At 52.6% G+C, this 57671-nt stretch carries 43 protein-coding genes and 2 pseudogenes; 6 read left to right on the forward strand and 39 right to left on the reverse strand.

All coding sequences use genetic code 11. The features are described 5' to 3' along the window. Window positions 1–229: 229 nt before the first annotated feature. On the forward strand, window positions 230–1267 hold the full coding sequence (locus tag U2W12_RS06525; RefSeq protein ID WP_326499862.1) for a hypothetical protein: 1038 nt from the start codon (window positions 230–232) through the stop codon (window positions 1265–1267). A gap of 82 nt (window positions 1268–1349) precedes the next feature. Here U2W12_RS06525 and bstC read toward each other — a convergent pair whose 3' ends face one another. From bstC to U2W12_RS06620, 19 genes are all read right to left on the reverse strand, one after another. After that, window positions 1350–2159: a sterol transporter outer membrane protein BstC gene (bstC, locus tag U2W12_RS06530; protein ID WP_326499863.1), complete on the reverse strand. Its 810-nt coding sequence runs from the start codon at window positions 2157–2159 to the stop codon at window positions 1350–1352. A 4-nt stretch (window positions 2160–2163) separates the two neighbouring features. Further along, complete coding sequence (gene bstB / locus U2W12_RS06535) at window positions 2164–3000, reverse strand: sterol transporter periplasmic substrate-binding protein BstB (RefSeq protein ID WP_326499864.1); 837 nt, start codon at window positions 2998–3000, stop codon at window positions 2164–2166. Further along, the gene (gene bstA, locus U2W12_RS06540; protein WP_326499865.1) at window positions 2979–5711 is read right to left on the reverse strand and encodes a sterol transporter cytoplasmic membrane protein BstA; all 2733 of its coding nucleotides are present in this window, start codon (window positions 5709–5711) and stop codon (window positions 2979–2981) included. The genes bstB and bstA overlap by 22 nt, the downstream gene beginning before the upstream one ends. 19 nt (window positions 5712–5730) lie before the next feature. After that, the gene (locus U2W12_RS06545) at window positions 5731–6837 is read right to left on the reverse strand and encodes a Rieske 2Fe-2S domain-containing protein (RefSeq protein WP_326499866.1); all 1107 of its coding nucleotides are present in this window, start codon (window positions 6835–6837) and stop codon (window positions 5731–5733) included. Between the two features lie 41 nt (window positions 6838–6878). Beyond that, the gene (locus U2W12_RS06550; protein WP_326499867.1) at window positions 6879–7895 is read right to left on the reverse strand and encodes an NAD-dependent epimerase/dehydratase family protein; all 1017 of its coding nucleotides are present in this window, start codon (window positions 7893–7895) and stop codon (window positions 6879–6881) included. Between the two features lie 553 nt (window positions 7896–8448). Next, window positions 8449–9471 (reverse strand): hypothetical protein, encoded by a 1023-nt coding sequence (locus U2W12_RS06555; RefSeq protein WP_326499868.1) that lies wholly within the window; start codon window positions 9469–9471, stop codon window positions 8449–8451. A 9-nt stretch (window positions 9472–9480) separates the two neighbouring features. Next, a complete protein-coding gene (locus tag U2W12_RS06560; RefSeq protein ID WP_326499869.1) occupies window positions 9481–9867 on the reverse strand; it encodes an STAS/SEC14 domain-containing protein in 387 nt (128 codons plus the stop codon). A gap of 134 nt (window positions 9868–10001) precedes the next feature. Then, complete coding sequence (locus tag U2W12_RS06565) at window positions 10002–10799, reverse strand: DUF3313 family protein (protein ID WP_326499870.1); 798 nt, start codon at window positions 10797–10799, stop codon at window positions 10002–10004. A 57-nt stretch (window positions 10800–10856) separates the two neighbouring features. Further along, entirely contained in the window at window positions 10857–11582 is a 726-nt protein-coding gene (locus tag U2W12_RS06570) for a DUF3313 domain-containing protein (RefSeq protein WP_326499871.1), read from the reverse strand. 173 nt (window positions 11583–11755) lie between these two features. Next, complete coding sequence (locus tag U2W12_RS06575) at window positions 11756–12136, reverse strand: response regulator (RefSeq protein WP_326499872.1); 381 nt, start codon at window positions 12134–12136, stop codon at window positions 11756–11758. Window positions 12137–12183: 47 nt separating this feature from the next. Then, on the reverse strand, window positions 12184–13149 hold the full coding sequence (locus U2W12_RS06580; protein WP_326499873.1) for an META domain-containing protein: 966 nt from the start codon (window positions 13147–13149) through the stop codon (window positions 12184–12186). A gap of 14 nt (window positions 13150–13163) precedes the next feature. Further along, on the reverse strand, window positions 13164–15632 hold the full coding sequence (locus U2W12_RS06585; protein WP_326499874.1) for a tetratricopeptide repeat protein: 2469 nt from the start codon (window positions 15630–15632) through the stop codon (window positions 13164–13166). Window positions 15633–15748: 116 nt separating this feature from the next. Continuing rightward, window positions 15749–17152, reverse strand: coding sequence for a hypothetical protein (locus tag U2W12_RS06590; RefSeq protein WP_326499875.1), 1404 nt, complete (start codon window positions 17150–17152; stop codon window positions 15749–15751). Window positions 17153–17267: 115 nt separating this feature from the next. Next, complete coding sequence (locus tag U2W12_RS06595) at window positions 17268–18842, reverse strand: mechanosensitive ion channel family protein (RefSeq protein WP_326499876.1); 1575 nt, start codon at window positions 18840–18842, stop codon at window positions 17268–17270. 164 nt (window positions 18843–19006) lie between these two features. Beyond that, on the reverse strand, window positions 19007–19333 hold the full coding sequence (locus tag U2W12_RS06600) for a hypothetical protein (RefSeq protein WP_326499877.1): 327 nt from the start codon (window positions 19331–19333) through the stop codon (window positions 19007–19009). After that, a complete protein-coding gene (locus U2W12_RS06605) occupies window positions 19327–19593 on the reverse strand; it encodes a sulfatase-like hydrolase/transferase (protein WP_326499878.1) in 267 nt (88 codons plus the stop codon). The genes U2W12_RS06600 and U2W12_RS06605 overlap by 7 nt, the downstream gene beginning before the upstream one ends. Window positions 19594–19863: 270 nt before the next feature. After that, window positions 19864–21567 carry a mechanosensitive ion channel family protein gene (locus U2W12_RS06610; RefSeq protein WP_326499879.1) on the reverse strand — a complete coding sequence of 568 codons (1704 nt, stop codon included), beginning with the start codon at window positions 21565–21567 and terminating at the stop codon, window positions 19864–19866. Between the two features lie 126 nt (window positions 21568–21693). After that, window positions 21694–22779 carry a hypothetical protein gene (locus tag U2W12_RS06615; RefSeq protein WP_326499880.1) on the reverse strand — a complete coding sequence of 362 codons (1086 nt, stop codon included), beginning with the start codon at window positions 22777–22779 and terminating at the stop codon, window positions 21694–21696. A 224-nt stretch (window positions 22780–23003) separates the two neighbouring features. Further along, window positions 23004–23537, reverse strand: a complete 534-nt coding sequence (locus tag U2W12_RS06620) for a hypothetical protein (protein ID WP_326499881.1) — start codon at window positions 23535–23537, stop codon at window positions 23004–23006. A 742-nt stretch (window positions 23538–24279) separates the two neighbouring features. Here U2W12_RS06620 and U2W12_RS06625 point away from each other — a divergent pair. Further along, complete coding sequence (locus tag U2W12_RS06625; protein ID WP_326499882.1) at window positions 24280–24777, forward strand: hypothetical protein; 498 nt, start codon at window positions 24280–24282, stop codon at window positions 24775–24777. Window positions 24778–24851: 74 nt separating this feature from the next. On the opposite strand, the gene U2W12_RS06630 is transcribed toward U2W12_RS06625, so the two are convergent. The 6 genes from U2W12_RS06630 to U2W12_RS06655 form a co-directional block, all read right to left on the reverse strand. Continuing rightward, window positions 24852–25712: a DUF2092 domain-containing protein gene (locus U2W12_RS06630; protein WP_326499883.1), complete on the reverse strand. Its 861-nt coding sequence runs from the start codon at window positions 25710–25712 to the stop codon at window positions 24852–24854. A gap of 384 nt (window positions 25713–26096) precedes the next feature. Then, window positions 26097–27056 carry a transporter gene (locus U2W12_RS06635; RefSeq protein ID WP_326499904.1) on the reverse strand — a complete coding sequence of 320 codons (960 nt, stop codon included), beginning with the start codon at window positions 27054–27056 and terminating at the stop codon, window positions 26097–26099. Between the two features lie 18 nt (window positions 27057–27074). Continuing rightward, entirely contained in the window at window positions 27075–27479 is a 405-nt protein-coding gene (locus tag U2W12_RS06640; RefSeq protein ID WP_326499884.1) for a hypothetical protein, read from the reverse strand. Between the two features lie 51 nt (window positions 27480–27530). Beyond that, the gene (locus tag U2W12_RS06645; RefSeq protein ID WP_326499885.1) at window positions 27531–28274 is read right to left on the reverse strand and encodes a DUF4410 domain-containing protein; all 744 of its coding nucleotides are present in this window, start codon (window positions 28272–28274) and stop codon (window positions 27531–27533) included. Window positions 28275–29440: 1166 nt separating this feature from the next. Further along, window positions 29441–30109 (reverse strand): hypothetical protein, encoded by a 669-nt coding sequence (locus U2W12_RS06650; RefSeq protein ID WP_326499886.1) that lies wholly within the window; start codon window positions 30107–30109, stop codon window positions 29441–29443. Between the two features lie 69 nt (window positions 30110–30178). Then, window positions 30179–30940, reverse strand: coding sequence for a hypothetical protein (locus U2W12_RS06655; protein WP_326499887.1), 762 nt, complete (start codon window positions 30938–30940; stop codon window positions 30179–30181). Window positions 30941–31366: 426 nt separating this feature from the next. Between U2W12_RS06655 and U2W12_RS06660 the strand changes: the two genes are divergently transcribed. Then, entirely contained in the window at window positions 31367–31558 is a 192-nt protein-coding gene (locus tag U2W12_RS06660; RefSeq protein ID WP_326499888.1) for a hypothetical protein, read from the forward strand. A gap of 149 nt (window positions 31559–31707) precedes the next feature. Then, on the forward strand, window positions 31708–32826 hold the full coding sequence (locus tag U2W12_RS06665) for an AI-2E family transporter (protein WP_326499889.1): 1119 nt from the start codon (window positions 31708–31710) through the stop codon (window positions 32824–32826). Window positions 32827–33220: 394 nt separating this feature from the next. Here the strand turns inward: U2W12_RS06665 and U2W12_RS06670 are convergent. The 3 genes and pseudogenes from U2W12_RS06670 to U2W12_RS06680 all read right to left on the reverse strand — a co-directional run. Next, window positions 33221–33390, reverse strand: a pseudogene (locus U2W12_RS06670) (transposase); the annotation flags it as partial. Between the two features lie 272 nt (window positions 33391–33662). Beyond that, on the reverse strand, window positions 33663–35147 hold the full coding sequence (locus tag U2W12_RS06675) for an alpha-amylase family glycosyl hydrolase (RefSeq protein WP_326499890.1): 1485 nt from the start codon (window positions 35145–35147) through the stop codon (window positions 33663–33665). 77 nt (window positions 35148–35224) lie between these two features. Further along, a complete protein-coding gene (locus U2W12_RS06680; protein ID WP_326499891.1) occupies window positions 35225–37966 on the reverse strand; it encodes a glucosidase in 2742 nt (913 codons plus the stop codon). Between the two features lie 531 nt (window positions 37967–38497). On the opposite strand from U2W12_RS06680, the gene U2W12_RS06685 reads away from it, so the two are divergent. Further along, window positions 38498–39016 (forward strand): ion channel, encoded by a 519-nt coding sequence (locus tag U2W12_RS06685; RefSeq protein ID WP_326499892.1) that lies wholly within the window; start codon window positions 38498–38500, stop codon window positions 39014–39016. 102 nt (window positions 39017–39118) lie between these two features. Here the strand turns inward: U2W12_RS06685 and U2W12_RS06690 are convergent, their stop codons facing one another. From U2W12_RS06690 to U2W12_RS06725, 8 genes and pseudogenes are all read right to left on the reverse strand, one after another. Continuing rightward, a complete protein-coding gene (locus U2W12_RS06690) occupies window positions 39119–39616 on the reverse strand; it encodes a hypothetical protein (protein WP_326499893.1) in 498 nt (165 codons plus the stop codon). Between the two features lie 47 nt (window positions 39617–39663). After that, a complete protein-coding gene (locus U2W12_RS06695; RefSeq protein ID WP_326499894.1) occupies window positions 39664–41331 on the reverse strand; it encodes a glutamine synthetase III in 1668 nt (555 codons plus the stop codon). Window positions 41332–41815: 484 nt separating this feature from the next. Further along, on the reverse strand, window positions 41816–41983 hold the full coding sequence (locus U2W12_RS06700; RefSeq protein WP_326499895.1) for a hypothetical protein: 168 nt from the start codon (window positions 41981–41983) through the stop codon (window positions 41816–41818). A 111-nt stretch (window positions 41984–42094) separates the two neighbouring features. After that, complete coding sequence (locus U2W12_RS06705) at window positions 42095–43327, reverse strand: acetate kinase (protein WP_326499896.1); 1233 nt, start codon at window positions 43325–43327, stop codon at window positions 42095–42097. 7 nt (window positions 43328–43334) lie between these two features. Continuing rightward, complete coding sequence (locus U2W12_RS06710) at window positions 43335–45218, reverse strand: alpha-amylase family glycosyl hydrolase (protein ID WP_326499897.1); 1884 nt, start codon at window positions 45216–45218, stop codon at window positions 43335–43337. 222 nt (window positions 45219–45440) lie between these two features. After that, window positions 45441–46079, reverse strand: coding sequence for a histidine phosphatase family protein (locus U2W12_RS06715; protein WP_326499898.1), 639 nt, complete (start codon window positions 46077–46079; stop codon window positions 45441–45443). Window positions 46080–46157: 78 nt separating this feature from the next. Beyond that, window positions 46158–47561 (reverse strand): glucose-6-phosphate isomerase, encoded by a 1404-nt coding sequence (locus U2W12_RS06720; protein WP_326499899.1) that lies wholly within the window; start codon window positions 47559–47561, stop codon window positions 46158–46160. 297 nt (window positions 47562–47858) lie between these two features. Further along, a pseudogene (locus U2W12_RS06725) lies at window positions 47859–50309 on the reverse strand (glycogen/starch/alpha-glucan phosphorylase). Window positions 50310–50916: 607 nt separating this feature from the next. Here U2W12_RS06725 and U2W12_RS06730 point away from each other — a divergent pair. Further along, window positions 50917–52194 carry a glycoside hydrolase family 30 beta sandwich domain-containing protein gene (locus U2W12_RS06730; RefSeq protein ID WP_326499900.1) on the forward strand — a complete coding sequence of 426 codons (1278 nt, stop codon included), beginning with the start codon at window positions 50917–50919 and terminating at the stop codon, window positions 52192–52194. Window positions 52195–52209: 15 nt separating this feature from the next. Here U2W12_RS06730 and U2W12_RS06735 read toward each other — a convergent pair whose 3' ends face one another. The 3 genes from U2W12_RS06735 to U2W12_RS06745 form a co-directional block, all read right to left on the reverse strand. After that, window positions 52210–55392, reverse strand: a complete 3183-nt coding sequence (locus tag U2W12_RS06735) for a hypothetical protein (RefSeq protein ID WP_326499901.1) — start codon at window positions 55390–55392, stop codon at window positions 52210–52212. 141 nt (window positions 55393–55533) lie between these two features. Further along, the gene (locus tag U2W12_RS06740; protein WP_326499902.1) at window positions 55534–56892 is read right to left on the reverse strand and encodes a glycoside hydrolase family 30 protein; all 1359 of its coding nucleotides are present in this window, start codon (window positions 56890–56892) and stop codon (window positions 55534–55536) included. A 271-nt stretch (window positions 56893–57163) separates the two neighbouring features. After that, window positions 57164–57595 carry a hypothetical protein gene (locus U2W12_RS06745; RefSeq protein ID WP_326499903.1) on the reverse strand — a complete coding sequence of 144 codons (432 nt, stop codon included), beginning with the start codon at window positions 57593–57595 and terminating at the stop codon, window positions 57164–57166. Between the last annotated feature and the right edge of the window lie 76 nt (window positions 57596–57671).

The raw sequence follows: 57671 nt of genomic DNA on the forward strand, positions 1-57671 counted from the left end.
CAAACATGCGTCATCGTTTTCTGATAGTTCTAATCGGGCAACCCTTGCCAACTCTGTTTCCTGCTGGTTCTAAAAAGCTTTTAGTTTAACGCCAATCAACTTTCTGCGAGACACTTATCCAAAAAATTGAGAATGTCCGGAGATGCCCTTTATATCGAATGAGCTTTCAGCATCCGCGCCCCCCGAGTATACTGTCCGCCTGCAATTGCTTGACGCCGGGAGGTGTCCGATGCAACGAAAACCGAATCATGCCGCCGCCCTGGCGAGGCTCGTGGGCATCGGTTTCATACTGCTTGGAACTCCCGCTTTTGCTGACCCGCCGGCGGTCGAGGAGATATTGGCGGTGCTGGGGATGGATGAGAAGCAGATTGCCGAACTCGCGCAAGGCCAACCCGTCGTTTACGACTTAAGCGAAGGCACAGCCGACGAGCTTGCGGCGGGCATCGCCTGGCTGCTGCCTGTCCCTTTGGCCAAGGCGGCCGAGCAGTTGCGTCGCCAAAATCCTGACCCGCTGGACGTTGATATCACGGCGTACGGATTGCTGGGTGAACCCGCCGGCTCGGCTTCCTTGGCGGCTGTCATCCTGTCCCCGGAAGAAGCCGAGGCCCTATTGGATGCCGAACCGGGCGACGCATTCAACCTGTCCTCCGCTGAGATGGACAGTTTCAAAACTCTCAAAAAAACACTCCTGCGGATGCCCCATCAAGCGATCCGAGACGCGGTCTTGTCACATTACAGGGAGATGCTGTTTCAGCGCTTTGAAGCCTATCGGCGCGGGGGAACGAACGGAATAGCGCCTTATGCGCGGGAGGAAAACGAAAATTCCAAACCTTCTTTGCAACTGCGCCAGGCCGCAAACGCAAACGCCATCCTGGCGCGTTATTTGCCCGACTTGTACAAGGCATGGCTGAATTACCCAAAACCTTTGCCGCCCGAAGCGGACGAGGCCTTCCCCTGGATCGAAAAAAAAGTGGAAAGCCGTCCGGCGGTCATCCTCAGGCACCGCATCAGTATGGATTGGAACGGCGGAGTCTTAATTTTGACCCGTGAGTTCTATGCGCCGCATTCCTACAATTCCAGCCAGTGGATAACCGGCTGCCTCCTTTACCGCGACGGCACGGTCATCTTTCAACAAGTGCGCAGTTATACCGATAAAGTGTCGGGAATCGCCAGCGATGTCAAGCATATCATCGGCCGGAAGTTGCTGGCAGACAAAATGCTAAAGTCATTTAACCGCCTTTGCGGTATATTGGGCCAATGCCATTGATTCACGGGAATGGCGGACTCAAGCACTAGACCGCCCGTGGTTTGATGGTATTTGCATATCTGAAGGCCGCCGCCAGGACTGGCTAGCGCGGCGAACCGGCTTCTCCAAGCTCCTGTCGAAACAAATCGAATTCCTTTGTCCAGGGCTCTTTGTTGTAGCCCCAATTGCCTTCGGCCAACAGCTTCTCTCCCAGCGCGAATTCCGCTTTTACCTGGGCAAGGACAGCCTCGTCGCTCTCAGCCCAAAGCGCCTGGGCATAAAACAGGTGGTTGAGCGGATGCCCGGGATGCTCCTTCACCGCCTTTTCCAGCAATTCCAGCGCCTTGTCGAGATCGCCTATGCCATTGGGCCAAGCCGGTGCTTTGAGATAAAGCGCTCCCAAAATACGCATCGGCCCGCCGTCGTCGAAATCCGGACTCAAAGCTAGAGCCTGTTTCATCTCGCTTTCCAGCCGGCCAAGGTTCTCCATGGCCAGGGTGATGTGTTCGCGCACCGCCAGGCCAAGGTTGGCCGCCAGATAGTAGTGCACTGGCCCATCCTCGTCGCCCTCATGCATCAGGGCGACTTCGGCAAGGTACACGCCTTCGGCGGCGAGCTTTTCGCGTTTTTCGGGGTTGGTTTCGCGCTCGGCCAGATGCAGGCAAAGGCGGCTGCCTAGCGAGGTCCGAAGCAGCGCGATATCCTGGCTGTAGCGCAGAACAGTCAGCGCACATTCCAGGGTATGGGTGTTGCTCAATGGGCCCAGCTGGCTTTGTTTGGCAAAGAGTTCATTCGAAGTCTGCTTGGGGCAGTCGGAGAGCCGGTCGAATCGAACTTGGTCGCTCTGGAGCCCGGCACATCCCGCCAGAAATGCCAGCATCGAAACGGCAGCAAAAAGTCGTGCGTGACGCAAAATCTTAACTCCCCTTATCCCACAGCTTGACCATGGGCTCGAACACGGTCGGGTCCACGGCGGCGAAGGCTTCGACTCCGAACAGTTCGCACAGTTTTTTGCCTTCGGTATCGGCACACATCCCCTCCAGCGCCTTGCTGAAGCGAGCGCGTTCTTCAGCGGTCGTAGTAGCGCTGTTGGCCACGACCCCCATCAGCGGGATTTCCTCGGACGTGAAGACCGCTGCAAGGGGCGTTTGCAAATGCAGCGAGCCGAGTCCGCCGAATTGCTGCTCGTTCAAAATAACGGCATCGAGTTCCCCTTTATCCAATGCGCGCAACGCGCGGATGGCCTGATTGGACTTTTTCAGGGCAAAGAAACTGGCCGGGTCGTATTTCCCGGCAAAAACGATCTTGCCGATGTAGGACTGTTCTTCCAATACCGTGCCGCCGAGGGATTTGCCTTTCAGCTCGTCCAGGCTCTTGTATTTGTCCTTCTGCACCATCACCCGGTAGCGCTCGTGGGTCAGGCCTTTAATCATGGGTTGGACTATCGGCACCAGGTTGTGTTGGCTGCGCAGTTCCAGATAGAGCCCCAAAGAGGTGATCGCGAACTTGGGACGCTTTTCGGCCATTCGTTGCCTGCATTCGTCCGCTTTGGCGGTAAACAGGCTGATGAAGCTATTCTCTTGCCACTGGCCGACGCGTTCCAACACCCGCAGCATCGAACTCATCGCTTCGTTGGCATCCTTGGCATTCACGAGGCCGCCGGGATAGCACACCACGATCATTTCGGGATTGGGCGCGGCGTTTGCGACGAAGGAGACCAGCAGGCCGGCGATTATAAGACAGGTTTTTCGCATGATGATTTTCTCTTGGAATCCAGTAATTGTCCGATGGCAGGCGCCACGACGAGAGTTGCGGTCAGGCAACACAACAGTCCGATCGTGATGCTGACGCCCAGGGAAGACACGCCCCGGTAGCTGGCCAGGGTAATCGCGCCCAGGCCGGCCAATTCGGTGCCCGCGGCCAACCCGATCACCTTGCCGGCGGCCAGACTGACTTGCAATGGCGTGTGCCCCTTCAATTCGCCCCAGCGATAACTGAACCACACGCCATAATCCACCGCCAACGCGATTACCAGAGGCAACGCGACGATGTTCGCGTAATTATAGCGAATGCCGCACAGGGCCATCAGCCCGAGCATCCAGCCGCCGCCGATCAGCAGAGGCAGCGCCGCCAGCAGAAAGCCGCGCAAGCTGCGCGTCGCAACCATAACCCAGAGCAGGCACAACACCAAAGCCAATTGCGTGCCGCGGCTGAAACCTTCCACCACCGATTTGGCAAACGCTTGGTGCGTGGTCGGGAAGCCGGTCGCTTCCGGCGAGACGCCGTACACGTCTTTTATCAGAGCGTCGAGGTTGCCGGGATCGTACACCGATTTGGCCGGAAAGGCGTAAACCGCGATGGAACCGTCGGCGGAAAAAAATCGGTCGCGCAAGGCCGGCGGCAACTGCGCCGGTGTGAGAGCCTCGGCCTGCCGCCAGCCGTCGATGATTTTGAGCCCGGCATCCGCTGAGGCCAACAAGGCCCGCAGGAAACTCTCGCTGCGCATCCGTCCCTGTTCGCCGTCTGCGGCAAGTTTCGCCGAGATCGCCAAAAGCTGCGCGCGCACATCCTCCAAACTCTCGACCAGTTTGTTATGCCCTGCCGAGAAGGCCTGCTCCTCGGCTTCATCGATGATGCCGGCGCTATTTTCGAGCACCTCCCGCAATAGCTCGAATGATTTCGCGGACAAGCCGGCCTGGTCGAGTTCGGCGATCTGCTTGGCATAATCGGCCCGGGCGAACGCCTCGCCGATACTCACGGCTTTGTGAAGGCGCTCGCCTCTGTCCTCTGGAAACAGGTTGGCCAACGATTGCGCCTGGGCAACGGTCTTGAGCTTGCCCGCCTCGCGGGTGATTCGCCGGGCCTCGGCCATGTCCTTAGCCGTAAAAATAATCACCTCGGACTGGAAGTCGCTCTCCTCCACCATGCGGCGTTGATAATAGGCCGCCTGGGAATCTTTAGGCAACATGGCCAGCACGTCGTAATCGAACGGAATGCCGAGTCCCTTCATGCCGCCAAAGACGGAGCCGCCTATCGCCAGAATCACCAGAGCCACTGCGGCAGGCTTGGGGAACCTGCCGCCGTATCTCCCAGGTCCTGCCGGATTTGTCTGCGTGATTGGCAAGTTAATCTCTCTCAATTTGGGCGGCAGCAAGGCATAGAGCGCGGGCTGGACCATCCAGGTGCTGATCAGGATCATCAGTACGCCTTTGGCCGCCACCAGGCCCAGTTCGGCGAAGCCGGGGAAGTCGACCGTGGCCAGGGCGCCGAAGATCAGCAGCGAGGCGCCGCCCGCCGTCAGCACCGCGATAAAGGATGAGCCGATGCCGGCCCCGATGGCTTCCACCAAAGGCTTGCCGGCCCGTCGCTCCTCGGCGATGCGCGAGGAGGTGAAGATGCCGTAGTCCGCACCCAGGCCGAACAGGATCGCGATGAAGGCGGCGGTGATGATGGTCAGATGGCCGACGGTGACCAGGGCCAGGCCCAAACTCCACAGCACCCCGAGCCCCATCGGGATGAAAATCAGCACGGCCCAGCGTACGCTGCGGACCACCACCAAGATCAAGGCGGCGATCAATCCGGCGGAAGTAAATATCACCAGGGTGATATCCTTGCGGATATTGACGAATTCCTCATACTCGATGGCGGGCAACCCGGTCAGGCCCACTGTAGGCGGGTTATGGCCGGCAGCTTTGACTTGCCCACCCAAAGCCTCCGACACCTGCTTGACCTTGCCGACAAAGGGACCAAGGTTCTCGAAATCCTCTGAAGGTTTTTTCGGATGGACGAACAAAAACAGCATCTTGCCGTCGCGCGAGGCAAAATAGCCATCGGCCGTGCCCCCTGCCCCGTTTTTGGCCAGCAGCCGGTTCCAGTCCAAGCTGGCTGGCGCGGTTTCAGCGGACAGCCAGCGCTGCCACTCTTCCAAGAAAAACTCCGCCAGCTTTAGGCTGGCTTCGGCGGTTTCGAGGTTGGTGTCGGTCCCTCCCAGCGGCGGATGGTCTTTACTCCAACTCAACGCTTTGCTCAGGCTTTGCTCCATCCCGCCACCCAGGACCGACTGCTTTGCGATCCCGGCCAGCTTGTCCAGAGCCTCGGTTGGCATCAGTAGGTAGGCGTGGTCCAGAAAAAACGCGGTATCGAGACGGGATGTCGCCTGGCCGATCTCGGGCTCCGCTCTTAACTTTACCGCCAGATCATCGGCAAAGGATTCCAGTTCGTTACGGGGCGCCCCCTCCAATACGACCATCAGATCGGAGGCGGAACCGAAATTTTTCAGGAAAGCGTTGAAGCGCTTCGCCACGTCCGTGTTCTGCGGCAGCAGCGCCTGCCGCGAGGTGTAGACCGGGAGTTGCATCGTCGCCCATAGGGCCAAAACTGACAGCGACAGGGCTAATCCCAAGATCTTCCAAGGGTTTCGGGCAAAACATTCGGCGAGCTTGGCGGCGCGATGGGTGATATTCATTAATCAAAAATGTTGTTAATCAATCCGCTAAAGCAGCCTGCGCCGCCTCCTTTCTGGCCAGATACGCCTCCCACTTGCGCGCGCTAAGACGCTGGAACATCGGCACCACGGGATTCAGTTCGATGGGCGGCGCATTCCAGTAGGTTTCGTAGCTTAACATCTCGGCTTCCAGGGCGACACCGTCCTGATCGAGTATCGGCCTGAACACCAGAGGCTTGGCGATATTCAGCACCAACTGGGTCAGCCATTTCGGAGTTTTAATCGAAAGCAGCGGAATCGTCAGCGCATCGAAATAAAACAGGAAAAACACCCGGGTGGTGCGCTCGTCGATCGGAAGCATAAACGACCAGTTCTTGATGCTGTCGCCGGTGTTGGTCCATTGGTAGGGATACTCGTAGCACAATTCGATCGAGCGGGTATTGACCCGGTTGCGGTCAACGAAAAGCCCGGAAATCCGGCCGCCAGCCATATAGGTATCATAGGTCAGGTAAACCCGATCGTCATCAGCCTCGTGATGCGTCAGTTTGGCGTCGATGAAAGGCTTGTATTTACGGTGCAGGAAGGCATGGGAGAAATCGCAGATATTCTCCATCACCATCGAATGATGCGTCTGCCAGGTGTAATCCACGGCAAAGCTGGCCCAAGGGTTATCCCCGATGAGTTCGGGTATTTCGGGTATCTTGTGCCCGTCGGCCAGTTCCGGGTTGCCTGGGAAAAGCCAGATCAGGCCGTAGCGGACTTGCACGGGATAAGTCCGCAGCTGTTTCTTGATCAGCGGCTTGCCGAAGCTGTCGTGGGAGTAGTCCTCCAGCCAGCCTTCCCTATTGTAGGCCCAGCCATGATAGGCGCAGCGCAAACTGCACTTGTTCACCGCGCCCTGGCTGAGCTTGAGCTGGCGGTGCGCGCAGCGGTTCTGCATGGCTGCGAGTTCGCCGTCTTCGCCTCGATAAAGGGCAATGGGGGTGTTCCAGAAAATGACCTCCTTCACCTGGCCTTTTTTTACGGCACCGTCGTATTCCACCACATACCAGCGATCAGGGTCCATGCCGGCGGCACGCGCCTTTTGCCGGGAAGTCTTGGCTTCCGCAAAGGCGGGGGGCGGAGTTATTGTCTGTGTGTTGTTCATCTTCGGAACTCCGATTCGCTAAGCAGGGATGTGTTTGTACTTTACTTGCCGGGGACGATTAAGCCCCTGCGCACGAAATCTTCGTAAGCTTCCCGCACCGCTTGGGACAATGGGGTGGGCTGATAGCCCAATTCTTGTTTAGCCTTGTCATGGCCCGCCTGCCGGCGCATCTGCAGCAAGCGCACCGCCGCCGGCGTGAAGCGCCGGGGCAGATTGGGAAATATCCGATACCAGGTCTTGTCGGTCACTTCGGCCAGAGCGGCCATCAGCAACGGCGGCATACGCAGCCGAGGCAATGGGCGGCCGGTGACTTCCCGAAACAGCGCCATCAGATCATCCACGCTGGCGTAAGCGGTGCTAATAATATATTTCTGCCCTGAGCGTCCATGCCGCATCGCTAAAACATGCCCTTCGGCAATATCGCGGCCGGATACGAATTCGAAGCCTCCAGGAATGTAGGCGCGCAGATTGCCGTGAGCAAAATCAATCAGTACGCGACCCATCCGAGATGGCGCATAGTCGTGGGGGCCGATAATCGCGCAGGAAGTCGCGACCACCACGTTCAGGCCGTCGGTGTGGGCTTTGAGACATTCATGCTCGGTCAGATGCTTGGTAAAGCCATAGGGCAGATGGCGATCGAAAGGATAGAACGGCATGTCCTCGTGGCTGGAACGATCGGACTCGTAGCCGGTGGCGCTCAACGACCCCGACACCACCACCTTGTCGACGCTATGGTGTTTGGCAGCCTGAAGAACATGGATTGTGCCGAGGACGTTGGTATCGAATAATTCGCGCTTATGCGCCGCGTTGCCATCGATAGTCGAAACCAAAGCGGCGCAATGGTAAACGCGGGCACAACCGCGCACAGCCGCTGAAACCGCATCAGGGTTGCGAAGGTCGGCAACCACGCGCTTCACGTCCAGGCCAACGAGCGCCCCATTGTCGCGTTCGGAATGCATCATCACCCGCACTTGCTCGCCATCGGCGAGCAACCGGCGAACCAAGTTAGCACCAAGGTGTCCACTCGCCCCTGTAACCAGCGTAATACCTGTACTCATAGCCTTAATCCGAGGTAGTGACAACCACAATGGCTCCCAAAATGCAGGTTGAAGAATTCGGATTTCATCACTTTGGCTTTAAGCAGATCTTTGGCAATACGTCATAGGCATTTTTGCAATGAGGCTTTCTGCCCATAACAATTTGGATCATATTCTTCGAAAATCCACGTTAATATTTCTCAATTCTTTGCCAAGCGGCGAGGATTATCGGAACATGAGAAAGTGCGCTCAACAACGCAACGATTCGTTTCCCAAATGCCTTAAATTTTTTAGAGAAATAATAAAGCACGGATCGACAACGAAGTGCAGACTTAGTCATCATGCTGCATCTTGCTAGATTTCGGCAATAAAATACCGCACGAGGCGTTTATTGTTAGGGTTTTCCGGGAACGATGAGGAGATCACTCATCACTTCTAAAACCTGTTATCAGCCATGTTCTCAAAACGGCTAACTTTTGTAAAGAATTGCCATAATCTTGTGACATCCAGGCCCTTTGTGTTTTCGTTTATGCCGAACTCCTAAAAATGAGGAAATGAGCATTGACTTATCCGTTTATTTAAAGACCTTACGCAAATTCGTTAGTTGTTTAATAATTTCACCTTTCATTTGTTCGCGTCCGATCGAGTGCTTCAGGCTGCTGCCCATACCCGCGACTTGGTCGGTAAAACTTCGATTTGCGTAGAAAAGCAGCGAGCCGTTGCGATAAGGCAGGCAGGCAACGCTCAGTTGCGTGGAGTTATAGGAATGTCCGACATAAAACTGCCGGACAATAATCACCTCGCCCACCTCACCTGCGCTCAAAATAATACGATGCCCCAGGATTGCAGTGGGTCGCCCTTCCACCTTGCGATTAAGCCAGAAAAATCGCTCCTCGGCGCCAGTAGGCAAAGCGGCGGGATAATTGAGCCAGGCCTTATTGAGTTCCGGAAAGTAACGCGCCAGGACTTTGTTGGCTTGCGTGGCGTCCCGCAGTTCTCCGCCTGGATTCGCTTCCGTGCCATTGCCACGATCATAGGTTGCGATTCCCTTCAGACCGTTTTTGCGATAGCTCTGCCAACGTTCGAATAAAACCTTCCGGTAGACTTGCGAAGCCGCATCAGGCGACGAGGAACCGGCATTGCGAAGGCTCTGGAATTCTTCAGTTGAAAGATTAAATTGACTTCCTGGCTTTGACTGCAAAAAATCCTTTGCTTCATCACTCCCCGCCTTGATAACGAAACCTTTGAAGGCGTCCTCCGTTGCCTGAGCAGGAATAGAACCTTGCGCAATCACATCGGTATCGATGGCCGCCATGCCTTTCTTATTGATAAACTGAATAATCTTGGCTGGCGAGGCCGGCAAATAGATCACAACGCCCGCCGCCAATTCTTTTTCGTCGCCCTCCGCAACATCAAAGGAAACGACTTTTCCCTGATCCAGACTCGCAAATTCCTTCTGCTGGATACCGAGTAATTGCATTAATTCTTGCGCATCGGGAAGGTTTGCGGCATGGACCTGAATAACGCCGGCCAACCCCAGAATAAGGACTAGCCGGCGGCACAAACTCTTTATTGCTGTTTTATTTTGATTTGACATCATGGGTACCTAATCAATGAAGATGGATTGGGAAATGTCTTCGCATAACCAGGCTTTCGCCTCGGCAAGTTGAACTTTTGGAAAGAATTCGATGGCCGTTTTGCGCATTTGTTTACCCATGAACATGAAGACTTCGTCTTTCCATTTCTCGTCACCGACAAATGCAACCTTTGAAATTCGTTTTCCGTCCTCCGTTACAAAAAAAGAATCCACCCATCCGGGTTCCCTGCTCCAGCCTTGAAAATCCTCCAGTTCAATTAAAACCCGAAACTGACCGAACCATTCCAGGCTCAACTCACCCATGGATTGAAGCTTCTGAAATTCACTGACAGTCAGTTTGTCGCTGACTTTGATCCAGTTCTCACTATCAAGTGTTTTGATCAGCCGAATCGTCATATTTGGTTTTCCTTTATTTGGTAATGATTTTGCTACTGCCGGAGGCGTCCTTGCCGATAGTCTCTATTATATTTTCAGTAACGTTAAGTATTATGATCGATAGCTCATATCGTAACCGGCCTGAACAATACCGGCTAGAAAGGTCTCAACGTAAACGGAATCGGATCGGTAACCATCTCGCCGGCTTTCCTGTTGGCGATTTGCACGAACTGCTTTGCCCACTGATCCATAATGCCCTTCGCAGGACCGTACCAGGTCAGTCGGGTCAGATCGAGAGGACCGGCATCCGCCATGTCGCGATCGGCGAAGGTGGCGACCAACTCGCCGGTTTGCAGGTCGCGCAGGCGGCCTTCGAACGCGACTCTGCGCTGATTGATGATACCGGCGGCAGTACCCGTACCCGGAGGCCCCGCCCAACTGAGCGCATGCAGTACCGGTTGCGAGGGGTCGATCTCGATCAGCGCGAGTTCCAGGCGCAACGCGGGTTGCCGATGTTGCTCGGGAAGCTCAATGATACGGAAGCGTCGGTTGGGGTCCTCATTGAAATCCTTAACCACCTGGTCGTGAAAATACAGCGCCAGTTCTTCGATATCCTTTTGTACATTGCCGATCAAGTTGGCCGTACTCAAGCTATGAAGCCAATCCATTTGCTGCATATAGTAGGTATTGACAGGCGCGACGACCAATTCCTTGTAGTCGAGTGGGTCGAAACCGGATTTGATCCAGACCTTCTGAAAGGGCAAATCGGCTCGCTTAGTTTGCTGTTGAGGGTTTTCGATGAAACCGGCGTCGGGCGCCGGGGTGACAGCCAGCGCTTTCATTTCATTAGTACCCGACTGGACGGAGGCGCAACCCGAGAAGAGTAAACCGATAAGGCAAATCGGCACACAAAACATGGCCGCTATTTTCAGCCTTTTAATTAACGTTTTCAATTTTTTCTCCGATTTTCTACACCGTTAAGCGGCGCACTTTCCGATTAAAAACGCTCGTTACGGCGTTGCTTGGCCCGAAGTCCAGGAAGATAAACGTTCCGCAGTTTTTTCGCACCACTTATCTATAACATTTTCGGCATCGCCCCATTGCCACTGGAAGCCCGTGGTAAAGCTTCCACCACCGATACGCTTATCGGCAACAGCCGCCAGTAAATCCCCCGATACCGAATCGGTAATTTTCGCTTCCACTTGGGCCCCGCCGACAAACGGAAAGGTCCCCGTAGCCAGATATTTAAGATTGGATAACATGTGGGCTTGAGGAATGATCATCGAAATACTGCGCAGCACCGGCGTAGCCGTTTCGGCATCGGTCATCGCGACCGTTAGCTTCAAGACGCCGGGTCCCGCAGAATCGACAATTTCTAATTTCTTCCCGACCTGTTCTTTGAGCTGTTGGGAAAAATAATTCACCAGCACTTGCTGGTCGGTAGCGGAAACCGCCGTAGAGTCTCCCCCCCAGAAAGTGACCGGTTCAATCTTTACCTTGCTGTAGTTAGTCCACTGCGCTGATGGGTTGATATAGCGCAGACCCGCCTGATCTTTTCCTCCCGGGGTGAGTTTTCCGCAGACATCGCCAAGCAGGCCACAACTCATCGATGCTTGCTCAATAGGCGCCTTTTGCGTCGTCGTACACGCACTTAACAGCAAAACTCCCAAAGCCATCGCAGGAATGGGTGCCCAGGATTTCGCGTTACGCTTTGCATTAGTGTGATGGTTTATCATCGTTTTTTTCTCCTTTAAAGAGTTATATCAGTTGTTGAATCGTTTAACCTATTCTTTGCACATCATTTTCACATTCACCATTTCGCCATCTCATTGCCGCAATCCGGAGTTGAAGGATTAAGCAAATTACACGTTCGATATTCATATCCGCCATAACTTTATCGTGCGCGGGTTTACGCGCTATGGTTGATAGCGCGCTCGATTGCATCAAGCAATACCTGACCATCAACCGGCTTACGCAAAAAAGCAGCAATCCCTTTATTCATCGCGCGTTCGCATGCTTCCTCGCTATCATCGCCAGTAATGATAATGACCGGCAGCTTCCAGCCCAACAGCGCCAGTCGGTCCAAAACCGAAAAACCGTTCATCGGCATCATGTTCAGATCGAGCACAAGACAATCCGGACGGTTGTTTTGGATAAACCGCAGGAAATCGGCGCCGGTAAGGAATGCTTTCGCAGTCAGTCCGGCGGAACGCAGCAACCGCTCAAGACCTTTGCAAATGGACTCTTCATCATCGACAATGGCAATAACCGTCTTATCACTGATCATCATGGCGTCACTTTAGCGGGTTCAGTTTATTTGCGCTATTGGACTTTAGCCTAATATCGGGGGTTATTTGAAGCAGTTCCTCCATTCTCGAAAACCAGACTCTCCCCATCCATCACCAGGTTCAATACAAGTTGATTATCGTGTACAACAAAGCTGACCGCTTCGGTCAGATCCTTCAAATATTCCGCATATCGGGATCCCGGTTCACATTCAGCCAACGTCGCAGCTCCCGGCCCTATCTTGATGCGCCTACCGTCAAGGGTATATCTACCTTGCATACGGTTACAATCGGCTTTGGCCCGATAGGAACCGTTCGGAAGCAAAATCAGTGTGTATTTGTTGGGATCGCCAATCACGAAATGGCGCGACTCCGATGTACCCTTAAAATGTTTCCATTTCCAGACGATGCCGGTAATCATTGAGTTCAAAGAGATCGATGCATCCAAATCGCCGATCTTATCCGCACTTTGCGCCAACTTGCCGTCACGCAGGCTATAGGCTTGTTTGATCCGCTGACTCGGGCAACAGGCCGGATCGCTGGGGCCTGCCTGGACCTTTTCCAAGCGGACTTCACCGTCGCCAATCGACAATGCACTGATCTGGACGCGGTCGCCCAGTAAAATACCATCCTGCTGTCGGGACGCATTGCCGGTATTCCGCATCGCCATCAGATACCTAAATGTACCCGACCCTCCGCTCTGCCATGCCAAAATGACCGCCGCATCGCTGAGCCCGTCATGGTCCAGATCGCCGAAGGCGATCTTCTCCAGAGCGACCTTATCCCTCTGCGCGATGCCTTCTCCGTATTGACGGTTAAATTCGCCCTTGTCGAGCGAAAACGCGCCCAAACGATCGATTCGGTAACATGCATTGGCAAGGCCATTCTCCGTCAACGCCCGCTGGGCAGCGTTCTGACCTGGCATATCGGCTACCTTTCCTCCGGATGTACCGCTACATGCCGCGATCAAGCCGTTCGCCATCAAAACCGCAATGACCCGAAATTTATAGCTTTTCATTTTTACGCCTGGGTTTATTTAACACGTTTAATACTCGAATTCACAGCGGCTTGCTTCTCGCCTTCCAACTCGTCCACCAACTGTTTTATATCCGGATCATCCGGCAGGACTTCGACTGCTTTGCGTGCGTATACCAGCGCGGATTTGGCGTCGCCAGCCTCGCGCAGCATCGAAATGAGCGCACTCAGAATATCGAGATCATACGGCCGGCGCCCGTCGGCCGCTTTCAAAACCGCCAGCGCCTCGCGCCGCTTCCCGGCCGAATGCAGAGCCACCGCATAGACATAGGTGTAGCGGCCGTTGTCGGGAGCCAGCTTGGCTGCCGTCATCAGCTCAAAACGCGCGGCGGAGCTTTTGCCTTGACGCACCAACACCAAGCCCAACGCGTGATGCAAATCCGCAGCGTTCGGCAGCAATGCCAACCCTCGCCGCAATTGCTTCTCGCCCTCGCCCTCGCGACCCTGTTGCCGATAGGCATCGGCGAGATTGACGTAAGCGCCGACAAAGAGCGGGTCAAGCCTAATTGCGCGCTCATACGCCGCGATCGCGGCATCCAACCGGCCTTGCCGCAACAAAAAATTGCCCTGATTCACAGTTTCCGACGGCCAATCGGCATTGACCGACAGATCATTCTGATATTCCTTGATCGCGCTTTCGCGAACGCCCAACTGATTCGCTGGAAACTCGCTATCGGGCACATCGGCAAGGATGCGTGCCGCCTCGATACGCACACCGCGAATCGGATCGGACAGCAGCGGAGCCGCAGCCTGTAACCGGTTGCCGGGATCGAAAGCTTCAACGAGTCCCAGCGCTGCAATACGCACAGACGGATCGGCATCTTTCAGCAATAATCGCGCCGCGGTGATGTACTCCGGACGCATCAAGGGACCAGCGAGCATTGCGGCGGTCGCGCGCACGACTGCCGGACTCGCCGAATCTTGGGCGAGTTCGAGCAAGGCGGGCAAGGCTTTGACGCCTTGTACTGCGCCAGCGTGCAGCACGGTTCCGTAATGCGGGCGTTGCCGCCAGGATTTTCCATACCACTTATCCAACGCCGAAGCGGCCCATTCGGGCCTGCGATTTTGGTGGCACATCGTGCAGGCGTTCGGAGTGCCCAGTTCGGTCGACAGGTCCGGCCTGGGCAAACGAAAACTGTGATCGTGGCGTCCGTCGATGACCATATAATTCTGTTCCGGCGCGTGGCAGTCGATGCACTGAGCGCCTTTGGAACCCGGCTTGTGGAAATGATGTTTGCCGGTATCGAATTCGGCCGGATTATGGCAGCGCAGGCACAAGGCGTTGCCTTCGGCGCGCAGCTTAAGCGTGTGCGGTTCGTGGCAGTCCAGGCAGGTGACACCTTTTTGGTACATCTTGCTCTGACGAAAAGAACCCCAGGTATAATCCTCGTCGCGCTGCTGGCCGTCGGCGTAATAAGTCGGCTGAGTCAACAGCGCCGGGCGATGCGTATCTTCCAGCGGCAAACCGGCTAATCCGCCTTCGGCCAGCGTCGAACGGCGAGCATGGCAGGCCCAGCAGGTATTCATCAGCGCATCGGCGGCAGGCCGATCCCGCCGGGCGAATTTCACAGCGCTGTCCGGAAATTTCCAGGCTTCACGCCATCGACTTTGCGGCCGAACCGCAAGACCTTTGTCGTCGTCATGCGCATAGGGCGGCTGCGCCCTTTTCGCCCAGGCCACATGTTGCGAGGCAGGTCCGTGGCACGACTCGCAAGACACATTCAAAACACTGAATGTTGTTTGGTAACTGTCCATCGCCGCGTCGTAACCTTTTTTGAGATGGGTCGAATGGCATTCGGCGCACTGTAGGTTCCAGTTCTGGTAGCGCCCGGTCCAGTGCAGTTGATCGTTATGATCGATTTTTTGGTCCTGATAAAGATGGAACCAGCGTTGCCCGCCTTCTGACTGCGGGCGGCTGTCCCAGGCGATGCCCAGCGCCTGATAACGTCCCCCGGGAAACTCAATCAAATATTGTTGCAACGGAGTAACCCCGAACGTGTACTTGATTTCGTAATCGGCAAGTTTACCGTCAGGCCCGTCAGTTCGGACCATGTACTTGCCGTCGCGCTTGAAAAACGTAGACTCCACGCCGAAATGCTTGAACTTTGCGTTTTCGAAATCAGCGAGCACCGTTCGGCTATTCGCTTCCTGCATCGCAAGGGCGTGGTGCGAAGCGGTCCATGCCTCGACCTCGGCCTTATGGCACCCAATGCACGCATCCGCGCCGACGTAATCGTAAGCCGCTGATGGAGACGCTGATTCAATATTTATAATCGCAGGTGCGGATTCATAGCGAGGCGTCATGAAATAAATCCTTCCTCCGATCACCGCCGCGATTAAAGCGGAAGTGAGGATGAAAGCGATTCGCCGTTTTTGCCCTGTCGGCGCGCCGTGCGACGCTTTCAAAGTTAAAACCGGCGCTTTTGGGACGGTCTTAGCGGTTTTTTGCGTCTTGCGTCGGCTCATTTGGGGCACTTATGGTTTATATGAATTATAAATATATTTTGCTTTGTTATATTTCTCGTTTTCACGCTTTGCGAGTATTCGCAAGAAACCTAACCCGAAACCACCTTCGGGTTGGCTTAGGCAAATTTCTTTTTCAATCGCCAGAAAGCCACAGCTGTGGCCAGTATCATCACGCAAGCGGATCCAATCAGTATCAATCCGAGAAACAAGGTTTTCCTGAACGTATAGTCTACCCATTCCTTGCCGCCGGCCTGGGCTTGCGTGACCACCGCGCCCAATCGGGTTGACAGTCCGTCAATCTTACCGGAAGCCAGAGTCTGGTCGAAAGCTTGCAGCAATTTCATCATGTCTTGCGCGGTAGCATTGATTTGCGCTGCGGCGGCGGTGTAGTCGTTGATCCGGAAAGGCTCCGCGTTCGGGTTCGATGGGCTGGCCTGGAGTTGTCGCACCACGTCTTGAAAAGACTTTAGAGCAGCTGTGGACGAATCGGACATTTGTTTGCCTGCCTCTAGCGCTTTCTCGGTCTGCGCGGCAAGCCGGGTAAGCCCCGGCTGGTGTGTGTCCAGAGCTTGGACGACCTGTTGGCGCTCGGAGCGGATGAATTCGGGCAGCCGCTCCGCCGTCTGGCCAAGCCGCTCTGCCGATTCGGACAATTGGGTCGCGTTGGCCAGCAGCTTTTCCATTTGTGGCATTTCCGCCGTCTGAAGGATCAGCAATTCGGTTTCCCAGCGGACCAGGGTCGGCATATGCCGGGCCAGGAACAAGCCGCGTTCGGCGAACAGACGAGTATCGGCCAGTTCACGAGTGGCAGGGTCGAGTCCCGCCAATGGATCGATGGCGAGCAGATTAAATACACTGCTGGTTATCCCCGGGCGGGAACTGCGGTTGAGCTGCTCCACTTCGGACGCGAAGCCAAGCGCTCCGACATCGCTGGGCGAACGCACATTCGGGTGTTGCTCGTGCCAAGTTTTGACGGCCGCGCGCAGTTCCGAGATCTGTTCTTTTTTTAGCGCCGTCGCTGCGATCCGTAATATCTGCTTCTCTACGTCTTGAGAGACGAGCAGATAGGGTTTAGCTGACTCGCCGTAGATTTTGGGTATCCAATAATCCTCGACATTCATCCGATTCAAGCTGGCAAGAATGATCATATCGAGGAGGTTGGCATTGATATTGGCCCCGGTAACGATGGCCAATATATCATTGGTTGTGGTGATGCGGCGGCTCAGAAGGGTGCGCCTTCGGGTGGCCTTATCCTCTTCACGCTGCAACTTGCCGATGGCGAGATTGAGGGATTCGATAGAATTGTCGGCAAAGCGGAGCAGCTGAGATTGCAGTTCGACGGGATCAAGCCCAGCGTCCTGGTTGAGCGAAAATAGGGAGCGGATACCTTTTTCAGGTAACTCCAGGGTAGTTTTGAGCAAGTTGCAACCGCTCACCCCCAAGGCCAAGGCGAGTAGCAGAATGACTTTCGGTACTCTTCCATGGATACCGGAACAGGAAGGCTGAAGCTCCGCGCGCATGAAGATATAGACTCCTTAGAATATTTCTGATTAACGACAGCGTAATTGAATTGCCGATTGTTTGGCAATCCAATTACATATAGTCGGCGAAGATGAGGTTCCCGGAAACTAGACTTCACGCCGGCGGCTGACTCCAACGCTCCCGTGGAACGACTTTCGCCGCATCCGGATCGGCCACGTAATGGGGCGACATAATCTGCACGCCGTATTCGTTGAAGGCATCCTGGATATTCTGATGCAGGTCCGAATAAATGCGCGGCATATCGTCCGAAGAGTCGGCGTAAACATTCAGTTCATACTTGACGTAAAAGTCGTCCAGCGCACTTTGCAGCACGAATGGCGCCGGTTCGCACAGCACCTGGCCGGTCCGTTCGGCGGCCAGAAGCAATAGCCCATGCACTTGCCGCCAAGGCGCATCGTAGCCGATGGTGATGCTGACCGGGAGAATCAATCGCCCTTCTCCGGCCGCAAAACTGTAATTGATTACCTGGCTGGTCATCAGCAACGAATTCGGAATCGTTATTTCCACATTCTTAATTGTGCGCAAGCGCGTCACCAGCAGCGCTACCGCCGTAACCTTGCCCGTCGTATCGCCGATCCTGACGACATCGCCGACCCGAAAACCGCGCATATAGGTCAGCACGACGCCTGCAACCATATTTGCGATCAGAGAGGTCGATCCCAATGAAAACAGCACGCCAAGGAAAATTGAAATGCCCTCGAAAGCACGTGATTTGGAGCCGGGGATATAGGGATATGCGACTGCAATAGCAAAAATAACGATCAGAAAACGGCAAATCTTATAGGTTGGCGCAGCCCATTCGGCATAGAATCCTGCAAATTCTATATCTCCTTTTTCCACCGCCTTTAAAAAGAACCGCAATATGCCTAGCAACCAGCGGACGACGATAATCAGAATGAGCAAGAAAATCAAATTAGGCAGGCCGATCCAGATATCCTTGCCGATTTGCTTGATAGGATAAGCGATGTAACTGAACAGTTGTTCAGCGAAAGTTCGCGTCCAAGGAAAGAAACTGAGGATAATGCTGAAATACACATAGAGGATCGCGACCAAAAACAGGAACCGCAATAACCTCACCGCGCCGGCAAGCACTCCACCAATGATGAACTCGAATATACGGATGTGCGTGGCCGCTAGCTTGCGGTGAACCCCCGAGTCAAGTGCAAGCTCAATCCTATGAAAAAGCCAGAAAAGCGCATAAATAAAGGCAGCCAACAGAGCGGTCGCAATCAATGCGAACAGCACACCGTGTATCAGGCTACGTATACTGTGAGCCTCCCGGTACTTGACGATGGCGGTACGGATTATATCCGCCAGATGGGCTGCACGCTCCTGCCGGGAAACCCCCTCCGTAACGGCATCGTATTCCAGCACCATCACGACAATCGTGTCTCCCGCCATCACATCCGTGGAAAGTTCGTCGCTGACCAGCTTGATGCTGTCGGTACTCAGGTAAGGGTCCTCGGCCAAACGCTTGATGCGTTCTGCAATTTTGTCGGCCCGAAATTGTGCCGGAATGTTTTTAAATCCGCGCACCTGAAACAGCGTCTCTCCGTCCAGTTCGACCGCCGCCGGGGCTGAAGCAACAGTCTTTGTTTCGCCCGCGACAGTCATGTTTCCCAAAACTAACCAAACGAAACCGAGCCACAGCAGTAAACGGACTTTCATTCTTCCTCCAGTCTTTAAACAGTTCATTGTTTGTCGCTTCGCCGACACTTCCGGTTTTCGAGCTTCTCCGCAGAAAAACGATTCTATCCATTTTCTGATCGCTGTTTCCCTCATGGATTATTACTGCTGAAGAACTGACTTAAACGATGAGAAATGGCACCCCTTCAAGGTTTCCCGATCGGAAAAACCCGCTTCCAGTCTTTTTTCATATCGACCACGGTCCAGCCTTTTAGCTGAGCTTCATCTAACGCTTTGTCAAGCCGCCCAATCGACGATTGACGATCATATGCGGTCTCGCGCTCTTCGTCGGTATGGTGAACGAGCAACTCGAAATGAGGTTTTTTATTCGCCGCCGTCCATTGCAGCATTTGCAGATCGCCGTCGGAGTTACCGAATGCGGCAATCGACTTGCGGCCGATAAATTTTTGAATACCCTCCGGCTTGCCGTCCTTGTCATCGATAAAGTCGATCTCCGGCAGGCGCATCAGCACCGGCTTTCCGTACAGCTCTGCTCCGCGTAGTAGTCGGTAAAAATGACGCCTTCGTTGGCGACACGGTCGATGTTGGGCGTCCGGTAACCCGTCACCCCCTTTGAGTAGGCGCTGACATTGCACTGGCCAATGTCGTCGCCCCAGATGATCACGATATTGGGTTTCTTGTCCTCCGCATGCGCGGCTAGAAACGGTATGCAGGCAGCGAGCGCTATCGCCGTCATATGACAGCAGTATTGCCTGCGGTATATTGAAATCATTCTGTATTTTCCCATTGCTTGTTTGTCCGAGGACGAATTTGCCTGACCAAGGCGTGGCTTGACTATCCTATTCCTTGGGTAAGGCTTTTCGCTATTGGACTTTGGGCCAACTTCAACGAAAAGCCGGTTCCGGCTGGGAATGACAATGTTTGCGGAAGCAGGCACCTTGATTGATTGGAAGCGGGCCAAAGCCAAACTTTCCCAAGCAGCGGAGCGTCTGATCTATGACGGATACAGAACGAACACGTATATCGAAGGATGCGCGCCTAATCAATTATTTTTCGGAAATGCGTCAGACAGGGCGGTTATAGCCGCCTTTTGTTCCGGAAAACTCTCGATATGCAAAGTCTGTGTAGGAAAGGCAAATTGCACTCCAGTCGTCTCGGCCAGACGCAGGATATCCAGGAGAATCCGTTGTCGCTCGACCAACTCGGCTTCTCGATCAGGCACTTTCACAAAGAAATTTAACAGAACATCGAGGCTATACTGTCCGAGATTGTGAAGCACCACCTCAATGTTACCCTTGCGGGTGCTTGGATAGGCCTCGAGGAGATGTCTGATACCTTCGACAAATACCTCGATTTTTCCGGAAGTCGTATCATAGGTCAGACTAAGAACAGCCTTGATCTGCCGGTATTCACGCCGCTCTAGGTTGTCTACGGTGCTGTTCACCAGTTGGCTGCTGGGAATGGTCACGAGCGAATTATGCAAGGTGCGGATCCGGGTGCTGCGAAAGCCCACACTCTCCACAGTGCCTTCAAGGTCCTTCAATTTGATACTGTCGCCTACCGCGAACGGCTTCTCGAACATGATGATCAGAGATCCGAGCAGATTCGCGAGGGTTTGTTGCGCCGCCAAAGCGACCGCCAGACCGCCGACTCCAAGGCCGGCCAGCACCGAGTAGGCGGGCAGACCTACCCTATCGGCCCCCGCCACCAGAATACAAATCGCCACGACGACCGTCAAAAGTCGCATAACCAAGCGAATCAACTGGCTATCGATGCTGCCGACCTGAAGCTTTTCCATATTGCTCAGGCTCTCGGCAACCGCGCCACCCGCCACCCAGACCGCCCAGGTGAAGGCAAGATAGAACAGCGTCCATAGCGACAAAATCAATACCTGGTAGACGATTCCCGAAACTCGTAAAATTTCGGCAAGAATAAATGCCACCACCGGCGTCACGGCCACCACGCTGATCGGACGCAGCAAAGTCAGCCATTGTTGGGCGGATATCATTCGACGGGCTCCGTAGCGGCTAAGTCGGAAACATAAAAAGACGACAGCGAAACCGCTGCCTAGGACCGCAACGATCCCGCCCCAACGCCACAAGGGTTGGCCGAGAAACGTGGTCCGAACCCGATACCGGGGTGCATCGATCAGCCACCGTGACGGAACGATTCGATATAATGCAATCGCCACCCCGACCGGACTATACGAGGAGAAATCGTTCCAGCCAATGGAAGCATCCGGCTTATAGGGAAGGTCTTTGACCTTGTCATAGAATTCCGGCAGGCGTTTCACCGTTTCCGCAGAGAACAGGTATTCTCCTGCCCGAGGCCCCGTTTCGACCCGCCGGAGCCGGATTTCGGAATTCGGCAAAGTCCAGCGCTTAAACTCGGACTTCGCCATCTCCTCGGCGTCTGGAATCGAGTTGACGGGCGGCAAGTCGATGCGGTCGAGCACTTCTTTCAACTGGATCGCGAGCCGTCGGGCGGATTCGTTAACCATGGCCGGAGGAACCTCGCTTAAATCCAGTACGCGTTGGGCTGCTTCCTGATAGTGAAAGGAGCCTCGCATGGTGACCATCTCCTCCGGCGTCAGGTAAAGCCTTGAGGAGTCCAAATAGGACTGTATGAGCCCGCCCCCCATCCCATAGCCCTTGTTCATGAATTCGATGAAACCCAACAGCGTGGTCCTGGGACTAGAGGTATTGATCGGTTTAAGCGGGCTCTCCTCGGCAGCGACTGCGGGCATGACCCAAAGCGAAAGTACCCATAACCAAAGAAAACTCCTGAGCAGACACCGTTTAGCAATGAAAGATATTGAATGGGTCTTGGTCATGATATTGCACAGGTAATCAGTTGAAAGAATGCCGTTAGGTCATTGTACAGGTATGGTCAGCGTGGGTCCTTGCGATTTCGCGGTACCGGCCTGCAGACGGAACAACTGCATCAAAAGCATGAAGGTCGATTTGGACTCCAGATCATTGTCCGCCAGATAGAACCAATGACCGCGGTAGGGTATCGCGAGAAAAGCCAAATCCGGCTGGTCTTCGCTTTGGCGGATTTCGAACAGGCTTCCGGCCGGAGTCGTCCCCCAATCGAATTCGGAACCGTCCCGATTGCGCGTGACCGTCACGAGTCCCGCTGTTTTGTGGGATTGCGGCGTATGTACATGATGCGACAGATAGAAAAAAATACTGGTGAGCGATCGCGTTCGAATAGACAGCGTATCGGACCGTGATTTAATAAAATCGCTATTGATGTGATAGATTTCAAGATTTTGATCAAGTCCGAGCAGATCTTTGATTTCGTGGATCCGGTCGGCGAATTCCTCGGAGTTCTTGATTTCCAGTTGCATTTCTTTGGTTTCCGGATCGACCCGGGGGCTGATGACCTGTTTTCCCGACACCTCTTCGACAAGTTCCAAAAGCCGGTTGAATTGCCAATTTTGGTTCGGCGCTAGGCGAGGTGTTGGCCCCGAGGCGCTCGGCGCATTCTCCAGCCCATTGATACGCTCGACGCAGAGGCCGAACACGCGACGAGCATTCCAGCCCGATCCTGACAAAGAGAACACGGCTTGGATTGGAATGGGGCTGAGTACGCTCTTGACGAATCCCTCGCCTTGTAGAGGCGCGTAGGAAATAGTCGGTGAAGTCGAATAGGCGGCTCCTAAACTGTATTTTATGAGGTCGCTGCCGCCGTTCAGGCCGACCTCGGACTGGTCCAGGCCGGCGCTCATATCCAGCTTCATTGATGCCGTCACGCTTGCAACATCCAGAAAAAACATTGGGTCCCGATAGTGCAAACGCACAATGTTCAATACGAGTTGTTCGTTCATACTGCCAACGATCGCATCGTTATAAAGGGGGTGCGTGCCTCGCAGACTATCCGGGCCGAATGAGTTGCAAGCTGTCAGCACTAATGTCGCAGTGAAGAACTGGAGTCGCTTGATAACGGCTTTCATTTTTTATTAAGATCGCTCCCTGAAACTCGCTGGTGTTCGCGTCAGGCTCAGATGCTTAGGAGGAGGTGTCAAATATAACTTCCCGGAAAAATAACATATATAGGAGGATGAACTGAGACAGAATAAGCAACATGCGAGTGCGTCTCGCGAGCGATACTCCTCTTATCGTTGAGACATCCCATGATTCTAATTCCGGGAGGTTGTTATTAACCCAATCCTTATGGCTATTTCGACATCAAGGGTATGTCGGAACCAATAGCTACGTCACCCGCTCCTTGCAAAACACTCTCGACTTGTAAAAAGCGCGCCCCAATAACCTTCGAGGTCGCTTTTGCTACTTTGCCATAGTACTTCTCTAGGAGCGCATTCCGCTGCTTGCGAAATTCAAACGAACGTTTGACGAGTTCGTCCGCCTTCTTGTCATTCATGTTTTCGAAACTAGCCGCATAATCCTTGATTATTGCCACACGCTTGTCATTCAACTTCTTTAAGTCGGCTTCATACTTATTGTACTGAGACAAAAATTTCTTTTCCTCATCCCCGTTAAGACCCATCGCCTCCCTAACGAATTTCCATTTTTCCATGCGCAAACTGGAGCGAAACAGGTCGAGCTCTTTATCTGGCCCGGTAACTTCCGGCGGAAGAGCTTCTGCCGGCGCGGCAACGGGTGGGGGTGTTTCCGCTTGCGCCGCGTTATGCAACGCTGGCAGGCTGACGGCTGCAATAGCGGACGCTAAGACTAACATTTTGTATTTCATAAATTATTCCTATCCTGTTTGTTGAAAATTCGTATTATGTTGAAAATGGGCCGGTAATGCCCACGATGTCGAAATGACCGCTAGCCCTCCCCTAGGGTTTGATCAAATGCATATAATTTAACATTATCTCAATAGACTTGCTCTTGTCCTCTATCGCCCCCCATACAGGAACAGACAGGATTCGCTCTGTATTACGGCCGCCAATTCCCTCACATTGGGGATACATTTAGTCGCTTGATAAAAGCGGATGCGCCGATAAGTTAATTAAAAACTTGCCCACTGCAACTTAAGCCGATTATGGCTCGATAAGGCTCTCCTGAGAAAAGCAGAAGGACTCACCACGAACGGCTGAATTTAATCGCATTAACCTCGACACTGCCGGCTGCGGGGAAATCCCCGATAGCCGTCAGTATCAAGAGTGCAAGCCGACACCGGTTTTCGTCTAGTATCCCGCAGGCGGAGGTACAGGGGTATAAACGACGCCTGTACTGCCGTATGCCTGAGTATACCAGCTTGAGCCGCATTGATAATAGGTCACGCCATTGACAACAGCGGTATTCGGTGTGCATGGCAGACCGCCGGAACCGGATGGCGGAGCGGTATAAACAACCGTGGATGGGGCTGTCGTGGTTGTTGTCGTTGTGGAGGACTGACCCGCCGTATATCCGCCAATTGCACCGATCGCGGCTGCACCGATCGCCACGGCGGCAACTTCGCCATCGTCCCAGTTGTTGTCATCATAATGTTCCGCATACGCTCCTGGTGGGGGGTAGTACCCTCCTTGATGGTATTGCTGCGCGGTTTGCTGCCTGGCTTGTGTTCTATCCGTGTATCCTTCTTGACGGGATTCAGTCCGCGCAGTGCTTCCTTCTTGGCGCGCCTCGACGTTTTGATTCGAGTATTGTTGCCGTTGACCCTGATTCGCTGTTGCAGCCGATTGCCGGCCTTGCTGGGTCGTTGCACGGTTCGTGGAGGCGGTCTGAGCGGTTTGCGACCGTCCAGAGGCTCTCGACGCAGAAGCAGCCGAACTTCCGGCGCCTCTCGCGCCGTATTGTCCCGCGCCGGACGAGAAGCTGCCGCTAGATGCAGCGCCATAGCGGGAATAGCCACCGCCTCCTTCGCCCGCACCGCCACCGGAGAAGCCTCCCCTCCCACCTCCTCCACCGGAGAAGCCACCACCACCGCCGCCCCCACCGGAGAAGCCACCACCTCCACCGCCGCCTCCACGACCGCGGGCTAGTGACTCATCCATGGATCCTAGAAGTAAAACGATTGTGGCCGTAATCGTCGTAACGATCAAGTAAGGTTTGGTCTTCATTTCTTTTCTCCTGCTGGTAGTGGTTTTGCCGTTCCCTGAACCGCGAGTTCGGGCAACTCTGCGAGGAAGGCAATCTTCCGTGCCCCTTCGGGCGGAGTGAATACAAACTGGTTATCCGGAATTTGGGGCGCGAGGTTCCAATCGGAAAATTTTGCTCTGAACGATGGCTGTCCCTCCGCGTTCTTGTAGGTCAATACCACAAGGAGCGGTAACGGCTGAGCGCCTGCCGGGATCCAGACCTGATAATCCACGGTCTCGGTACGTCCCGCCAAATGATGGGCCGGCGTCCCGTCAATAACAGTTGTCTCTACATAGTCGAGCGACTGCGTCCGGTTATCGAGTTCGGCCGGAAATCGGCTGAGCAAGAGCGCGGCAAGCGGTAGCCGCATATGCAGGTCCTTCAGAAAATAAGTGACCGCCTCGTCAATGCCGCCGGGTTTCGACACCTGAGCATAAACGTTCTGCGTCGGGGTAAATGTCGTAATCTGCTTGCCGTCGTACAGGACGAGATGTTTCTCGCCGTCGCTATGTTCCACTTCGACCCGCAACCCGTTAGGCCGGCTTACGATGATCCTCCGGATCTCGCCGAATTCAATCTTCTGGCCCGACGCCTGGACCACTTCGTAACTCCCCCTCAGATTCACGCTGAATCGCGGAGTCTTGGCAAGATATTCGGCCATGGTCATCAATATTTTTTTTGCATCGCGCTCCGTTGCGGCCACTGGCTTCGTCGCCGGGGCAACGGCGGCTGAGGGCTGAGGCCGAACTGCCGCTTGCTCCTGCGCGCAGCCCACCATGATCAACGGTGTGATTGCACACAGGATAGAGCGTTTTAAGCTCCCATTATATTTTTTCATGGTTATCTCTCCTCTTGAGGCGTATCAAAATAAAATTAACGGCCAAATGGACCACCGCAATGAGATTTTTTTAATTGTTCCCATTAAGTTTAAGTTCCGAGTCCAGAATTGCCGCGACATCGGAGCCCACCCGCAAAACTAGCTCCCTCTCCCTTTACATTCGACTGATTGAAGCATTGGGGTCTTCTTATTCATTGTTTGTGGGAAGATGAATCAGTTATTCTTTGAGACGGGAAGCAATCATTCTATTGCCGCGCAAGCAGGCCGCGCTATTGGACTTTAGGCCAATATGCGGGCTGACAGCCTGTCCGTGACAGGATGGCTGTTTTTTGAAGCTGAATACCAATATAAAAATCTGGAGCTGGCCTGTCACTTTTCAGCTTTCTAAAGCCCTGCTCCCCAACGATATTGCCAGGCAATTCCGATCGTATCGAAAAAGCTGCCGGTTCGTGCATGAACAACAGTATTGCCGAAGAGCTTAATGGAATTCTGCTGATTAAGCGCAAATGAAAGCGTGCCCCCAACGCGCCAATTCTGTTGAAGATTATCAGCGACTTTGCCGTCCTGGGTGGTACGCCCACCGGTGTAATAATTGGCGTCTAAAGCGCCCCAAACCCCTTTACCGAAACTGTAAATCAGATGCCCTTGGAAGTTATAGAGCGGAGACTGTTGGAGATTCTTTGCGATAACAGGCACAAACTGGTTGTTATCGGTATATACGAATACCCCGGCAGCGAACTCGGCAGTCCATGGCCCCCACGCCTTGGAAATGCCAATTTCGGGCTTGACCGACCAGCGATTGGTGCCGATATTGACGAGTTTCTGCGAATCATATTGTCCCCCCGGCGCAAAAACCGCAAGGCTGGCGCCGATAATCGTGTCCTGCTTGTAATTGGCGAACTCTTTCATCGACAGAGCCGGAGCGCCGAAAAGATTCACATACAAACGAAAGGCCGGGTCGGCAAAACCGGAGATTTTACGGCTCTTTGGCTGTCCCAAGAAATCTGCTTGCCCCGACATCCAGGCCTCCGGAATGATGATGTCAACCTTGCCTGACTTTCCCCAGAAATCCAGTGAACGGACATAAGCAAAAACACTGCTGTGAATTTCCATCTTACCGTTTTCGATGGGCACCGATGGGGCAAAAGTTACATTGCCTTTGGTATAACTGTAACCGGCGATGAGGAAATTGAGACCCACCGGAATATTGGAATAAGCGCGGGGATCGATATCCGTCGCGAGCGCCGACGTTGACGCCATTCCGAGGACAGCCCCCACACCTCGTCTGGTAAAACGAGATAGCTGGAATCCGGCAAAGGAACGCCACAGTTTCGTTAACACCATTACCGGCAATTTACACTCTTATTTTCCACCTTCAAAAACATTACCCGTCTGAGAGAAGGCATTGCAATTATCCCGATCGCGACAGGCCACCATATAAACCGTTTGCTTGTTGCAGCCCCTGACGCCGATTGTGTATTCGGTCCATTCGTAGCCTCCGGCAGCAATTCCATTAATATAGGTAACTTTTTGCGAAAGCACCGTAGCCGTGGCCTGAGGGCAATTCAGCTCGAACCGCCCCCGAGTGAGTGCGGTATTTTGCGCCGCCGGGGCATTTTGTGCAAGAAACTCGGCCTCGGTCGCGCAAGCGCTTAAAATTAGAGGCAGCATCAATGCGGCTAATCCTGCCCGAAAAGGAATATTCATATTGGACCGGGTTCGAACTGGATCATTAACATGCGTATTCAATTTTTCTGTGGTTTTCATTGGTTTTCTCCTTTGGCATCAAATACTGCGTAAATTAACTGGCTAAACGGATTACTGAATCCAACCCTGCTCCTGAAATCGGGTTCTCAGTCTATCAGAGATTTCCTCGACAATTTGCTTGGTTCTGCCTTCGACTTTGCTGCTGCCGCTCGCTTCTCCATAAACTTTCATGCCTGTACTGATAATAAGCCCGGCAGGATTAGCGGTGGCGATTGCGCCGGCGACTCCTAGAGCAGCGCCGGGACTTTTGCCGCCACCCGCGTCCCCAGTGCCGCCCCCAATTTTTCTTAGTCCTCGCGGGGTCACTTGATAGCCTTCAACCTGCACCTTCAGCTCCGATGCGCCGGAACCAAAGCCAATGACGGCACGCTTAGCGACATTCCCCTCGTCAACTGAAACGACATAGCCCTTAATCACAATATCGTTGATTTGCATCCTTGTAGACGGCGAAGCCTCCTCAACCGAAAGCCCCATGTCGCGTATGCTGTTGACTAAACCACTGGCAATTTCTCTACCAATTTCAGCTTGCTCCGAGGCATCGGAACCGGCTTGTCCGGAAGTTGCCGGTACAAAGTCATAGACCAAGATGCGGCCTGGTCGCGGTAACTGTTCATTCGCCGCAATTTCAGGGCTTGTCGTTACGCTGGTTGATGCACAACCGGTAATTAGCAGTGCTATGCCGAGGTACGAGACGAAAGTCGAAAAATTTTTTCCGATCCCGGACTTGTCGGCTACAGGTTTTGTGAATAAGTTAAGTGCCAAAGGATTGAAAAAACTGTTATTAGGATTGGGCATAAGGGATTATCCTGTGTTGGTATTGATATGAAGGGGTTGACGTTTTCAGACGACAAATTGGTTGATCTCGAGATGACGGACACCCATTTTATTCATATGCAAACTGTTTTCGCTATTGGACTTTAGGCCATGATCCAGAATTTGATAGCGAAAAATATTCCGGGATAGCGGAATTGTACTTTTAATGCGGTTGTCACTGGTTCGAATCCAGTACGACTCAGCATCATTGTTTTAAAAAACCTGTTAGCTCGTTAAGATCAAAAGTTTATTATGCCCATGATTTTGATCTCCGCATTCTTTCCATGCTTTTTCCATACTCTATCGGGCTTGGTATTTGCACCAGAACGGTAAGTCGATTGCAAAAACGCCCATGCTTGGTGCACCTGAATTAAGCTGAATTTGGCACAAATTATTTGTGCAACAGGAAGAATAACCGAATTCGAGGATTTAAAGAGCTGGCATAAATCATGCTTTCTCAATTATTAATGCAATAACAGCTTTTTAGGCTATGTACCGTACCCGTTAATAGTTGAAAACGCTTTCCGGATTCCTAATGCATCATCTGGTATCTGGCTGATTCGCAATGCATGGCTTTGAAATCAGCTGCCAGAAAACTTCTCGCGAATCACCTGTTTACAAGTTTCAACGTTTAACGCATTCATAGATTTTTTAGGCTTGCTAATAGACAACTTAAAAAGTTTACAGTTACGCCATCCTTGGAGGTGAAATATGATGCAATTACATGAAATTACCCTTACCCTGATTTTGCTGGTTTGCAATATTGCGCTGTTCTACGCAATGTTTACTGTTATGCCGGGCTAAAAGTAATTCGTTTTTTATGTTTGTAAAACAAAGCTATAGCCAAATTGATCTTGCCAAAATTTCACAGTCACTAAATAGCCAGTTTTGTCCGGCATCTGGCGGTTAGCTTATGAGAGTGAATTTTATTGCCGGAATTTTTCCGGGATTAGTAATTAAAGTGTGATGCATGGTCCGGCAAATTGCAAATGAGCGCCCATTCATGAACACTTTAATAAGTGAATAGCAACAAGTTCATTGGCATTTCTTGAGCTCTCTAAGTCATTGATTTGCTATTCACAGGTTGCAAACGAACTTCTCGCGAAGCACTTAATGGGTTACAGAATACAGGTGGTACTTCCGCTCCCTTAGTCTTGCGGCGGGTCGGTATTGGTTTGTGAGCCGTTATCGGAAAGTGACTCTTCATTATTCTTCTCATGCGATTTCTCGATATGATTATAAGCGAATGTCCCGGCTAATTTACCTATCTTTTCACCTACTGCCTCGCCGATTTCGGCGCCCGTATCGTCAAATAAAACATCGCCGATCATACCGCCTATTTTTTCCATGGCTTTACCGCTTATCTTTGCGCTGCCTTCTTTTTGCAAGTCTTCTTTTAAGGGAGGTTCGCTGTCGGTTTGGTGGAGAAGTTTTTTTGCAATTTTGCCGCCTTGACGGCCTCCGAAAACCTCGCCGGCCATGCCGCCCACTTCGGCGCCGATCACTGTTCCTTCAGGACCCACTATCGTGCCTATCGCGGCGCCGACGATTTCTCCCAAACTTTCTCCAGCCATGCTTTCGGCCAGACTCGCTCCCTGCTCGGCGATGCGGCTGTGGCGCTTGGCCAAATCCAGGGCATCGGAACCCACCTTCTTGGCTTTTTCATGCAAGGCCGCTGTAACATGGGAAAGTTCGTTCTCGATTTCAGCTATTCTTTCAGTTGCGCCAGCAGGCTGAGTTCCTTCAGTTTGCCCCTCGGCCGATAACGAACCGTTTTCGGCAGTTTGCTCCGCACTATTTTTATTTTCTTGAGCCATCGGACTATCAACAAGATTTAATGAGGTTGAATTTAAAAATCCGCTGCTTTTCGGTAACTTTAGGAAGTACTACTTCCCGATGATTGCCAGGGCTTTCTCAAGAGGAGCGCTTGGCACCTTAATGGGTCCTTCGAGCGGATTATTTAATTCGAGGATAAAAAATATCGCGCTTGATAACGACAGGGCGCAGATCGTTAAGGCTGATACTGTTGTGCGGTTTGGAGGGCCCATCAAACCAAAATGGACAAAAAGTACGGTTAGCCAGAATATCAGAACAACAAGAAATGCCGCCGGCAGTTTTTCTTGCGTTTGTTCGACCAACATCCATCTTGATTGCAATAGGTCCTTACTCAGCTCTAGCGCTTCGGTTTTAAGATTTTTTTGTGAATCGTTCTGCGGAGAAAGTTCGTGAATATTGCGGTAAACGTTCGCCATCCCATTCGACTTGTCCGACATCAGCAAATCCAGCTGTTGCAAGCTATGACTATGCCAAATACGCTCCATTCCGGAAGCGATCCCGATACGTATATTATCCCTGACCGATTTCGTTTCCGCCCCGTAAAGGGACAAGACATAGTCCAGCGTAATGGCTTTAGCTCCCATTTCTGTAAGGCCCGCACTGGCCTCGTCGTAGGAATCTTTAGCCGAACTCAACAATAGGCCAATAATCAAAGCGACCAGCGTGGCCAACATCCCGGTCGCCGTTATCATCACATCTTTGGAGTCGCCTTTTAGGTGGAATAGCGGTAAACGGCTACGGAAACGAAAACCTAGAAGCAAGCCGCCAAGCATGCAGACAAGAACGATGAATGCGACGAGTAAAGAAGACATCTGTTATCCCCCACAACTTCCCTAAAAGAAATTATTGTCTGTCGCCATGAAGATGCTTTTTCCCACCCTATTCAGGTAACTCAGTAGCCTTGGCGAAAGATCTCTCACAGGGTTAATCCAGTCCGGGTGAGTAGAGCAATTATACAGATAATAATGGTCGCGGTTCAATGATCTTGCCTCGATCTAGCGGACACTCGGCTAAGAGAGTAATCTCTAGCTCCGAGGTCAATGATGAAAAACCAAAAAACAATCAACTACGCCTGCTGTTCGCAACAAATATACAGCAGCGGATATTGCAAAATACCATATGCCATATAGGGCGGAAACAGAAACCGCTTACCTGCCTTTTTTTGCAAATAACCGAGCAAAAGCGCATATTGTTCATTATCTGAATCTATTACGTTTTAGAAAAAAAGATCGGACGCCATGCATAAATCAGCAGTTGTCATAATCGGCGCTTACACGTTTTTCAGTGTCCAGGCATTCGAGGCCAAGCCAAGCTTCAATCGCTGCAAAACCACCCATGAGATTAAATCCTTAATCTGTAACGATGGCGACCTGGATGTCAGTTTAACCGGCCTGTACAAAATCGTTTTGAAAAAGATCCCGGCCGCGTGATACAAAGATTGAATACGAGGCGAGAATTAACGCATTAAAAGACCGGTGACCTATAAATAAGCAAGAACGAGAACCACTATTCAACTAAGGGAGTAAAGCATGAAAACTACATATCACGTTGTTCTGATTAAGAGAGGGGAGAAGCGGAGATGAATAATGAACTGAATGCGTTATCCGATAAGACGCTAGAAAAGCTTATCTCACACAAAATGATCGACTTATTCATCCGTGTCGGATTGATCGGCTTTTTGGTGGTTCGTTGCTATCAAATATTCAAACCGTTTATCGGCTTGATATTATGGTCGGTGATCTTGGCCGTGGCCATGTATCCCCTTCATGCTATGATCGCCCGCAAGATGGGTGGCCGGGATGGCCGGGCCGCAACAACCTTGGTGCTGGCGATACTGTTGAGCGTATTAATCCCCTCCACGCTATTGGTCTTTTCCTTCGCGGATTCGACGACTGGCTTGGTGAAACAAGTCCAAAACGGTACATTGCAAGTGCCTATCCCCAATGAATCTGTCGCCGGATGGCCGGTGGTGGGGGGGAAGTTATATGCATTATGGTCGGCCGCGCACACGGACCTTGGCTCTGTGGTAGCAAAATACGAACCCAAAATCGCCATCGTCACCAAACAGCTTCTGGGCTACGCCGCAAGCGCGGGTACAAGCATTTTGATGTTTTTGGTTGCCTTGGTGCTTGCCGGTATATGGATGGCTTACGGCGAATCTGGCCATGCGGCAGCCAAGGCCATCGCCAAGCGGATGGCCGGGGACGAGAAAGGGGAAACCTTGGTGGCGCTTTCGACGGCGACCATCCGTGCCGTGGCGCAGGGGGTCATCGGCATTGCCTGCGTTCAAGCCCTTTTACTGGGGGCCGGATTTATCTTGGTGGGCATTCCTGCTGCCGGGATTTGGGCCTTGCTGGTCTTGTTGTTAGGCATCATGCAAATCCCTGCCGCTCTGGTTTCCCTGCCGTCCATCATTTATGTGTTTTACACCAATGATTCTACCCCGGTAGCGGTGATGTTTGCTGTTTATACCATGGTTGCCGGTTCGGCGGACAATATCCTTAAACCCTTGGTGTTAGGCCGCGGCGTAGATGCCCCCATGCCGGTGATTCTCTTGGGCGCTTTAGGCGGCATGGCGACCGGCGGAATTATCGGTTTATTTCTGGGATCGGTGTTGTTAGCCTTGGGTTACCAACTGTTTATGGCTTGGGTGTATCATGAAAACGAAGAGGCGAATAGCGGAGAAAAAGCCGGTTGAATCCTATTCCAAGTGGAGTCCGATTAAATGGCCTGTTGCCGAAGTCGAACATTGCGGCATGGTTTCGTCTGACGGGACCACCGGTTTGGCTGATGCAACCCGATTCTTTGGTAGGCGAGTCATCGCACATGACTGTACTCGGCATATTTCTCGACTCGCGCAAACGGCACAGACTTGAAGGCGGCCCCGCAACGACTAGGGTCAAACGCAAATCGGCCGCCCACTCTAATGCCCCCCAAATTTCAGACAATCACTAAACAACCACCGGCTTAAGCCGGTGGGTTTGATTTACGGACTGAAAGTCCGGATACGCATCGGCTAAACGACGCGTCTTAATCGGGTTCCATCTAAAGTTATCGTTCGGATTGGGTTCAAAATGATGCTCCAAATACGGCTAGATCATCTCTTCCGTCATCTGTCCGACGGTAGCACAGAAATATCCACGCGCCTTTACGCCCTTTGGGTGCAAAAGTGCCGCCCCAGTAACGCTTTTTTCAAGTACGGAAACTCCTCAAACAGATAACTCGGCGTTCGCCATTTTATCCGCCTCATAATCTCGCTTGGCTGTCAATCGGCGTTTAAAGGGCCTTTCTGGATGGCCTTGCGTATCTACTGGTCCAAGCAAGTGTTCTCAATGGCACATGGAAACAACCCCGCTGATTTCAATACAGTGAGGACTAACTCTCGGATGAATGACATCACCTGCAACGTTGACGAATATTTAGCTAACAATCGGTTGCGGCGAACGGCGCTGATGCGCCGCTGCTGCAACCACAGCGCGTTATGAATGAGCAGTTTCTGATATAAACCAGCCAACTTTCTCAATGACCATTCAATCATTTATTACCCTGTGAAGCGATAAGGAGATGAAACCCCCATGCCGGCAGGTCGATGTATAAACCTTCGTTTTCCAACTCGGTTCCATCCCGTTCGAAGAAGGTTAACATGAACACATCTTCCAGCCGCCAAAGGTGGTCCTTGAGTCCAGCCCAAGGGATTTTAATCCGGCCCTGGCTTCTTGTTTCGGACAGGTTCGCTACGATTAGACAGCGCGCACTTTCTGTAGTCCAGGACCAGGCAACCAGATTGATATGGCTAGCGTTGTCGGGCCATCCGACACGCTCGCATAGCTGCCATAAACCCCGCATAAAATCTCCGGGCTTCAACGCACCGAGAAGTTGTTGATAAAACCCAAGCAAATCGGTGTCGGTAGATTCCTCAGGACGGCGACCCAAAAACACAGGCAGTCGAACGCGCCTCCCTTCCATCTGGCCTTCGTGAATGAGTCGAGCACCGGGTAATGTCAACGCCGTTACCGCTACTGCGCGATGCTTTTCGGAATTGAAAATATTTGCCGCCCAGGGTTCGTCATGATTTTCAATGAAACGGACCAGTTTATCCTGGTATACGCGGTCGGCACGCAGATGCAGATGCACGCTTTCCGCCGAATCGTGTTCCAGGCGATCGTACAGGCGTTTGTCGTAACAATAATCGAAGCCTTGCTGTTGTAGCTCCCATTCCAGATCCCAATAGGCTTCGGCAATGAACAGAAAGTCCGTGGCTTTCTCTTTGACAGCCGGTATCGCCTGGCGCCAATAGTCAACTTCCGGTCTGGGCCCTGCGCGGGGCCCCCAGGTTTTCTCAAATACAGAATGGATTAGCAGCATCGCCATGTCGCAGCGTACCCCGTCGCACTGTCCGGCGATATCGATCAGGGTCTCGACGACGGCTGAACGCAAGCCCTTGTCAAAGCCATTCACTTGGATCACGTCGGCCCAGGCAGGAAAGTACGGATCCTTGCCGCAGGCAAAGATGTTTCCTCCGCTTTCGATGAAGGCGGTGGGCTCTCTGCTCAGATCCTCGGCATCGCCCCGAATAAAGTATTCGGGGTGTTGGGTAATCCACGGATGATCCGGTGCGACGTGATTGGGCACGAAATCGAGGATCAGGCGCATGCCTCGATCCGCCATTTTTGCTCTTGCGATAGCCAATGCTTCAGGTCCGCCCAGATGCTCGTCAACGGTATAGCGCCGAATGCAGTAAGGGGAGCCGACATTGTCCGTTTCTTTGAAATCAGGCAAAACCCGCTGGAAATCCGCCCGCAGCCCTTCGTTGGCCATCGAAATCCGTATCCCCACTGGACTGCGTTCCCAAACCCCCATCAGCCAGACCGCATCGAATCCAAGCGATGCGATCCGGTCCCATTCCGCATCAGGCAACGATGCGAGGCTTATCGGGCAACTTGATTGTTGTCCAAGCTCTTCCAGCCAGACCCAGGTATTGATCTCATAAATCAGCGGATGTTTCGGCCAAGGTTTCATCGTTTGCCCCTTTTTTCTTAATTTTAAAGATAACGCTTTTGCAGGCAGCCACTTATACCTCCGCTTCCGGCTAGCCCTTACTTGCCTACCGTCTTCTTAATCCCTGCCATCTCGGCATCAGCGCCCGCCGCAATCTCTTTCGTGACGTCGCCACTGACCTGAATAATGCGAGCGATGCAACCCGTCCAGCCTGTCTGATGGCTGGCGCCGATGCCCGCGCCGTTGTCGCCGTGGAAATATTCATAAAACAGGACTAAATCTTTCCAGTAGGGGTCGGTTTGGAATTTTTCCGATCCCCCATAGAGCGGACGGCGACCGTTGCTATCGCGCTGGAAGATACGGGTTAACCTATCGCTCAATTCCTGGGCCACTTCAAACAACGTCATGTACCGGCCCGAACCGGTTGGGCATTCGATCGTGAACGAATCACCGTAGTATGAATACAGCTGAACCAATCCGCGGAGGAGCAGGAAATTGACCGGCATCCAAACCGGACCGCGCCAGTTGGAATTGCCGCCGAACATGCCGGTGTTGGAATCTCCCGGCAGGTAGTCCACGCGGAATTCCTGGCCCGCATGGTGAAAGACAAAGGGGTGCTCCCGGTGATAACGGGACAGCGAGCGAATGCCATACGGGCTGAGGAACTCGCTTTCATCCAGCATGCGGGCGAGGACGCGGCGCAATTTCTGTTCGTTGAACACCGACAGCATGCGCCGACCTGTTGCGCCCGGTTGACTGGGTAAATGCATGTTGACGGTGAATTCGGGGTGACGGCGGCCAAAGGCCTGGGCACGCTGGCGGAAGTTGGGCATTTTCGCGAGGTCTGCTTCTTCAAAGAGTGCCACGGCCGCTAGCGGCAGCAGTCCGACCATCGAGCGCACCTTCAAGCGCATCGCCGTGCCGTCCGGCAGCCGCAGGACGTCGTAGAAGAACCCGTCTTCTTCATCCCACATTTCATCCTGTTGTTCGCCCAGCCGATCCATCGCCGCGGCAATCCACATCGTATGCTCGAAGAACTTGCTGACGAACTCTTCGTAGAGAGGGTCGTGCACCGCCAGTTCGACGGCAATGCGCAGCATCTGCTGGCTGAAAAAGACCATCCAGGCGGTACCGTCCGCCTGCTCCAGGTGGCCTCCCGTCGGCAGGGGCGCACTGCGATCAAACACACCGATGTTATCCAGGCCCAAAAAGCCTCCCTCAAAGACGTTGTTGCCACTGCGATCCTTGCGGTTGACCCACCAGGTAAAATTGACCAGCAGTTTGGCAAAGGCATATTTGAGAAAGTCGATATCGCCTTTGCCGTCATTGCGCGCCTTGTCCATCAAATAGATTTGCATGGTGGCAAAGGCATGCACAGGCGGATTGACGTCGCCAAAGTTCCACTCGTAGGCCGGGATTTGGCCGTTCGGGTGCAGGAAATCGTTGTGCAGCATCAAATCCAACTGAGCTTTGGCAAAGTCCGAGTCCACGATCGACAATGGCAGCATATGGAAAGCCAGGTCCCAGGCCGCAAACCAGGGATACTCCCACTTATCGGGCATGGAGATAATGTCATCGCAGGACATGTGAAACCATTCGCCGTTGCGAAACCGATGGCGCTGCTCCTCTCCCGACCATGGGGTCACATGGTGATCTTCCAACCACTTGTCCACGTCGTAGTAGAAATACTGCTTTGACCACAGCATCCCGGCCAAGGCCTGGCGCATCAGATTGGCCTGATCCGGGTCGGAGGCTTTGATTGCCGCTGGGGTTATCTCGTCATAAAAAGCATCGGCTTCCTGCAAACGCGCTGTAAAAACGGTATCGTAATCGATAAATGGATTTTCGATTTGGGCCGGCACGTTGCGAGTCAGGCGCAGGCGGACAACTTGTGTTTCTCCCGCACCGATCAACAGCTGATAATGCGGCGAAACCTTCGTACCGGTTTGCAGGGGATTAACCGCATCCTGCTGCCCATGCATAAGGAAATTATTGATGCCGTCTTTGACATAAGGGCTGGCATTCGGCGAACCGAAGAGGCGCTGGTGGTTGGTTTCGTTCTCGGTAAACAACAGGGGAACAGTGCCGTCACAGTAAAGATAGTAGTCCGCCAAAAATTCTTGAAACAGAGGATCGGTGTGATGGGCCTGCACGATGCTGCGTTCGGCGTTGTTTACCTTCTGCAGGACCGGCTTGCTGCCGCCGTCCGCCCAAGACCAGGTATTGCGAAACCAGAGAGTCGGCAAAACATGCAACGGCGCCGCTTCGGGGCCGCGATTGGCGATGCTGATTTTGATCAGGATGTCCTCGGAATCCGACTTAGCGTATTCGACAAAAACATCGAAATAGCGGTCTTCGTCGAAAATACCGGTATCCAAAAGCTCATATTCCAGCTCGTTGCGGCTGCGTTGCCGATTGGTTTTAATTAAATCTTCATAGGGATAAGCCGCGTGAGGGTACTTGTACAGATATTTCATGTAGGAGTGGGTTGGCGTACTGTCGAGGTAGAAGTAATACTCTTTCACATCCTCGCCGTGATTGCCCTCGCTGTTGGTCAGCCCGAACAGCCTCTCCTTGACGATGGGATCGTTGCCATTCCAGAACCCCAAAGCAAAACAAAGCACCTGGTGGTCGTCCGAAATTCCTGCCAGGCCGTCTTCGCCCCAGCGATAGGCGCGTGAACGCGCCTGGTCGTGGGTAAAATAATTCCACGCATCGCCGTTATCGCTATAGTCTTCCCGTACGGTGCCCCACTGCCGTTCGCTCAAATACGGCCCCCATTTTTTCCAGGGAATATTGCGGTCGCGGGCTGCCTGTAGTCTCTTTTTTTCCATTGTCATAATAGTTCTGAGATGCTTTAGTAATAATTCATAATGGGAGTTGCGGTTTTTCGGATGGGCTGAAACATAATGCCAGCACTATCACGCTGCGGGTGGATTTACAATACACGTAAGATATGTGAAACAACATACCGTGCTTGATACCCAAATTTTACCATATGAACTAGACGCGTTAGGTCAGTTGGCTACCGGCAGCAGGATAGTATTCGCGATTTAGCCTACCCGGAAGAAATAGTTTCAACAGAGGCTTTAAGCCGATTGCCGTAGGATAAATCGTACCCGTTATAGACAGGTATTACATTATGTCGTACTGTAATAAAATGAACCTTTGTGTATAAAACCGTAATTATCCTGCGCGAGCTTTACATGTCTACTCTAACGCGGCGGCCAAAGACCGGCAATTATGCTTTCCTTATATCCGGCTTGCTATTTCTTTTTTTGCTGATACCTCTGCTAAGCACCTTTCCTGCCTTGGTAAAGAATGCTTTTTTTATACGACGGGTTACGTTGTCGGTTGGATACAGCGCTTTGATGTTGATTGCAATCTGGGGCATACCTCGGGAAAATTATCTTTTCAAGCTCGGATCAGCACTTGCTTTATTAGGCGTTACTTTCACAGCCATCAATATTTTGTATGGCGGCATCGCCGTGGAATTGTGCTTAACCACGGTGGTCCTTTTATTCTCCATTAGCAGCGCAATTATTGCAGCCAAACATGTGTTCGGGGGAACTCAGGTCGACCGCAATTTGCTCTTCGGCGCCATGTGCGTTTATCTGCTGATGGGGCTTATTTGGGCGATCTTGTATGGATTAACCTTTCAATTTTTGCCGGGCTCGTTCAACGGTATGGAAGGAGTTGGCGGCAAGGCTCCCTTGGATACTCTTCTCTACTACAGTTTTGTAACCTTGGCCGGTCTGGGATATGGCGACATTACCCCCGTTGCACCGTTGGCGCGAACACTTGCCTATTTCGAAGTGATTAGCGGCCAGTTCTACATTGCAATTATGTTGGCTGGATTGGTAGGGCTATTTTTGAATCACCGCAGATAAATAAACCGTAAAACCGTCAACTTGATCTTTCGGATTCAAAAATCGGCCTTATTGCTCAGGCCCCTTACTATTTGAAGGCGATCTTCAGTCGTTGCACAGGCGCTATTTGATAAACAACATTTCCTGATAAGTTGGATAGGGCCACAATTCATTGGCTATTTCGCCTTCAAGCGCATCTGCATAGTGACGGGCTTCATCCATGAGCGGGCGGATGTTCTTTGCGCAGAATTGCATATGTTCTTCGATAGTTGAAAAATCGTATTGCGTGAGCGATGCGGCAAGCTTACCGACGGCTTCCATCATTGCTGTCAGCAACTCCGTTATCCGAATTAAAGGGCCGGCATCCAGTTCGACACCGTTGCTTTTAAGGCTGTTTATCGCAGAGGAAAGATCGGATAAGTATTTGACCGCAGCAGGATAAATACCGGTTTTTGCCATGGTGACCACTAATTTTGCCTCCACATCGATAGACAGTATGTATTGTTCGGCAAAAATGCCGAAACGGCTGGCGAGTTCATCGGGCGAGAGTACGCCGAGCTTGTCAAATAATTCCTCGATAAGTGCTTCGCGAGAAGTTCGTTTGCAACCTGTGAATAGCAAATCAATGACTTAGAGAGCTCAAGAAATGCCAATGAACTTGTTGCTATTCACTTATACGATTCTTTTAAAACGGGTAACGCATCGGCCGCTGATTTAAGATTGGGTAAACCGCGTTCTTCAACTGCCATTCTATGCCATTCGGCGGAATAGCTGTTGCCATTGAATATCACCGCACCGTGCTTGTCGATTATATCTTTTAGAATATTGAGTATTACGGCATTAAGATCAACGCCCTGCCCTAGCTGAGCTTCCAGCGAATCGGCAATCCAGTTGAGTGAGTCCGCCAGCAGGGTATCCAGCGCAACCAACGGACCTGCCACCGATTGTCCGGAACCGACAGCCCGGAATTCAAACCGATTACCGGTAAATGCAAAAGGAGATGTACGGTTTCTGTCACCGGCGTCTTTTTTAAAAACAGGCAGGGTCTGGATGCCCAGATCCATAACGCCCGCGTCTTCCGAGCCGATTATCTCGCCATTCCTGATTTGCTCGAAGATATTATCGAGTTGCGTGCCGAGATAAACCGACATGATGGCAGGCGGCGCTTCATTGGCGCCCAGGCGGTGATCATTGCTTGCCGTTGCGACAACAGCGCGTAACAGCGGGCCATACTTGTGAACGCCGCGAATAACCGCGCCGCAGAACAGTAAAAATTGCGAGTTTGAATGCGGTGTAATACCGGGAGCCAGCAAATTCCCTTGCGTTTTATTACCCACCGACCAATTGACATGCTTACCCGATCCATTAATGCCTTTAAACGGTTTTTCATGCAACAGGCAGACCAAACCGTGTTTTTTGGCGGTATTTTTTAAGACCGTCATCAACAACTGCTGATGGTCTGTCGCTACGTTTGCCGATTCAAAAAAAGGTGCAAACTCGAATTGGCCGGGCGCCACTTCGTTATGCCGGGTTTTGGCCGGGATGCCCAATCGGTATAACTGCTCCTCTACATCCTGCATATAGACCTGAATGCGTTCCGGTATCGCGCCGAAATAATGGTCATCAAATTGCTGGCCTTTGGCCGCCGCTGCGCCAAACAGGGTTCTGCCGGTAAGCAACAAGTCCGGGCGGCTATTAACAAAATTGGCGTCGACCAAAAAATATTCCTGCTCGGCACCGCAACTGGAATTAACCGGAGCTATGTCGGTATAACCGAGAATGGACAAGATTCTTTTAGCGGCCTTGTTCAGCGCGGCATTCACTCGCAGCAAAGGCGTTTTCATATCCGGGGCCTTTCCCGTCCAGGAAATAAAAACCGTGGGAATACAAAGTGTTGCGCCATTGTCGGTCGTTATGATAAAGGCAGGACTGGTGACATCCCATGCGGTATAACCGCGCGCTTCAAAAGTGGAACGCATACCGCCATTCGGGAACGACGAGCCATCGGGTTCGCCCTGCACCAGTACTTTACCGCTAAATTCAGAGATTACGGAGCCATCGCTCTGCAAGGAGATAAAACCATCGTGCTTTTCTGCCGTCGCATGGGTTAGCGGATAAAATACATGCGCATAATAGAGAGCGCCTTTGGACATGGCCCAGTCTTTCATCGCCAATGCAACGACATCGGCAATAGAAACATCGAGCGCCGCACTGGTTTCGATGGTTTTTTTCAGCGAATGATAGATTTCTTTGGGCAGACTGTCCCTCATCTTGCTCAAGGTAAACACATCACTTGCCCATAGACTGCTCAGCGGTCCCGGTGGTTTGACAGACATAGGTCCACGATTGGTAATGTTTTGAACAGCCTTAACTCGCGCCGCATATCCGGTCATTTTATTCCTCTTTGTAATTTCGATAATTCATCAGTAACGGACTGCCCCCGCCACTTTGGCTTTCCCGGTATTTTCTGCTTTAACATATCGATGATCTCCGGCGCCAAACTGACCTTTTGCTTGAGTTCGACAGACCGCCGCGCGATATGGTAAGCAATGCGCACCCTATTTCCAATGGCACAATTCCTATTCCATAGTAACCGACTTCGCCAGATGTCTAGGCTGGTCGGCGCCAGTTCCTTTTAATAAGGCTACGTGATGATTAATAAGGCTACGTGATGACCAGAAGTTGAAGGGGGAAGGTAAAATCGATGAGGGCCATTTCATTTTCAATTTTCGGGACTTTTATATGTTGCACTTTGCCTTCATTGGAGGATGGAAGGGCTTCATCCATAAACACACCCCATTGTCCGATGCGGGCGCTAACTTAGTGCATATCGGATTTGAGTTTTTCCAGCAGACGGTGATTGGGTGCGACGGTAATAACCGGGGTGTCAGCATCGGTCTGGGATGGGGATTCGTAATTTCCGGAAAATGTCTTGCCAAGCTTATTATTCATCAGGCTGGACCCACGGCAACAGCCCTTATCGTTCATTTTACCTCCAAGTGATGTCCAATTTAGCCTAAATTCAACTCAGTTAGCCAAGGAGACAATCTTCATTTATGCTTTAAAAAACGTAGTAGAAGACCCGATGCGATACGATGACTAGCCAATTAAGACGGAAAGCGTTTCGCGCGCGATCTGTAACTCTTCGTTCGTGCGTATGGCCAGAACCCGGACGGAGTGGTCGCCGCGCCCTATCTCGCTGATTTCTTCAAGTGCCCTGTTATTGGCTTCCGAATCGATAGCAATGCCGAGCTTTTCAAGACCTTTACAAACCCTGCTTCGAATTAAATGCGCATTTTCGCCTACACCGCCTGTAAAAATCAGTGCGTCCAGACCTTCCAGCGCGGCAAAGTAGGCACCGATATATTTTCGGATACGGTAACAGTAAACATCCAAGGCCAGGCGGGCGCGTTCGTCGCCGGCTTGCTCGCCTGCCAAAACTTCGCGTAAGTCGTTACTGCCGCATAGCCCCTTCAATCCGGAATCCCTGTTAAGGGCGTCATCAAGTTTGCTCGCGCTCTGGCCTAGAATATTTTCCAGATAAAGCGGTATCGCCGCATCCAAATCGCCGCACCGCGTCCCCATCACCAGGCCTTCCAACGGCGTGAAGCCCATCGACGTATCGATGCAACATCCGTGCTCAATTGCCGCGGCGCTGGCGCCGTTGCCGAGATGCAAAGTAATTAATTTAAGTTCCTTGAGCGGGCGCTGCAAATAGTCGGCCGCCCGGCCCGCGACATATCGATGAGAACTGCCGTGGAAACCGTAGCGGCGTATCCCATGCTGGCTATACCAGGTTTCCGGGATGGCATAACGAAAAGCGTGGGGCGGCATGGTCTGATGAAAAGCGGTATCGAAAACGGCGACCTGCGGCACCGCCGGAAAAATGTCCCGGCAGGCTTCGATACCGGTCAGATTGGCCGGATTATGCAGCGGCGCCAACGGGACCAGCTTTCGAATCGTATCGATCACCGTCTGATCGATCTCTACCGATGCCGAAAAGGCCTCGCCGCCATGGACCACGCGATGACCGATCGCATCCGGCCCATCCCCTGCTTCAAAGCCGAAGGTACGGTGTAAAATCGCGGCGATAACGTTGAAAGCGGCGCGGTGGTCGGGGGCTTCGATTTCCTGCCGGGTCTCGACTCGCTCGCCTTGCGCATTTTCTTCACGGTGCCGGATCAGGCTGACGCCTTCACCGATACGTTCGAGCAGCCCGCTGGCAAGCAGATGACCCGGTTTCATCGCAAACAGTCCGTATTTGATCGAAGAGCTGCCGCTGTTGATCACCAGGACTTTGGGGGTATCGCATAGGATTTCCACGCGGCTCATGCTTTGATCATCCGCGCGCCTCGAACACGGCGACCGTGCGCCTAGGTATCAGATAAGACGAACCTTCAAAAGGCTTCTGCCGGTCGCGCGGCATGATGTCATCGGGCCCCGTGCGCGAGGTGTCCAGCGCCTGGTGCCATTTGCGTCCGGGTATCTTGGGCAAAGGAACCTCCACAACCCGCTCCGACATATTTAAAATGACATGCACATCTTCCTCTTCGCCGGTGAGTCCGGCCAATGTATAAGCTAAAAATTGCGCGCTATAATCGAACCATAAGGGCTCGTCAAGCCGGTAGCCATGCCAGGATATATCACGAAGACCACGACCTGGCACCTCCTCTCCGGTAAAGAATTCGCCCCGATTCAGGTTCGGGTGCCGGCGTCTTAATGCAATCAGTTCCTTTACGAACCGCAGCATGTCGCGATTTTTTTCGACGCGGCTCCAGTCGAACCACGACAGCTCATTATCCTGACACCAAGTATTATTATTGCCTTTTTGCGTATGCAACACCTCATCGCCGGCCAGAAACATCGGAATCCCCTGGCTCAATAACAGGATGCTGATTAGGTTTTTGGCTTGCCGCCGCCTGAGGGCTAATACGTCCGCATTATCGGTTTCACCTTCCGCGCCGCAATTCCAGGACATATTGTTATCGCAGCCGTCGCGATTGTTTTCGCCGTTTGCGTCGTTGTGCTTGCCGTTATAGCTTACCAGATCGTGCAAGGTAAAGCCGTCATGACAGCTGATGAAATTGATGCTGTGCAGCGGCAAGCGGTCCTCGTCCGCATAAAGGTCGCTGCTGCCGGCGATACATGAGGCCACCTCGCCGACCAGTCCCGGGTCGCCGCGGACAAAACGCCGAATCACGTCGCGATAGCGGCCGTTCCACTCCGCCCAGCGCAAGCCGGGAAACGACCCCACATGATAGAGGCCCGAAGCATCCCACGCCTCCGCGATCATCGGGACCCGGTTAAGCGCATGCGAAAATTCGATCCGCCAAGGCAGCGACGGATTGGCTTGGGGTGCGCCATCCTCGCCGCGCGTGAAAACGCTGGCCAGATCGAAGCGAAAACCGTCCACATGCATCTCCTCGACCCAATACTCCAGGCAGTGCACGATGAACTGCGTCACCAAGGGATGATTACAATTGACGCTGTTGCCGCAGCCGGTGTAATCGCGATAATAGGTCCGATTATGCGCTTCCAGATGGTAAAAGATTTCGTTCATGAAACCCTTGAAATTTATCATCGGGCCCTTGTCGCCGCCTTCCGCGGTATGATTGAAAACAACATCGAGAATCACGCCGATGCCGGCATTATGCAATGCTTTGACCAGATCCTTGAACTCGCGCGCATGCGTTCCAAGTTCGGGGCTTACGCAATAACCGGGGTGTGGACTGAAAAAGCTATGCGTATTGTATCCCCAATAATTGTGTAACCCTTTTGCCGCCACGTTATCCGGCACGAATTGTTCGTCGAACGCCATCACCGGCATCAGTTCGACATGCGTAATTCCGAGTTCCTGCAAGTAAGGGATTTTATCGATCAAGCCGGCAAAGGTGCCGGGATGGCCGACGCCAGCCGAAGGATGGCGGGTAAAGCCGCCGACATGCAGTTCATAGATGATCGCACCTTCGAGGCCCCGTTTACGGGCACGCTCGTTCGTCCACAGATAATCCGATTTCGCGGCCACGCCCCGATACGACGAGCGGCTTTCGTCATTCGGATCGGAGGCGCGGCGCCGATTCCAAAAGACATCGGTCACCGCCTTGGTCCATGGGTCGACGAGTTCTTTTTTCGGATTGAAGCGCCGTCCTGTCGCCGCCGTATCGCCGGGGCCAAATGTTCGCCAGGTATAATGGGTTCCGGCCGGAAGCCCTTCGACAAACACATGCCAGAAAAAAACGATCGGTTCACTTTGGGGCCCAGACGGATGATCTGAAACGGCTCCGGACTCCCGGCCGCTTCATAAAGGAGCGACTCGGCGCCACTCGCATGACGGCTGAAAATTGAAAAATTCACCCCGGCATCGGTGACCGTTGACCCCGGCGGAAAATAGAAGCCGATGCTCGCTTTATAGCTACGAGTCATGGCAATTTACTCCCTATAATGATCACGTACCCGCGCGATTGCGCAACTGTTCTGGCATGTAGCTGCGGTCGCTTAAAACCTCCAGCATCGGTCCGTACGTCACAAACTTGACTATCGACACGGAAGCCGCGGGGGTGTTGATACGATCCCGGTAACGACCGACATCAATGCCCAACAAGCTACAGAGAATGATGCGTATGGTTGCCTTATGCGAGACCACCAGCACATTGCCGGCCTTGTACGTAGACTCGATCTCGGTAATGACGGGAAGGGAGCGGGCGGCGATCTGAATCGCCGTTTCACCGCCGGTCGGCGGGTTCCAGGCCGGATCGGTCTGCCAGCGCAGGAAGTCTTGATCATAATGTTGACTGACATAGTCAGGCTCCTGATCTTCCCAGGCGCCGTAACTGATTTCACGGAGTCCATCCCTGATCTGCATCGTCAAGCCCAAGGCGTCGCACAAAGGCTGTGCTGTCGCGATCGCTCTTTTCATCGGGCTGACATAGACATCGGTCCAAGGTATCGAGCGATAGGCTTCGGCGAAACATTGCGCCATTTGTCTGCCTTCCTGGGTAAGTTCGGCATCGAGAGCTCCACAATAAGCGCCGCGTTGGCTGTACGTGGTTTCCCCATGACGAAGCAAATAGATTTTCAGTGCCATAGGGTATTACTCCTTGGTTGACATAATAAACTCAGCGATTTAAAGCTCATACCCTAAATCTGGATATTCGAAGAAGTTTCAAACGCTTGCCGGCCCATTAAAACTGATCGTCAGCCCGCCCGGCTTGGCAAGATCGCCGTGCAAATCGACGCCACGGCGATTTGCCGCCAAATGGCGTAGAATCTTGTAAACGTCTTCGATCCGCTCGCCGGCATCCGCTTTTTCCGCCAAGGCTGGCAATGTCAGGGGCTGATCCGCGCCTTTCAAAACGGAGAGAATTTTACGCTGCAGGCCCAACAAATTCTCTGCGGCTTTTTTTCCGGCTTCTACACCGGGCTGATGATAAGCATTAATGTTGATCAGAGAGGCATAAAATCCAACGGCGCGCTCGTAAAGGGCGATCAGGGCGCCGACCGATCGAGCATCTACCCGGCTAATCGTCACCGTTATCGAGTCCCTTAAATTCTCGAAAAGCGCTTGCCGCGTACCCTGTAAAAATCCGGAAAGAAAGTCGCCGCTGGTGACCTCGGCTTCCACCTCAATGGAGGGTCCCGCCCGGTCCTCCAGCACTTCGATGAAAGTTACAAAAAAATTCGCCACACCTTCCCGAAGTTGCTGAACAAAAGCGTGCTGGTCCGTGGAGCCCTTGTTACCGTAAACCGCAAGGCCTTGATGGACCGTATTGCCGTCCAGATCTTTTTCCTTGCCCAGCGACTCCATCACCAGTTGTTGCAGATAGCGTGAAAACAGCAGCAGAGAGTCTTTATAGGGTAAGACCACCATGTCTTTTTCACCCTTGCCGTTACCTGCAGCATACCAGGCAAAGGCCAGCAAAGCGGCCGGGTTGCGCTTGAGTTCGTGGACGCGAGTGGCGCTATCCATTTCCTTAGCGCCTGCTAACAGCGCGCGGACATCAATCCCCAGCAGTGAAGCCGACAACAGGCCTACCGAAGACATCTCGGAAGTTCGCCCCCCTACCCAGTCGAACATAGGGAACTCGGCCAGCCATCCTTCAATTCGCTCGAGTTCATCCATTTTGCTGCCCAACATCGTGATGACCACGGCATGGGCTGTAAAATTCAAGCCTTGCTGCTCGTAGGCGTGCTTCACTTCCAGCATCCCATTGCGGGTTTCGGGCGTCCCGCCGGATTTACTGGTGACGATGACCAGAGTACTGTTAAGCCTGTGGTGCAACCTATTGAGGATGCGATCGATCCCTGTTGGGTCGGTATTGTCGATAAAGTGGATAGCCAGCGGCGGACAAGCGGCCGACAGCGCTTCGGCCACAAATTCCGGACCGAGTGCCGACCCGCCAATCCCAATCGAAAGGATGTCGGTGAACTTAGGCGCTTCCGGCGGACGAACCGAGCCGTCATGAACCTTCTTGACAAAAGCCTCGATACGATCGATGTTACCCGGGATTTGGTTTTTCAATTCCAATGGCGCAATCTCAGGGTTACGCAACCAGTAATGCCCAACCATGCGATTTTCATCCGGGTTCGCTATGGCGCCTCCTCCATGTCTTTAAACGCTTTCGCGAATTTTGGCTGTAAAAACTCCACCAAACTCTCGCTAAACCGCATACGGCTGATATCGAGATACAATCCCAAGTCCTTGTGAAAGTAAAGCCAATCTTGGTAATGCTGCCAGAGCTCTCGCGGGTTCATTAATCTTTATCCAAATAGCTTAATAAAATTGATTTTAATTGCGCCCGGTAGGCTACGCCAGTCGTTAGGGTTTTTGATAAACTACGGGGCCGGCATCGACAGCCCTTCCTGTTTAACTCATACCTTTCATCGTTACGGTTACCGGACGGACTTTCCAAATCTCATCGCAATATTCACGAATCGCGCGATCCGAAGAAAATTTGCCTGCTCTGGCCGTATTCAGAATGGATATCCTGGTCCAGTTCTCCGGGTCTTGCCAGATCTCGGCGACTTTGTCCTGACAGGCGATGTAATCGGCATAATCGGCGAAGACCAGAAAGGGGTCGGACTGGCACAGGTTATCGATTAAAGGACGGAATACCTCGGTGTCGCCATTCGAGAAATGCCCCGATGCGATCAGCTGAATCGCTTCGGCCAATTCGGGATTGCCTTCGACGTAGGCATAAGGGCGATAGCCTTGCTGCTGAAGTCTGACGGTTTCCTCAGTGGTCAGCCCGAACAGGAAGAAATTTTCCGCGCCAACTTCTTCTCGTATTTCAACGTTGGCACCGTCCAGTGTGCCGATGGTTAAGGCGCCGTTCAACGTGAATTTCATATTGCCGGTTCCGGAAGCTTCCTTGCCCGCCATCGAGATCTGCTCGGATAGATCGGCTGCCGGATAAATGAGCTGCCCATTCCGCACATTAAAGTTGGGCACAAACGCGACGCGCAAATATTGATTCACGTCCGGATCATTATTTACCACCTAGCCCACCGCATTGATCAATTTAATGACACGCTTGGCCATAAAATAACCGGGGGCCGCCTTGCCGCCGAAAATGAATGCTCGCGGCGCGATAGCACGCTTGGGATCACGTTTCAGACGGTTATACAGTGTGATGACATGAAGAATGTTCAAATGCTGGCGTTTGTATTCATGAATACGCTTGACCTGAACATCAAACAACCAGCTGGGGTCGAGTTCGATTCCGGTCCTTCTGAGGATATAATTAGAGAGATGCTGCTTGTTGGACTGCTTGACGGCTCGCCATTCTTTACGAAACGCGGCATCCTCCGAGAAGGACTCGAGCATTCTGAGCTGTTCGGTATGGGTAATCCATCCGTCACCGATTGTGCGGGTAATCAACTCCCCCAGTTTCGGATTGGCTAAAACCATAAAACGCCGAGGCGTCACGCCATTGGTTTTATTATTAAAGCGATCCGGCCATAATTCATAAAAATCCCTGAGCACATTTCGTTTCAAGAGCTCCGTGTGCAATGCCGCCACCCCGTTGATGGAGTAACTTCCAACGCAGGCGAGATGAGCCATGCGAATGTGTTTATCGCCATTCTCATCAATTAATGACAGCCGTTTGATTCGCTCTTCATCCTGGAGATGGTTCTCGCGAACCGCGGCAAGAAAACGTGCATTGATTTCGTAAATAATCTCGAGATGCCTCGGCAACATTTCGCGGAACAAAGGCAACGGCCAAGTTTCCAGTGCCTCGGGCAATAATGTGTGATTGGTGTAGCCGAAAGTGCGCCCGGTAATATCCCATGCTTCATCCCAGGCGATCCGGCGTTCGTCGACCAACAGACGCATCAATTCGGCCACACCGATAGAAGGATGGGTATCGTTAAGCTGTACGGCAAACTTTTCCGGAAAACGCTGCGTAGGCACCCCCAAAACATCAAGAAGACGCAGCATGTCCTGCAGCGAACAAGACACGAAAAAATATTGTTGCGCCAGGCGGAGCCTCTTGCCGATATCAGGCTCGTCATTCGGATAAAGCACCTTCGTCAGCGTTTCGGAGGTCACTTTATCGTTCACCGCCGCATAGTAATCACCGGTGTTGAAGGCCTGAAAATCGAAACTTTCGCAGGCCTCGGAGCTCCATAGCCGCAAGGTGTTGCAGGTGTTGACTCGATAACCCTGGATGGGGGTATCATAAGCCATGCCTTTGACTGCCCGATCAGGTATCCATCGCACACGCTGCTTACTATCGGCATCTTGATAATATTCAGTATGGCCACCGAAATTGACATAATAAGTGATATCGGGTTTGGCAATTTCCCACAGGTTGCCTCCGCGTAACCATTTATCGGTTATCTCGCATTGCCATCCGTCGCGAATTTCCTGATCGAAAATTCCGAATTCATAGCGAATCCCATAACCGAGAGCATGTCGTTCAAGGGTCGCCAGGGAATCCAGGTAACAGGCGGCCAATCGGCCCAAGCCGCCGTTGCCGAGACCGGGTTCTTCCTCTTCGGCAAGCAATTCGTCCAGTTCAAAACCCAGGTCGACGACTGCTTGGCGCACCTCATCCTCAATGCCCAAATTCAATAAATTATTGCCGAGATGGGGGCCCATCAAAAACTCTGCTGACAGGTAGCAGGCCACTTTAATATCCTGCTCAGAGTAGGCCTGCACCGTTTCAATCCAGTGCTGTTGCAATCTGTCGCGTACAGCCAGCGATAAAGCCTTGTAACAATCATGTTTGGTAGCCAGCGAAGGAAGCCTTCCTATACTGTGTTTCAGGTGACCATAAATTGCTTGTTTAATTTCTTCAACAATTGCCAGCATAGTGTTATTTCCAAATAGTCGGTTAGTCGAATTTATTGCCCTGACGGTATTTTCGCTGCCCTGTTTGTATTGAGCCCATTTCTAAAACGCAACCTAAAAGACTTATCAAAGCAGCGCTTGTAGTTGTCCTGGCTCCATTAGAGCTGCATGGCGCGCTCTTTTTCCTTACCAAGCCAGCCGGCATTCAGGACGGCATTTTTGCTATCAAACGGACAAACTCTCGCGAAGAATAAAGTTTCAGCCGGAAAGATGCACCAGCCTTATCTAAATCGCCCAGAATTTTGGCTAAATGACATCCTTCATCGAATTTAACAAATAGTGCTTTAAAATTATGTAGCTAAAGAAACATCAGCGAATTCAATGTTAGAATAAAATTAGATATATATATCCGTTATCAACGCTAATTAAGCAAAGTTATCCGGCCGCGTTTTTAAAAACAAGTTACTCGACATTCAACAAAATAAAAATTGGACCTTGGTCCAATATGAATATGATGACGGAACAAACCCATTCCTCTGATCCCATGTTTCTTCTAGCTGAAGATCCTTCGTCCCTTGCAGTTTGGCTTACTACAGCCGACCAAAACACCCTGTTTCAAAGGCAGCCAGTGGATCTTTGCTTTGCCGCCGCCGACATCAACGATTTCCCCGTGATAACTGTGGATGCCGAGCAGAAGTATCAGGTCATGGAAGGATTCGGTTTCTCCTTGACCGGAGGCAGCGCGATGCTGATCAGTCGCTTGCCTGCCGCTGACCGGAGCGCGTTGTTGAGAGAATTGTTCTTGCCCGATGGAAACGGCATCGGCATCAGCTTTCTGCGCCTGAGCATCGGCGCCTCGGACTTGAGCGAGAGAAGCTTTTCCTATGACGACAGGCCGGACGGACACGCGGATTTCGAGCTTGTGCATTTCGACATTGAAGCCGGAGACATTGAAGTGATTCCACTGTTGCGGGAAATTCTGGCCGTCAACTCTACAGTCAGGATCATCGCCACTCCGTGGTCGGCGCCGCCGTGGATGAAGACCAACCAGAGTTTCATCGGCGGCAAACTCAGACCGGATTGCTATGGTGTTTACGCCGCTTACCTAGTCAAATACCTGAAAGCAATGCGGGAGAGAGGCATCACCATCCATGCCATCACTCCGCAGAACGAGCCCTTGAATGATAAAAACGAGCCCAGCATGGTCATGGAGGCATGCGAGCAGGTCGAGTTCATTAAGAACCATCTGGGACCGGCTTTGCGGAATGTGGGTCTGCCCGGCGTGGAACTGTTTTGCTGGGACCACAATTGCGATGTAAAAGAGTACCCCTTGGCAGTTTTCGCCGATGCGGAAGCGCGTCGCTATCTGAGCGGGTCGGCCTGGCATCTGTATGGAGGAGATATTTCGGCCCTAGCCGACGTGCATCAGGCTTACCCGGAAATGAAACTGTATTTCACCGAACAATGGGTGGGAGCGGACGGGCAGTTCGCGGGGGATCTGCTCTGGCACATAAGACATGTCCTGATCGGTTCCATACGCAACTGGAGCCGGATCGTGCTGGAATGGAACCTGGCTTCCGACCCTTTCTGTTGTCCCCATACACCGGGCGGAGAGGCCCGCTGTGTCGGTGCGTTGACCATCGGCGAAGAAATTGGCCGCAACGTCGCCTACTATGTGATCGGCCATGCCTCGAAATTCGTTCGCCCCGGCTCTTCGAGAATTCATTCCGATGCACAAGCGTCCTTGCCCAATGTGGCTTTCCTGACGCCAGCAGGCCATATCGTTTTGATCGCGCTCAATGACGGCGCCGAATCCCGGTCTTTCAACATCCAATTCCAGGGAAAAAAAGCCACTGCCATCCTGCCGGCAGGAGCAATAGGCACCTATGTCTGGCCGGCAGTGTAAAAATCTCTTGAAACCTCATCCATCCAGCAGCACATCAAGGCGTCGGAAGTGGCCAAGGCGCAACGCTTCAGCGTCTTGTCCATCCAAATGCCGGCCCTCCACCGTTCGCACGATGCCATCCCTACCATGCAACCGGTAGCGGCGGGGCATGACCGCAGCGTGACCGAAGGTATCCTGCCGCGTGGGGTTGATGTAGACCAGCAGGGTTGCTCCGAACAAAGCACAGGCCACGCTATTGTCAGGCAATGTTTCTTCAACACCGAAGGGATTGGCGCATTGTTCGTTCGTTGAAAAAAAAGATTTCGACAAGACCGGCGCTGGAACAAACAACAGCCTTTCCTGCGCATACACAAATGGGGCAGGCCCGAGGAAAAGATGAGTCCACAGGTTTAAAAGCTCTACCGTGGAGCCCGAGAGACGGGCTACACAGCCCCGCCCGTGTTGCCGAGGATCGATAGCGAAGCCGCTGCTGACCAGAAAGCTGGAATTTTCTATCGGGCTGCGTCCATATTCCATGGGGTCGCGAAACGCCACCAGTAACTTTTCTATCTGTTCGTAGAACTCCTCGACTAACCCGGCCTTGACCATTTCCAATACAAACTTGTAATGCATGTGCAGAAAGATTGAGCCGTTCTCCAGCCAGCCATAGTTGAAAACGCCGATCCGGCCCAGTTCCATGGCATTTTCCCCGAGCCGTTCGTTCAATCGGTACATGCCCAGCTTTTTATCAAACAATTCCGAATTGTGTGCCGCATCATATAACGATCCCGCCTCCTGCGGTTTCGCGATCCGTAAAGCATGAACGAAACCCTCCAGGAACAGCGGCAACGGCTTTTGACGAAAGTGTGTCACCTCCGCTCTGCCCTCCTCGTTTTCCTGGTACTGATCGGCTTCATAGGCGAAATAGCTGATGATTCCTTCCGGCCTGCGCGCTTCGCTGACGGCTGCGTCCAGATAGCTCGAAACCGTCCTCAAAAAGTTCTGCGCCGCAGTCATCGAAAAGGTGTGTTCGCTACCCTCAAAGCCCATGAACACTTTTTCCCGATAGGCTTCCTTCAAGGTTCCGCACTTCCGCCAGAATATCTCAGCCGTGCGCTTTGGCTGATGTAAAAGCGATTGCAGGCCGGACATAAAATCTGCCAACTCCACCGGTAGAGAAAATTCTCCATCGACATCGGCTAGGGCTGTAGCGGTAAAGTCCACCAGGCGCTTGAGTTCGATCGTTTCATTCACCGACGACCCGAAAAGCCCGGGGAGACCGTTCAAGGCATCACACCAGCCGGGGCGGTCCGCCTCCATTTCTATGCCTACCCCGAAGGGATCCAGGGAGGACAGTTTGTTGACCACTAGGGTGAGAATTTTTCCAAGCAGCGTGGTGAAAACGATCTCGCCCTGGCCGCCCCGGGTGCGAACCTGATAGCGGCGCCGGCTGCGGGACTTGATCAAGGCTATTTTGTCGGGGCGCGCCTGCACTGCCGCGAATTGACGTACCCCTTGGGGCGTTACGACGTATTTTTTGGACCGGGGGAGAACAAAATGAGTCGGGTCGAAGAAGGTGTAAGTCTTTTCCAGGAACAAACCGGCCAGCCGATCCGGATAAATGGCCTTGTAGCCAATCAGCAAATCCACCAAATAGGTCCAGTGGTCTGACCAATAGCCCCGGTCAAACTCGGCATCCTCCACCTCCTGTGCACGCGCCAAAATTTCCCGCACAATGGGCTCCGGACTCTCCGTAATCGACTCAAGCAGCACCTGCCAGAGTTCCGCGTATTTAAACTCCCGAGACAATACCGATTCTAATTGGGGAATCTGGGCAAAATAAGACGCAAAGGTTTGCGGCGTCTCCACGGCAAAACGTGAGTTCCGTAAGGAACAGGGATTGAAGCCGTCCGGCTGAATCAAATTGAAGAAATAGCGGATGTTTTTGGTATTAAGAGCAGGATCGAAGAACAGATCCATCCGGCGGTTTTGCAGCACATCCCGAAAATCGCCGTTGCCTTCGGAAAAAAACGTATCCTGCAGCAGAAAATCGTTGTAATCCCTTTCCAGATCGCCATGCTTGCGGCCGAACAAATACAATCGCGTACCTCCCGGCACCTGCATCGGAAACCCGCCGCGCAAACCGTTATCCAGATAACACTGGCGGACATGGGCATCGAAGAGGGGATGTGCGGTCGCGGTAAAGGCCCGATTACCGATTCCCTCCACCAGGCGGCGATTAATCTCCCGTTTCGTCTCAAAATAGTCCTGCTGGCTTGCCCCAATCAAGAATTGCTCAAGCTCCGGCAACGAAGGAGCATGTCCATAAAGGCCGTAATATACCTGGCTCTCTCCCGGCTGGAGTTCGAGAGTCATTGCCTGGAAAGCCGAGGGCATTTGATTGGCCACTACCTGATTATCGAAGTCAAAACGATCATCGGAAAAAAATCGTTCCGGCTTGGAAAAGTCTCCCGCCAAGCCGAAAATCTTCTCCGCGTCCACCAACACCCGGTTACGCTCGCCGTTCAAGAAACCGACGTAAAAATTGCCCGGGATGACCGGTTGCACCTGCGGGGTGTCCGACGGCCATACTTTCAGTCGATAAAAAGGCAGATTTTCCTGCACGCCTTCGACCCGCATGAAGGCTTCCGATGTTCGGCTCATGAATTTCACGCCCCATTGATTGAGGCCGTAGGGCAGCACTTGCGGCAAACCATCGACGATGTCGATTCTTCTGGCCTGTTCGGAGGTATTCACAATTGTGACCCGCCTCACCAAACCGGCCACGGACGCTTCGGGGAGGGTGAACATATCGGCTCGAATGCTGAATCCGAAATGGGGGTTGATTTCTTCCACGCCGATTTCATGGGGCGTCACGTAAAGGCGTTGAATGGCATCAGGTCCCGCTCCACGCTGGAAGGGCTCGTGTGTGAGGGTTCGATCGCCAGCAGCAATCTTCAGGAAAGTGCGGAAGCCTCGGGATGGCGTCAGTTGATACGCCTTGTCGGCGGGATAAAACTCCAAAAAAGCGCCGTCTTTGTTACGCACCCCAAAACTGGCCACGGCCTGGCCACGGTTGACATAAAAAGCCCACGCTGGGCGACCCAGAGTTCCGGCGATGCCCGGCAAAAAACTGGCAAAGGGAATACGATCGTTGTATTGCTCAATAACAAAGCAATTATTTTTGTCTCGGAAATTGTAGGGCTGCTTCATCGGCATTCACACTCAATATGGAGCTAAAAATTCTTCCAATTCCAGCTACCCTCTTCCCGAATTTTCAGGATAGCGTCGCATAAATCCAGTTCCTCATTTTCCTTACTGCCATTGATATAGGGAGATAGAATAAGTTTTGCTGCGCGTTCATGACACCTCCTCGAACACATAAGTTTTGATTGCATGAGCGTGAATCGAAGTCTTCGCCTCAAAACCCCGAATATTGAGGAAAAACTCGAAGAGTTGTTCGGATCGGTTTAAAACGACCACGACAATAATTCCGTCACGGTTCAGAAACGCGGTCGTCTCGAGCGCGTCGAGGGTTTTCGTACAAGCCAGCCTGCGCGCGCCCGGACGGATGAAACGGGAGAAATGGCCAATATAGTAATAAGAACTTTGATAGAGCACCTTCCTCGCCCGAGTGTCGGCAATGATGGGAGCGCTGCAGAAATTATTCACGTGGTTGGGACCTCCCCTTTCGTCCAGGACGAGATTCCAGTCCACCCATGCCACCGTCCAGCGGTTGAGGTCGTTTATGATGGAACGCGCATAACGCTCGCCCGTATCCCATGAACCGAGATGGGGCCCACCTTCCTGGCAGCCTTCGGTGAAGATCAGGTGTTTGTCGGGATAGGCATCATGGGTCATCTGAACATTATCGAAATGATCCCCGCAATACCAATGGAAACCCACACCCCAGACATAGCGGGCAGCCTCCGGATCGTCCAGGACTATCTTGGCCCGTTCATACATCCGGTCGCGGTTATGATCCCAGATGATCAACTTAACATGTCCAAGACCGGCGTCATTCAGGGTTGGGCCAAGATAGTCCCTGACGAAATCGCGTTCCTCTTCGCCTGTATACAGGCAGGAATCCCATATCTGCGAGGCTTCCGGCTCATTCTGCACGGTCAGGCCCCAGATCGGTATGCCCTCCCGGCCGTATTCCCCGATGTAGCGGACATAATAATTAGCCCAGGCTTGGCGGTACTCCGGTCTCAGCTTGCCGCCGCCGTTCATCTGTCCGTTGGTCTTCATCCAGGCTGGCGGACTCCAGGGCGAAGCGAACAGTTTCAGCTTTCCCTTGGTTATTTTAATCGCATCGAGAATCATCGGAATCAAGGATTGCCTGTCGCGGTCGATGTTGAAATAGTTTAGCTCGAGATCGCCTTTCACCTCGGCATAGGCGTAATTTCCGAGAGAAAAATCGCAGCTGTTGATAGGGGTTCTACATAGGGTGTAGGAATTGCCCCGGTCTGACAAAAAATAGGCCTCCAATATTTCTTGGCGCAGGTGCCAAGGCATTTTGCCCAGCGTCACGGCAGCCGCCTCGGTGAAAGCTCCGCCGAACCCGATGAATTCCTGAAACTTAACTGCGGGATCGATGGATACTGCGGATCCCAGGGGTTCAGAGGCAGGCACGAATTCCGTCGGCTCCAGTTCCGAGAGCCGGTAGGCTGTGTCGCGGGCGGTGCAAAATTGCTTTACGAGGCGCTGCGCAGTCATCTTGTGTTGTCCGGATATTATTTATAGCAGGCAAGAATCGTCATCCTAAACAGGCGATACTCGAACCGAATACGCTAAACCTTGAGAAAAAAATCAACAATGATGGGATATAGTCAAAACAAGCAATTCCCATAATTTTCTTTCCTCAACGAAGGAGAGTACACACCTGCAGGAAGGTATTTGCTTCATCCTGTCTGCCGATTAGGCATGCTCTGTAACTCTCATTTCATCGGATCGGATGAAATAATCTTTTCATGATCGTTAGGAACGATTACTGGGCGAAGCCCTTTGATGCCATGCAAGCATTAAATGCCTGATTATAGGCATCGCTTGACGCACTTTGTTGCTGCTGGTCTTGCCGCCGTTGCTGGCGTTGTTTGGCTGCCCCGGCAGCGGCCCCCATCTTGGCGGCTTCCTGCATCTGGTTGCGGGTATATTCCTCGGAGACCTGATCGGATACATTGCCATACTGGTTGGTTTTGCTTTTTGCCTTGGCTGCACCCGCCAGAGCGCCGGCTGCCGCCCCCCTGGCCCGACCTCCTGCCGGTGGCTGCTGGGTGGTCCCTGATGCGCTTGCTTGCTGTTGGGCGATACCCTGACACTCGGCCTGGGCCTGTTCATAGGTAATCTGCGCTTGCGCCAAACCAGAAAGCACAATACAGAAGACGCCTGTGCTCAAACGAATGGATTTTGGATTTAACATGATTTTTCTCCTCAATGATTTAAGTTTTATCCATGGCAGGGTCCAATGCCGTTAAGTTAAGAAGAAAGCTCCCTCT

It is taken from the genome of Methylomicrobium sp. Wu6, assembly GCF_035916875.1.
GTDB lineage: Bacteria > Pseudomonadota > Gammaproteobacteria > Methylococcales > Methylomonadaceae > Methylomicrobium.

Bases quoted from the DNA above. Each gene is read 5' to 3' on its own strand.
- U2W12_RS06560 (WP_326499869.1), bottom strand. From the start codon at position 9,867: ATGACGATTCGGCTGATCAAAACACTTGATAGTGAGAACTGGATCAAA.
- U2W12_RS06740 (WP_326499902.1), bottom strand. From the start codon at position 56,892: ATGACTGCGCAGCGCCTCGTAAAGCAATTTTGCACCGCCCGCGACACA.
- U2W12_RS06705 (WP_326499896.1), bottom strand. From the start codon at position 43,327: ATGAGCCGCGTGGAAATCCTATGCGATACCCCCAAAGTCCTGGTGATC.
- U2W12_RS06625 (WP_326499882.1), top strand. From the start codon at position 24,280: ATGTTCCGCATACGCTCCTGGTGGGGGGTAGTACCCTCCTTGATGGTA.
- U2W12_RS06700 (WP_326499895.1), bottom strand. From the start codon at position 41,983: ATGAACGATAAGGGCTGTTGCCGTGGGTCCAGCCTGATGAATAATAAG.
- U2W12_RS06630 (WP_326499883.1), bottom strand. From the start codon at position 25,712: ATGAAAAAATATAATGGGAGCTTAAAACGCTCTATCCTGTGTGCAATC.
- U2W12_RS06555 (WP_326499868.1), bottom strand. From the start codon at position 9,471: ATGTCAAATCAAAATAAAACAGCAATAAAGAGTTTGTGCCGCCGGCTA.
- U2W12_RS06695 (WP_326499894.1), bottom strand. From the start codon at position 41,331: ATGTCTGTCAAACCACCGGGACCGCTGAGCAGTCTATGGGCAAGTGAT.
- U2W12_RS06550 (WP_326499867.1), bottom strand. From the start codon at position 7,895: ATGAGTACAGGTATTACGCTGGTTACAGGGGCGAGTGGACACCTTGGT.
- U2W12_RS06640 (WP_326499884.1), bottom strand. From the start codon at position 27,479: ATGAAAACCACAGAAAAATTGAATACGCATGTTAATGATCCAGTTCGA.
- U2W12_RS06525 (WP_326499862.1), top strand. From the start codon at position 230: ATGCAACGAAAACCGAATCATGCCGCCGCCCTGGCGAGGCTCGTGGGC.
- U2W12_RS06595 (WP_326499876.1), bottom strand. From the start codon at position 18,842: ATGAAAGTCCGTTTACTGCTGTGGCTCGGTTTCGTTTGGTTAGTTTTG.
- U2W12_RS06610 (WP_326499879.1), bottom strand. From the start codon at position 21,567: ATGCCCGCAGTCGCTGCCGAGGAGAGCCCGCTTAAACCGATCAATACC.
- U2W12_RS06570 (WP_326499871.1), bottom strand. From the start codon at position 11,582: ATGATAAACCATCACACTAATGCAAAGCGTAACGCGAAATCCTGGGCA.
- U2W12_RS06545 (WP_326499866.1), bottom strand. From the start codon at position 6,837: ATGAACAACACACAGACAATAACTCCGCCCCCCGCCTTTGCGGAAGCC.
- U2W12_RS06645 (WP_326499885.1), bottom strand. From the start codon at position 28,274: ATGCCCAATCCTAATAACAGTTTTTTCAATCCTTTGGCACTTAACTTA.
- U2W12_RS06650 (WP_326499886.1), bottom strand. From the start codon at position 30,109: ATGGCTCAAGAAAATAAAAATAGTGCGGAGCAAACTGCCGAAAACGGT.
- U2W12_RS06675 (WP_326499890.1), bottom strand. From the start codon at position 35,147: ATGAAACCTTGGCCGAAACATCCGCTGATTTATGAGATCAATACCTGG.
- U2W12_RS06635 (WP_326499904.1), bottom strand. From the start codon at position 27,056: ATGGTGTTAACGAAACTGTGGCGTTCCTTTGCCGGATTCCAGCTATCT.
- U2W12_RS06735 (WP_326499901.1), bottom strand. From the start codon at position 55,392: ATGCCGATGAAGCAGCCCTACAATTTCCGAGACAAAAATAATTGCTTT.
- U2W12_RS06665 (WP_326499889.1), top strand. From the start codon at position 31,708: ATGAATAATGAACTGAATGCGTTATCCGATAAGACGCTAGAAAAGCTT.
- U2W12_RS06605 (WP_326499878.1), bottom strand. From the start codon at position 19,593: ATGATTTCAATATACCGCAGGCAATACTGCTGTCATATGACGGCGATA.
- U2W12_RS06660 (WP_326499888.1), top strand. From the start codon at position 31,367: ATGCATAAATCAGCAGTTGTCATAATCGGCGCTTACACGTTTTTCAGT.
- U2W12_RS06720 (WP_326499899.1), bottom strand. From the start codon at position 47,561: ATGGTTGGGCATTACTGGTTGCGTAACCCTGAGATTGCGCCATTGGAA.
- U2W12_RS06745 (WP_326499903.1), bottom strand. From the start codon at position 57,595: ATGTTAAATCCAAAATCCATTCGTTTGAGCACAGGCGTCTTCTGTATT.
- U2W12_RS06590 (WP_326499875.1), bottom strand. From the start codon at position 17,152: ATGCGCGCGGAGCTTCAGCCTTCCTGTTCCGGTATCCATGGAAGAGTA.
- U2W12_RS06680 (WP_326499891.1), bottom strand. From the start codon at position 37,966: ATGACAATGGAAAAAAAGAGACTACAGGCAGCCCGCGACCGCAATATT.
- U2W12_RS06585 (WP_326499874.1), bottom strand. From the start codon at position 15,632: ATGAGCCGACGCAAGACGCAAAAAACCGCTAAGACCGTCCCAAAAGCG.
- U2W12_RS06575 (WP_326499872.1), bottom strand. From the start codon at position 12,136: ATGATGATCAGTGATAAGACGGTTATTGCCATTGTCGATGATGAAGAG.
- U2W12_RS06685 (WP_326499892.1), top strand. From the start codon at position 38,498: ATGTTGATTGCAATCTGGGGCATACCTCGGGAAAATTATCTTTTCAAG.
- bstA (WP_326499865.1), bottom strand. From the start codon at position 5,711: ATGAATATCACCCATCGCGCCGCCAAGCTCGCCGAATGTTTTGCCCGA.
- U2W12_RS06580 (WP_326499873.1), bottom strand. From the start codon at position 13,149: ATGAAAAGCTATAAATTTCGGGTCATTGCGGTTTTGATGGCGAACGGC.
- U2W12_RS06715 (WP_326499898.1), bottom strand. From the start codon at position 46,079: ATGGCACTGAAAATCTATTTGCTTCGTCATGGGGAAACCACGTACAGC.
- bstB (WP_326499864.1), bottom strand. From the start codon at position 3,000: ATGCGAAAAACCTGTCTTATAATCGCCGGCCTGCTGGTCTCCTTCGTC.
- U2W12_RS06620 (WP_326499881.1), bottom strand. From the start codon at position 23,537: ATGAAATACAAAATGTTAGTCTTAGCGTCCGCTATTGCAGCCGTCAGC.
- U2W12_RS06655 (WP_326499887.1), bottom strand. From the start codon at position 30,940: ATGTCTTCTTTACTCGTCGCATTCATCGTTCTTGTCTGCATGCTTGGC.
- U2W12_RS06615 (WP_326499880.1), bottom strand. From the start codon at position 22,779: ATGAAAGCCGTTATCAAGCGACTCCAGTTCTTCACTGCGACATTAGTG.